At 30.3% G+C, this 57,671-nt stretch carries 51 protein-coding genes and 3 pseudogenes (1 of these 54 only partly in view); 32 read left to right on the top strand and 22 right to left on the bottom strand.

The features are described 5' to 3' along the window. Window positions 1-333: 333 nt before the first annotated feature. From ACQ629_RS01760 to ACQ629_RS01825, 14 genes and pseudogenes are all read left to right on the top strand, one after another. Entirely contained in the window at window positions 334-957 is a 624-nt protein-coding gene (locus ACQ629_RS01760; RefSeq protein ID WP_218772513.1) for a MarC family protein, read from the top strand. Between the two features lie 329 nt (window positions 958-1,286). Further along, a complete protein-coding gene (locus ACQ629_RS01765) occupies window positions 1,287-1,814 on the top strand; it encodes a hypothetical protein (protein ID WP_483706244.1) in 528 nt (175 codons plus the stop codon). Window positions 1,815-1,845: 31 nt separating this feature from the next. After that, window positions 1,846-2,013 (top strand): helix-turn-helix domain-containing protein, encoded by a 168-nt coding sequence (locus ACQ629_RS01770; RefSeq protein ID WP_483707144.1) that lies wholly within the window; start codon window positions 1,846-1,848, stop codon window positions 2,011-2,013. A gap of 104 nt (window positions 2,014-2,117) precedes the next feature. Further along, the gene (locus ACQ629_RS01775) at window positions 2,118-2,279 is read left to right on the top strand and encodes a hypothetical protein (protein ID WP_483706245.1); all 162 of its coding nucleotides are present in this window, start codon (window positions 2,118-2,120) and stop codon (window positions 2,277-2,279) included. Window positions 2,280-2,362: 83 nt separating this feature from the next. Continuing rightward, window positions 2,363-2,695 (top strand): annotated as a pseudogene (locus ACQ629_RS01780) (nuclear transport factor 2 family protein). Window positions 2,696-3,094: 399 nt separating this feature from the next. Further along, a complete protein-coding gene (gene egtB / locus ACQ629_RS01785; RefSeq protein ID WP_483706246.1) occupies window positions 3,095-4,249 on the top strand; it encodes an ergothioneine biosynthesis protein EgtB in 1,155 nt (384 codons plus the stop codon). Beyond that, window positions 4,250-5,197 carry an L-histidine N(alpha)-methyltransferase gene (locus ACQ629_RS01790; RefSeq protein ID WP_483706247.1) on the top strand — a complete coding sequence of 316 codons (948 nt, stop codon included), beginning with the start codon at window positions 4,250-4,252 and terminating at the stop codon, window positions 5,195-5,197. Window position 5,198: 1 nt separating this feature from the next. Further along, window positions 5,199-5,867: an aspartate/glutamate racemase family protein gene (locus ACQ629_RS01795; protein WP_483706248.1), complete on the top strand. Its 669-nt coding sequence runs from the start codon at window positions 5,199-5,201 to the stop codon at window positions 5,865-5,867. Window positions 5,868-5,988: 121 nt separating this feature from the next. Further along, window positions 5,989-6,588: a DUF6642 family protein gene (locus ACQ629_RS01800; RefSeq protein ID WP_483706249.1), complete on the top strand. Its 600-nt coding sequence runs from the start codon at window positions 5,989-5,991 to the stop codon at window positions 6,586-6,588. 692 nt (window positions 6,589-7,280) lie between these two features. Next, window positions 7,281-9,011, top strand: a complete 1,731-nt coding sequence (locus ACQ629_RS01805; RefSeq protein WP_483706250.1) for an alpha-keto acid decarboxylase family protein — start codon at window positions 7,281-7,283, stop codon at window positions 9,009-9,011. A gap of 11 nt (window positions 9,012-9,022) precedes the next feature. Then, window positions 9,023-11,122, top strand: coding sequence for a flavin monoamine oxidase family protein (locus ACQ629_RS01810; RefSeq protein WP_483706251.1), 2,100 nt, complete (start codon window positions 9,023-9,025; stop codon window positions 11,120-11,122). Between the two features lie 27 nt (window positions 11,123-11,149). Further along, window positions 11,150-12,418, top strand: coding sequence for a peroxidase, FMP-type (locus ACQ629_RS01815; RefSeq protein ID WP_483706252.1), 1,269 nt, complete (start codon window positions 11,150-11,152; stop codon window positions 12,416-12,418). Window positions 12,419-14,094: 1,676 nt separating this feature from the next. Next, on the top strand, window positions 14,095-15,297 hold the full coding sequence (locus ACQ629_RS01820; protein WP_483706253.1) for a multidrug effflux MFS transporter: 1,203 nt from the start codon (window positions 14,095-14,097) through the stop codon (window positions 15,295-15,297). 5 nt (window positions 15,298-15,302) lie between these two features. Next, entirely contained in the window at window positions 15,303-15,998 is a 696-nt protein-coding gene (locus tag ACQ629_RS01825) for a pseudouridine synthase (protein WP_483706254.1), read from the top strand. 179 nt (window positions 15,999-16,177) lie between these two features. On the opposite strand, the gene ACQ629_RS01830 is transcribed toward ACQ629_RS01825, so the two are convergent. From ACQ629_RS01830 to ACQ629_RS01915, 18 genes and pseudogenes are all read right to left on the bottom strand, one after another. Continuing rightward, a complete protein-coding gene (locus tag ACQ629_RS01830) occupies window positions 16,178-16,657 on the bottom strand; it encodes an Lrp/AsnC family transcriptional regulator (protein ID WP_483706255.1) in 480 nt (159 codons plus the stop codon). An 82-nt stretch (window positions 16,658-16,739) separates the two neighbouring features. Then, window positions 16,740-17,792: a M14 family metallopeptidase gene (locus ACQ629_RS01835; protein ID WP_483706256.1), complete on the bottom strand. Its 1,053-nt coding sequence runs from the start codon at window positions 17,790-17,792 to the stop codon at window positions 16,740-16,742. Window position 17,793: 1 nt separating this feature from the next. Next, window positions 17,794-19,260, bottom strand: coding sequence for an aminotransferase class V-fold PLP-dependent enzyme (locus tag ACQ629_RS01840; protein WP_483706257.1), 1,467 nt, complete (start codon window positions 19,258-19,260; stop codon window positions 17,794-17,796). Between the two features lie 179 nt (window positions 19,261-19,439). Continuing rightward, window positions 19,440-20,831 carry a phosphoglucosamine mutase gene (glmM, locus tag ACQ629_RS01845; RefSeq protein WP_483706258.1) on the bottom strand — a complete coding sequence of 464 codons (1,392 nt, stop codon included), beginning with the start codon at window positions 20,829-20,831 and terminating at the stop codon, window positions 19,440-19,442. A 146-nt stretch (window positions 20,832-20,977) separates the two neighbouring features. After that, window positions 20,978-22,753, bottom strand: coding sequence for a 30S ribosomal protein S1 (rpsA, locus tag ACQ629_RS01850; protein WP_483706259.1), 1,776 nt, complete (start codon window positions 22,751-22,753; stop codon window positions 20,978-20,980). A 218-nt stretch (window positions 22,754-22,971) separates the two neighbouring features. After that, window positions 22,972-23,712, bottom strand: coding sequence for a sterol desaturase family protein (locus ACQ629_RS01855; RefSeq protein WP_483706260.1), 741 nt, complete (start codon window positions 23,710-23,712; stop codon window positions 22,972-22,974). Window positions 23,713-23,830: 118 nt separating this feature from the next. Then, window positions 23,831-24,139, bottom strand: a pseudogene (locus tag ACQ629_RS01860) (transposase); the annotation flags it as partial. Between the two features lie 212 nt (window positions 24,140-24,351). Further along, window positions 24,352-24,486 (bottom strand): annotated as a pseudogene (locus ACQ629_RS01865) (hypothetical protein); the annotation flags it as partial. 239 nt (window positions 24,487-24,725) lie between these two features. Next, a complete protein-coding gene (locus ACQ629_RS01870) occupies window positions 24,726-26,087 on the bottom strand; it encodes a TlpA family protein disulfide reductase (protein WP_483706261.1) in 1,362 nt (453 codons plus the stop codon). Window positions 26,088-26,133: 46 nt separating this feature from the next. Further along, window positions 26,134-27,084, bottom strand: a complete 951-nt coding sequence (locus ACQ629_RS01875) for an alpha/beta fold hydrolase (protein WP_483706262.1) — start codon at window positions 27,082-27,084, stop codon at window positions 26,134-26,136. Between the two features lie 23 nt (window positions 27,085-27,107). Then, a complete protein-coding gene (locus ACQ629_RS01880) occupies window positions 27,108-28,676 on the bottom strand; it encodes a GMC oxidoreductase (protein ID WP_483706263.1) in 1,569 nt (522 codons plus the stop codon). Window positions 28,677-28,745: 69 nt separating this feature from the next. Continuing rightward, window positions 28,746-31,844 carry a VPS10 domain-containing protein gene (locus tag ACQ629_RS01885; RefSeq protein ID WP_483706264.1) on the bottom strand — a complete coding sequence of 1,033 codons (3,099 nt, stop codon included), beginning with the start codon at window positions 31,842-31,844 and terminating at the stop codon, window positions 28,746-28,748. Window positions 31,845-31,966: 122 nt separating this feature from the next. Beyond that, complete coding sequence (locus tag ACQ629_RS01890; protein ID WP_483706265.1) at window positions 31,967-32,833, bottom strand: YkgJ family cysteine cluster protein; 867 nt, start codon at window positions 32,831-32,833, stop codon at window positions 31,967-31,969. A 1-nt stretch (window position 32,834) separates the two neighbouring features. Further along, window positions 32,835-33,449, bottom strand: coding sequence for an IMPACT family protein (locus tag ACQ629_RS01895; protein WP_483706266.1), 615 nt, complete (start codon window positions 33,447-33,449; stop codon window positions 32,835-32,837). Continuing rightward, window positions 33,449-34,312, bottom strand: a complete 864-nt coding sequence (locus ACQ629_RS01900) for an EamA family transporter (protein ID WP_483706267.1) — start codon at window positions 34,310-34,312, stop codon at window positions 33,449-33,451. The genes ACQ629_RS01895 and ACQ629_RS01900 overlap by 1 nt, the downstream gene beginning before the upstream one ends. Next, on the bottom strand, window positions 34,309-34,923 hold the full coding sequence (locus ACQ629_RS01905) for an HAD-IA family hydrolase (protein WP_483706268.1): 615 nt from the start codon (window positions 34,921-34,923) through the stop codon (window positions 34,309-34,311). Before ACQ629_RS01905 ends, ACQ629_RS01900 begins: the two co-directional genes overlap by 4 nt. Beyond that, window positions 34,916-36,073, bottom strand: coding sequence for a bifunctional diaminohydroxyphosphoribosylaminopyrimidine deaminase/5-amino-6-(5-phosphoribosylamino)uracil reductase RibD (gene ribD / locus ACQ629_RS01910; protein WP_483706269.1), 1,158 nt, complete (start codon window positions 36,071-36,073; stop codon window positions 34,916-34,918). Before ribD ends, ACQ629_RS01905 begins: the two co-directional genes overlap by 8 nt. 5 nt (window positions 36,074-36,078) lie before the next feature. Then, entirely contained in the window at window positions 36,079-36,540 is a 462-nt protein-coding gene (locus ACQ629_RS01915; RefSeq protein WP_483706270.1) for an LEA type 2 family protein, read from the bottom strand. A 51-nt stretch (window positions 36,541-36,591) separates the two neighbouring features. Between ACQ629_RS01915 and ACQ629_RS01920 the strand changes: the two genes are divergently transcribed. Together ACQ629_RS01920 and prmC are read left to right on the top strand one after the other, a co-directional pair. Continuing rightward, window positions 36,592-37,092 carry a GNAT family N-acetyltransferase gene (locus ACQ629_RS01920; RefSeq protein WP_483706271.1) on the top strand — a complete coding sequence of 167 codons (501 nt, stop codon included), beginning with the start codon at window positions 36,592-36,594 and terminating at the stop codon, window positions 37,090-37,092. 2 nt (window positions 37,093-37,094) lie between these two features. After that, complete coding sequence (gene prmC, locus ACQ629_RS01925; RefSeq protein WP_483706272.1) at window positions 37,095-38,063, top strand: peptide chain release factor N(5)-glutamine methyltransferase; 969 nt, start codon at window positions 37,095-37,097, stop codon at window positions 38,061-38,063. Here the strand turns inward: prmC and pdxR are convergent. Then, window positions 38,053-39,531, bottom strand: coding sequence for a MocR-like pyridoxine biosynthesis transcription factor PdxR (gene pdxR, locus ACQ629_RS01930; protein WP_483706273.1), 1,479 nt, complete (start codon window positions 39,529-39,531; stop codon window positions 38,053-38,055). The two genes, prmC and pdxR, sit on opposite strands and share 11 nt — an antisense overlap. A gap of 81 nt (window positions 39,532-39,612) precedes the next feature. Between pdxR and ACQ629_RS01935 the strand changes: the two genes are divergently transcribed. From ACQ629_RS01935 to ACQ629_RS01960, 6 genes are read left to right on the top strand one after another with little or no spacing between them, the layout of a single operon-like run. Further along, window positions 39,613-40,131 (top strand): DinB family protein, encoded by a 519-nt coding sequence (locus tag ACQ629_RS01935; RefSeq protein ID WP_483706274.1) that lies wholly within the window; start codon window positions 39,613-39,615, stop codon window positions 40,129-40,131. After that, window positions 40,131-40,421: a DUF1272 domain-containing protein gene (locus ACQ629_RS01940; protein ID WP_483706275.1), complete on the top strand. Its 291-nt coding sequence runs from the start codon at window positions 40,131-40,133 to the stop codon at window positions 40,419-40,421. The genes ACQ629_RS01935 and ACQ629_RS01940 overlap by 1 nt, the downstream gene beginning before the upstream one ends. A 3-nt stretch (window positions 40,422-40,424) precedes the next feature. Further along, window positions 40,425-40,940 (top strand): GNAT family N-acetyltransferase, encoded by a 516-nt coding sequence (locus ACQ629_RS01945; RefSeq protein ID WP_483706276.1) that lies wholly within the window; start codon window positions 40,425-40,427, stop codon window positions 40,938-40,940. After that, complete coding sequence (locus tag ACQ629_RS01950; protein WP_483706277.1) at window positions 40,897-41,604, top strand: pyridoxamine 5'-phosphate oxidase family protein; 708 nt, start codon at window positions 40,897-40,899, stop codon at window positions 41,602-41,604. Before ACQ629_RS01945 ends, ACQ629_RS01950 begins: the two co-directional genes overlap by 44 nt. Before the next feature lie 41 nt (window positions 41,605-41,645). Then, window positions 41,646-42,113, top strand: coding sequence for a CAP domain-containing protein (locus ACQ629_RS01955; RefSeq protein ID WP_483706278.1), 468 nt, complete (start codon window positions 41,646-41,648; stop codon window positions 42,111-42,113). A 27-nt stretch (window positions 42,114-42,140) separates the two neighbouring features. Next, complete coding sequence (locus tag ACQ629_RS01960) at window positions 42,141-43,046, top strand: ATP-grasp domain-containing protein (protein ID WP_483706279.1); 906 nt, start codon at window positions 42,141-42,143, stop codon at window positions 43,044-43,046. Between the two features lie 135 nt (window positions 43,047-43,181). Here the strand turns inward: ACQ629_RS01960 and ACQ629_RS01965 are convergent, their stop codons facing one another. Further along, window positions 43,182-44,018, bottom strand: a complete 837-nt coding sequence (locus ACQ629_RS01965; protein WP_483706280.1) for an outer membrane beta-barrel protein — start codon at window positions 44,016-44,018, stop codon at window positions 43,182-43,184. A 124-nt stretch (window positions 44,019-44,142) separates the two neighbouring features. On the opposite strand from ACQ629_RS01965, the gene ACQ629_RS01970 reads away from it, so the two are divergent. The 7 genes from ACQ629_RS01970 to ACQ629_RS02000 all read left to right on the top strand — a co-directional run bounded on the left by ACQ629_RS01970 (window position 44,143) and on the right by ACQ629_RS02000 (window position 54,319). Continuing rightward, window positions 44,143-45,324, top strand: coding sequence for a THUMP-like domain-containing protein (locus ACQ629_RS01970; RefSeq protein ID WP_483706281.1), 1,182 nt, complete (start codon window positions 44,143-44,145; stop codon window positions 45,322-45,324). A 135-nt stretch (window positions 45,325-45,459) separates the two neighbouring features. Continuing rightward, window positions 45,460-46,260: a formate dehydrogenase accessory sulfurtransferase FdhD gene (fdhD, locus tag ACQ629_RS01975; protein WP_483706282.1), complete on the top strand. Its 801-nt coding sequence runs from the start codon at window positions 45,460-45,462 to the stop codon at window positions 46,258-46,260. Next, a complete protein-coding gene (locus ACQ629_RS01980) occupies window positions 46,253-48,547 on the top strand; it encodes an FdhF/YdeP family oxidoreductase (RefSeq protein WP_483706283.1) in 2,295 nt (764 codons plus the stop codon). Before fdhD ends, ACQ629_RS01980 begins: the two co-directional genes overlap by 8 nt. Window positions 48,548-48,598: 51 nt before the next feature. Further along, window positions 48,599-49,219, top strand: coding sequence for an SPOR domain-containing protein (locus ACQ629_RS01985; protein WP_483706284.1), 621 nt, complete (start codon window positions 48,599-48,601; stop codon window positions 49,217-49,219). An 11-nt stretch (window positions 49,220-49,230) separates the two neighbouring features. After that, window positions 49,231-50,748: a hypothetical protein gene (locus tag ACQ629_RS01990; protein WP_483706285.1), complete on the top strand. Its 1,518-nt coding sequence runs from the start codon at window positions 49,231-49,233 to the stop codon at window positions 50,746-50,748. Window positions 50,749-50,911: 163 nt separating this feature from the next. Next, window positions 50,912-52,459 carry an RluA family pseudouridine synthase gene (locus ACQ629_RS01995; RefSeq protein ID WP_483706286.1) on the top strand — a complete coding sequence of 516 codons (1,548 nt, stop codon included), beginning with the start codon at window positions 50,912-50,914 and terminating at the stop codon, window positions 52,457-52,459. 297 nt (window positions 52,460-52,756) lie between these two features. After that, on the top strand, window positions 52,757-54,319 hold the full coding sequence (locus ACQ629_RS02000; RefSeq protein WP_483706287.1) for a helix-turn-helix domain-containing protein: 1,563 nt from the start codon (window positions 52,757-52,759) through the stop codon (window positions 54,317-54,319). Between the two features lie 3 nt (window positions 54,320-54,322). Here the strand turns inward: ACQ629_RS02000 and ACQ629_RS02005 are convergent, their stop codons facing one another. Beyond that, window positions 54,323-54,517, bottom strand: a complete 195-nt coding sequence (locus ACQ629_RS02005; protein WP_483706288.1) for a hypothetical protein — start codon at window positions 54,515-54,517, stop codon at window positions 54,323-54,325. A gap of 409 nt (window positions 54,518-54,926) precedes the next feature. Here ACQ629_RS02005 and ACQ629_RS02010 point away from each other — a divergent pair, with 409 nt between their 5' ends. From ACQ629_RS02010 to ACQ629_RS02020, 3 genes are all read left to right on the top strand, one after another. Then, window positions 54,927-55,151: a hypothetical protein gene (locus tag ACQ629_RS02010; RefSeq protein ID WP_483706289.1), complete on the top strand. Its 225-nt coding sequence runs from the start codon at window positions 54,927-54,929 to the stop codon at window positions 55,149-55,151. A gap of 81 nt (window positions 55,152-55,232) precedes the next feature. Then, on the top strand, window positions 55,233-56,465 hold the full coding sequence (locus ACQ629_RS02015) for a radical SAM protein (RefSeq protein ID WP_483706290.1): 1,233 nt from the start codon (window positions 55,233-55,235) through the stop codon (window positions 56,463-56,465). 199 nt (window positions 56,466-56,664) lie between these two features. After that, complete coding sequence (locus ACQ629_RS02020) at window positions 56,665-56,829, top strand: hypothetical protein (RefSeq protein ID WP_483706291.1); 165 nt, start codon at window positions 56,665-56,667, stop codon at window positions 56,827-56,829. 183 nt (window positions 56,830-57,012) lie between these two features. Here the strand turns inward: ACQ629_RS02020 and lon are convergent, their stop codons facing one another. Beyond that, window positions 57,013-57,671, bottom strand: the 3' portion of a protein-coding gene (gene lon, locus ACQ629_RS02025) for an endopeptidase La (protein ID WP_483706292.1). The gene runs 1,816 nt beyond the window's last position; only the last 659 of its 2,475 coding nucleotides appear in the window; the start codon falls outside the window, past its right edge — the gene reads right to left on this strand; the stop codon is at window positions 57,013-57,015.

The raw sequence follows: 57,671 nt of genomic DNA on the forward strand, positions 1-57,671 counted from the left end.
CATAGATATATTTTTTTAGGATACATAGCATAATAAAGTATAAGAAAACTTAGTATACATGTTAAAAACGAGGAATAATTAAACCGTAGCATCATATTTACCTGAAGAAATAAAGGATTAATACGCGAAAGAACATCAAAAAAACTAATATTTAAGTACGCTCTAGTGCTGATAATATGAGTATTGCCCTATTTAAAGAAAGAGGTTAACTATTAGCTTTAGTATTTCTTATTTAAGATATATTTAAAACTTATAACTATTCAAAAAAAAAGTAAAAATACTTTGGTAGAATAGAAGTAAATCAAGTTCTTGCAACATTAAAATTGACAATTCATGGACAATATCATTACGTTTTCAATTACCGTATTTACGGCCTTTTTTGCTATGACAAATCCAATATCTAATATGACCGTTTTTTTGTCTTTAACGCAAGGAGCGGACAAGAAAACAAAATTAGATATTAATAAAAGGGCTAATATAACGGCATTTATTATTGTAACTGTATTTATACTTTTAGGTAAATATATTTTTGAATTATTTAATATTAGTATTCCTGCATTTAAAATAACAGGAGGTATTTTAATCTTTTTTATTGGTTTTGATATGCTACAATCAAAGCAATCTAATGTAAAAACCATTGATAATATAGATATAGATGAAAATATAGCTGTTTCACCACTTGCAATACCAATTTTAGCAGGACCAGGAACTATTGTAACGGCAATGAATTTTGTATCTAAAGCAGAATCTTTACAATTATTTCTAGTAATTGCTATTTTTGGATTTATGAGTTTGTTAACTTATTTTACTTTTAAATTAAGTGACTTAATAGTTAAAGTAGTTGGTAATAATGTTATTTCTGTAATAGGTAAAATAATGGGATTAATAATAGCTATTATTGGAACCGGAATGATTATACAGGGAATAAAATTATCTTTTGATTTAATTTCAAAATAGATTACAACAAATAGGTTGCTTTGTTACTTAATATTTAAAAACTTTAAATCAAGAACTCTTTAGTTTGATAATCATTGTGATCGTAAACACTTAAGAAAGTTTGAATAAAAAAATAAAACAAATTTAGAACAACAAAAGGCAGGCTATATAAATGCTAATACTTAGAGGAAATAAACTAGAAATATATGTAAAAAAATATTCCTAATATAGTATTCGATTCTAAAAAAACAAACAATAGTGGTATAGAAATATTAACTATACAAAGCCTTTATAATCGTAAAGACACGATAGCGCATAGTCCTGAAAAAGCGCATCAAGTTGCTTTTAATATGATTGTATTTTATACCGCAGGAGAGAGCAAACAGTTGGTAGATTTTGTTTGGCAAGAAGTAACTAAAAATACAATAATACATTTATCTAAAGGTCAAATTAATACATTTCAGTTTAATGAAAACCTAAAAGGGTACATTCTTTTATTCACAGATGATTATTTAAAAAAGCAAATCAATGTACTCCCAAAAAATGAAATAATCAGGTTGTTTAATTCGCAATTATTTTCTCCAATTATACAAGTCCCTTCAGATTCAAATGTAGAAAGATATATTAATTTATTTGCAGAAGAATACTTTAATGATAACGAAAATTATAATCAAGAAAATATCTATAATTCTTTACACACAATTATATTTTCGAAATTAGAATACTTAAAAAAGTACCAGACAAAGCATTTAAAAAACTCAGACAAGTTAAATCGTTTTTTAAGTTTTAAATCTCTTTTAGAAACTCATTTTAACACAAGTAGATATGCTGATTTTTATGCCAATAAGCTAAACATAACGTATAAACTCAATTTGTAAAGACATTATTGCTATAACAACTAAACAGTTTATTGATGAATTTGTTGTTTTAGAAGCGAAACGATTATTAATTAACTCTGAAATTAAAAGCACCGAATTAGCTTACTCTTTAGGTTTTGATGAGCCTATTAATTTTGTTAAATACTTTAAAAAGCATACAGAATTTACCCCAAATCAATTCAAAAAACAATATATTTAGTAGTATAGGTTTCATATTTACCACTTTTACACTCATATATATCTGTAAAAAAACATCAGATATCTACAACTTTGTATGGTAATAAATTTATAATACATATTTATATGAGCCAAGTAGCAAGTTGCCCAACATGTGGTAGCAAATCTAAAATAAAAGAAGTAAAAGGCGAAACAACTTACCAAGCACTGCAAGATGAAGCTGTTTTAAAAAAAGTTGGTCAGCTAAAAAAGGCTATGGAAAAATTTAAGCTAAAAGCAGAAAATTAGAAAAAAATTAGCTGAATTAAAACTTAAAAACTAAACCTTTAGATATATCAGAAAATAAAAAAAACGCCATTGCTTTTTATAAAATGGCTTATGAAGGTAACCCAACAAAAGCTGTAGAATTGTATGTTGGCGAGGATTACAAGCAACACAACCCAATGGTTGCAGATGGTCCACAGCAATTTATAGATTATTTTAATCGCATGCAAAAAGAATATCCAGTAAAATCTATAAATTTTGTAAGAAGTGTTACTGAAGATGATTTAGTAGCTTTACATACACATCAAATTTGGCCAAATAACGATTAATATATTACTATGGATTTTTTCAGGTTTGATGATAGTGGAAAAATTGTAGAGCATTGGGATAGTATTCAGCAAATACCAGATACTTCTAAGAATAATAACACCATGTATTAAGTTCTAATTAAAGATTCTATCGAAAAATAGGTTACATTTTTTATAGCTCCAAAATAATTTCATTAAATTTAGAAAAAAAAGTAAAGCTTTAAATAGCTAGTTATATAAAATCATTTGATTTTTAGCTGTTTTAAATTTGTAATTATTAAAAAAAAGAATCGACTTAAGTAATTCTAAAAAATGAAAAAAGAAATGCATTTGGCTGCACAATATTTAGCAACAGCAGCAATTAGTTTCTTAGAAAAAAAAGTAGACGATAGCACACTAATTTAGGTTTTAATATTTTAGATAGTTCATTAGGGATAGTGCCATTCTAGCACAAACCAATTTAAAAGAAAACGATGTGGTTCTTTTTTTTAAAGAAGCTATAAGTCAGTACAACACTTAAAAAAACCACTTTTGAATAAAGAAATTATAAAAATATTTAAAGAGATACGTTTACAAACAGAAACTATTTGTAAACCTTTAAAAATAGAAGATTATTCCATTCAAGTGGTGTCATTTGCTAGCCCAGCAAAATGGCATTTAGCACATACTACTTGGTTTTTTGAAACTTTTATTCTTAAAAATCACATGCAGAATTATGTGGAATTTCATACTGATTTTAATTTTCTATTTAACAGTTATTACAACAATGTAGGTAATAGAATTTTGCAAACAAATAGAGGTAACATGTCTCGCCCAAGTACTGATAAAGTATTTGAGTATAGAACGTATGTAGATTCTAAAATGCAAGATTTCTTAAATTTTACTTCTGATGAAAAAATACTAGATTTAATAACATTAGGTTTAAATCACGAGCAACAACATCAAGAATTATTAATTACAGATGTAAAGTACATGCTTGGGCATAATATTATTTTTCCTGTTTATCATCAAGAGTCTAATCTAATAAATGATAACAATTTTACTACAGAAAACATCAAAATTAAAGCTGGTTTATATCAAATCGGTTACCAAGGAACCGATTTTTGTTATGACAATGAGTTAGGAGTTCATCAAGTATATGTAAATGATTTCGAAATAAATAATCATTTAGTTACCAATGGCGACTATTTAGAGTTTATGGAATCTGGCGCCTATTCTGATTTTAATCTATGGTTAGATGAAGGTTGGGCTTGGGTAAATAAAAACCAGATAAATGCGCCAATGTATTGGCACAAAATAAAAGGTGAGTGGCACAATTATACATTAGCAGGATTGCAAAAAATAGATAAAAAAGCTATTTTAAGTCATATTAATTTTTACGAAGCCAATGCTTTTGCTGAATGGAAAGGTATGCGTTTACCAACTGAATTTGAATGGGAAATTGCAGCTAAACAATTAGATTGGGGAACACGATGGGAATGGACAAATAATGCGTATTTACCTTATCCTAATTTTCAGAAAGAGAATGGGGCAGTAGGTGAGTATAACGGAAAGTTTATGAGTAACAAAATGGTGCTTCGTGGAGCATCTGTTGCAACCTCTAAAAACCACAGCAGAACAACATATCGTAATTTTTTTAACCCAACAGAAAGGTGGCAATTCACCGGAATTAGATTAGTGAAATAGATGATTGAAACATTTAAAAAAGAAGTAAAAAAAGGATTAGATACTATACCTAAAACATTGCCATCTAAATATTTTTACAATAAAATTGGTGATGCTCTTTTTGTAGAGATAATGAATCTTCCTGAATATTATTTAACACGAAGCGAATTAGATATATTTCAAAATAAAACAGAAGATATCATAAACGATTTGAAATTATATACAAATACGCATTTCGAATTGATTGAGCTTGGCGCAGGTGATGGTTTAAAAACCAAGAAGCTTTTAAGCGCATTAGATAAACAGCTTTTTAAGTTTGATTATCTTCCAATTGATATTTCTATAAATGCATTAAACCTTCTAAAAAGAGATCTTTCAAAAACATTACCCAATGTTTCTGTAAAAACCCAACAAGGTGATTATTTTGAAGTTTTAGAATCTTTAAAGCACAGTAATAAACCGAAAGTTATTTTGTTTTTAGGCTCTAACATTGGTAATATGGAAGATAAAAAGGCTGCACAATTTATTTATAATTTAGGTGCCAATTTAAACCCTGGAGATAAATTGTTATTAGGTGTCGATTTAATAAAATCGAAAGAAATTGTTTTACCTGCTTATAATGATACTAAAGGAATCACGGCTAAATTCAATCTTAATTTATTACATCGAATTAATGAAGAATTAAATGCAGATTTTAATCTTGAAAATTTTGAACATCAACCGGAATATAGCGAAGATGAAGGTATTGCCAAAAGTTATATTGTTAGTACAATAAAACAAACGGTTACTATAAATGCTCTTAAAACTTCTTATAGTTTTGAAGCTGGCGAAAAAATTCACACAGAAATTTCAAGAAAATATAACGATACTTTAATTGAAAAACTTATTGTTAATACAAATTTTATGCTAGACACTAAAATACTAGATAGTAAAACTTATTTTGCTGATTACATATTAACAAGACATTAAAATGCCACATACAAAGCTAGCTATATTAGGACTTGGAAGTCGTTCTACTTTATTTTATGTAAGCGAATTAAATCGTTTATATAACATAGACAAAGGCGCCTTCAGTACCTGTCCTTTTCTATTATTAAACGCAGATTTTAATAGTATTAATTCTTTGTTACCTAGAGTTTCTGAAAAGTTAGATACCCTTGTAAATGATTATATAAAAGAGTTGGAAATACTTAATACAACGCATTTATTAATTCCCAATATTACGCTTCACGAAACTATAGATAGATTAAAAATCACTAAAAATGTATTGCATCCTCTTCATTTAAGTATAGAAAAAATTAAAGAAAATAATTGGAATAAAGTTGTAGTGTTCGGGTCGTATTTTAGCATGAATGCGTCGTATATAAAAAATCAATTTTTAGAAAACGGAATAAAAGTATTACTTCCAACTGAAGAAGATATGTTGTTTATAGATACTGTTAGAAAACAAATTTATTACAAAACAGAATCGATTGAAATTATTAAAAAATATCATCGAATAATAAAAAAATATTCATCTCATACCCCTGTAATATTATCTTGCACCGAATTATCTATTTTGAAGCCTAAAGACAACAAAAACCTATTAGATATGGCTCAAGTTCAAATTGAAGAGGCAGTAAAGTTTATTCTTAAATAAAGTTACTATTTAGCATTTTTATTAAATATTATATTTGCCTTGTGTTTTTTATAAAATCACATAAAAAATAAAAAAGTTAGACTAATTTTGTTCCTTATTTATCTTTTATAAAACCTGAAATTTGTTAAAGAAAAACGAACAATTACCCCAAGAACAATTTATAGATGCAGATTATTTTGTATACTGTTTGGAAGGGGTTGACAATATAGAAACAAACAAAATTACTGAAGCTCAAAAAAACATAAAGGAATTGACCTTGCAATACGGAATAGCAAGTATTTATAAAAAATGCGACACTATTGAAGGTCTTGAAACTAGCTTAAATGCATTAGTTTTAGATGATCATAATTTTAAAGATTACGAAATAATCTACTTAGTTATGGCTGGTGAAGCAAATAGTATTTGTTTAAATGATTATTACTATAGTCTACAAGAAATTGCAGAGATTTTTGAAGGTAGCTTAAATGGAAAGATTTTACATTTTTCAAATGCAAAAATTTTAGATTTAGACGAAGAAGAAGCACAATATTTTTTAGATATCACTGGCGCAAAAGGTATTTCTGGTTATGGCCATGAATTTAATGGGGTGTCTAGTTCAAATCTCGATAAAGCATTCTTTAACTTATTTAAAGAAGACGATAATATGTTAGATGTTGTAGAAGAATTACATCAAAAACATTATAGTCTCTGTAAGTTACTTGATTTTAGATTGTATTATTAAAATCAATCTGATATTACCTAAAAAAGGTATTCAGTCATTTATTTTTGTTTTAAATGTTTTACGTTATATAACATAAGCCTTGCTTGGGTAAAAACCGTAATTGTATAATTCTACTATTTTTCATAAACTCCATATGGGAGAACAGTCTACAAACACCATTTCAATAGTAAAACTTAATATGATAAAATTTTTACTATAGTTTTCTGCGTGTAGTTTACCCTTAATGAAGTTGATGGGTTACTTCGTTTTGGTTAAAAGCCTCTTAAACATCCTACATAGTTATTTAATTTTTTCTAAAAAAAATTCTTTAACAATTTTAATCAAATAGGCTTTACCTAAATGATTTGCTGCATTCATAATTTTATCAGATGTGTATAGGTGAAGTGCTAATGTGCTTACAAAGAACCCTGTTTACTTGTTACCTAATATCAAAATAGTGGTTATTTTATATATTTCATGCCGAATTCAAGTTCCTTATGTGCAATATTATAACGTTTATGACCTTTTTTTAAAAAACAGCTTTTTTTATATATAAATTTCTATGCCATTAAATATTTTGATGGTAAGAATAACAAAAAAAAGAAGCAATAATAAATTGTTTTAGTGACACATTATAAAACTTAGCTTTAAAAATTATAGTTAACAAGTGGCATGCAACTTTGTTGTTTTTATATAAACTAAAATTAAAAACAATGCAGAACGATACATTTACAGTGGCTGATTATTTATTAACGCGCTTAAAACAACTTGATGTTACAGAATTATTTCAAATTCCTGGAGATTATGTTAAAAATTTCACACAAGCTTTAGAAAAATTTAAAGGGATTGAAACTATAGGAACGTCTAACGAATTAGATGCCGCTTATGCTGCGGATGCTTACGGAAGAACAAGAGGTTTGTCTGCTGTGTCATTACAATACGGGGTAAGTACTTTTAGTGCATTAAATGCAGTAGCAGGAGCTTATGTAGAATCTAGTCCAATGGTTGTAATAAGTGCAACGCCAGGCACTAACGACCGACAAATTACAAACATGTATAATGTCTTATACCATCACTCAACTGGTAACTTAAATGCAGATCAAGAGATTTATAAGCACGTTACAGTTGCTTCAGAAACATTAAGCACCTCTGTTGGTGCAGCCAAAAAAATTGATAAATTACTAATAGCTGCCATTACCCATAAAAAACCTGTTTATATAGCTTGTTATAGCGAGGTTTGGGGAGAGCCATGTAAACGACCTTCTAAAAAGAAGCTTCAACCTAAAGTTAAAAAGAGTAAACAAGATGCACTCCTAAATGCTGTAGATCAAGCATGGAAAAAACTAACAGCAGCAAAACAACCTATTATTTTTGCAGGTGTAGAAGTTTTACGACATGATTTATCAGATTTACTTCAAAAAATAATAGATGCTAGTGGCTTTATATATACCACAACATCTCTTGGTAAAACTGTGTTAGATGAAACAGGCGATAAATTTATTGGTACATATGCTGATGCAGCTTCTATAACCAGTGTTACAGATTATGTGAAAGCGTCAGATTGTTTTTTAACATTAGGAACTCTTATTACAGATGATTATTTATGGTTTATTGAAAATAAATATTCAGATATGGTACTAGCAACAACCACTGAAATTAGAGCTGGTTATTATACCTATAAAGATGTTACTATGAAAGATTTTATGGAAGCTTTATTAGCACGTTTTGAAAACAGTAAAACGTATCCTTTAAAAGAAAAAGCACCTAAGCAACCGAAATACCCTGAACCTTGGCGTTCATCATCAGATCCAAAATACAATGACAAGCCAGATGTAATTACTTATAACCGCTTTTTTGAACATACCGTTAAACATATAGAAGATAATAATATGTGGGATAACATTAATCTAACATTTGGGGTGAGTTCTGCAATGTATGTAGCTACAAATATTTACGGAATGAAACAAAACAGTTTCATAAGTTCTGCGGCATGGCAATGTATTGGTTATGAAACTGGTGCTGCTTTAGGAGCGCAATTAGGGAGTAAAAAACAATCTTGGACTATTGCTGGTGATGGCGGATTTATGATGATCTGTCAATCGCTTTCAACCTTAGCAAAATACGAAGTTAATAGCGTCATTTTTGTAATGAGTAATCAAGTATATGCGATAGAACAAGTTTTTGTAGATGTAGATGCTTTTTGTCCAGATGGTACATTTGATGAATTTGACAATTTACCTAAATGGGATTATATGGCTTTAGCTAAAGCTTATGGAGCAAATGGTTATCAAGCAAATAATATAAAAGAATTAAATGAAGTTTTAGAAACACTTAAAACTACTAAAACGAACAAGCCCACTTTAGTAGAAGTTATTATTCCTGAAAAAGATTTAGCAGGACAAATGAAAAATTTAACCCCACAAATAATGAATTGTAACAACTAACACTATAAAAAATGGAAAACAAAACCTATTCAATTTTTGGGGCAGGAGCAGCTGGTTTATACACAGCATGGAGATTACTACAAGGAAAACCTGCCAATGCAAAAGATAAATCTAAAATTTTAATCAAAGGAGATACCCTAGAACTATACGACTGGGGTAAATATGAATTTTCAAAAGAAGAAAAAGGAACAAGAGAAGCGGGTGCCAGAGTTTGTACTTGGCATTATAAAGATAATCCTGAGGCTTCTTATGTAGAATTAGGTGGTATGCGTTATTCTGATTGGGATTATAAAAAAACAAAGAGCAACCCAAATCCCAATGATGGTAATAACCCTGGACATCGATTAGTTACTAAAACCATTAGTGAAATTGGGCTAGAAAAATATTCGGTTCCTTTTAATGAAGCTAGTGATCCGCTTTTATCATTAAGATCAAAAAGCATGTATACCTCTGATATTGATGCTAAAAACCCTGCGCCATATAATGTAAATAATTATGGAGCAGATGCAGGACCAGATGATGGTTTTACTAAAATTGAAGCTGTAGGTGTTGATGTTTGTGAAGGCGCATTGCCACCAACACGAAAAGAATGGTGTAAGTTTTACGAAGAAGGAAGAGTTAAAGAAAATTTAGGAGATCATTCTATCTTTAAAAAAGGACAAAAATTAAAAGATATTGGGTATTGGAATTTGGCCTATGATGTTTTAGGACAAGAAGGTTTTAGTTATTTAGCTGATGGTAATGGCTATTCTTCAAATGTAGTAAACAGCAATTCTGCACAATCGTTTGAAGTAAATAATGAGTTTACACCAGGCACGCTTTATAAAACATTAACGATAGGTTATTCTGGTATTTTTTCTACACTTTTTCAGGAAATTGTAAAATTAGCGGAAGAGAAAGGCATTTGTTTCGAATACCATTCAAATACAAGACTACGTTCTATTTTAGAAAATAAAAATGTAATTCATTATACAACTGCAAGCAGGCAAGAACCAAATAAAGAGTTGGATGTAAAAACGTGTGATGCAGCATTTTTAGCTATGGGAAGATATGCTATTGATTTAGTTGCACAAGCAACACGCTATATGAATAAAAAACAAGGCGATTTCGATGTTTTAAATGAAGAGAGCGTACAATTGTATTTAGATTCTGTTTTAATGCAACCTTCTTATAAAATAGGGATGTTCTTTGATTCACCTTGGTGGCGAGATGATATTCCTTCACCTCCCAAATATCCAGCGAAGCTAAATAGTTATTTTTTAACACAAGAAGGTGTTAAAGCTCTTATAAAAGAGGGTTTTCCTGCCAAATACATAAAAGCAATAGAAGATGCAGCTTCAGAAGCGGCACAAGCAAAGTTAAAAGCCGAAAAGCAACATAAGGTATATAATAATTCTGTTACATCAATTATAGATACAAGCTATACAACAGAAACAGCCTTTTTAAATGATGCAGAAACTATTGTAGCAGCAAATTTTAGCTATAAAGAAAAACAACAAATTACCGATATCGCACATTTAGATACTATTGGACCAAGTGCAACAGATATGCCTATTAGACAGGTGGTTTATTTTGGAGATAATGCAAACAATAAAAAAGGTAAAAAAATCTACGGAATTCTAGCAAGTTACGACGACATACGCTACACAACGTTCTGGAAAGCCTTAGAGTTAGAACCAAATGAAGAACAAAAAATAGCCGAATCTAAAAATACACAGCCTTTAGAAGGCCCTCGTAAAGCGCCTGAAATAATGGTAAAAATGTTACGTCAGCAATTGGCAAGTCTACATTTTGGATCTCAAGCAGGTTATACATCAATTCCTGAACCTTTAGAAACCAAATATATGGACTGGTCTTTACCACCATTTAAAGCAGGGTATCATGCTTATTATTCGCATTATAATATTGGAGATGTACAACAAAAAATACGTAAACCATCGTCATTAGTAAAAGGTAAAGACAGCAATATTTTTATTGTTGGCTCTACATATTCAAATGATCAAGCTTGGGTAGAAGGAGCTTTCTGTACAGCTGAGTCGGTATTAAACGATTTTTTTAATATAGAAAAGTTAATTGACGATACCGAATACCCTTTTATCTGCCCTAAATAAAACATTAATAATATAAACAAAACTATTATGAAAAAAGCACAACAGTCTTCGGTGAAACCTTATAAAGAATGGGAGATAGGAGAGCCTAATCAAGGACCGTATGACGGAGCTCAATTCGGCATCTTATCAAAACTAAATGGTACTTGGGTTAATTGGAAAGACGGTCCGACAGGACTGCACACTACGCCAATGCCTTCACCTGGAACCTCTTCTGAGACCGTTTTTGGAGTTTTCCATTTCAAATCTCAAGAGTACACTGAACAGCTAAAGTTTACACAAGTCAACGCACCAGTTCGTAACCGAGGAGGATCTAACGAACAGTTTAACGCTGCTGTTAAATACGAAACGGCGATTATTGACAACGATGGACTTCTTCAACATTTTGAGGACGGAATGTACCTTTGGTTAGGCGATCATCAGATGCCTTGGAGCGCGAAAAGTCCTTATCAAAATCCGCCGAATATGTTCAAGCACACATCAGATGAAGAATCCGTAAAAACTGATGGTGCAGTGCCTGTAATGGGGGCAGGTGAATTGGGACCTCAATTCGTACCACCGTATCAAATTTCTCGTTCTGGAGTAATTCCACACGGTACAACTATTCACTTAACAGGTAACATAACGGAATCTAAAGAAAACGTGGCACCTCATATTGCAAATCTTTGGGAACAACAATATTTAGCGGTATCACCAACCATGGGTATTAATCCTGATAAAGATTTAATAAAAGGCTCTCGTAAGAAACCTGCATGGACAGAACTTCCTCGCGAAGCACAAGAAGATGGAGGGCTTAACAGTGGACGTGCCTACTTTGAGAAAATTTTTAATTATGACGATTTTGGTGCTAAATTCCCTTTCACGGTGCAACCGAATTTAAAGTTAACGGATGCCAACGAAAAACTAAAATTTAAAAGATACGACATGATTGAGCTAGACTCGTTACACAATACAGGTGTTCAAGGTGGTATTATTAATAATGTGATGGTTGAGCGTTACTGTAGAGTCGCTAGAATGCGCTATCGTATGTGGCTAGAAGAAGTACACGATGAAGAGTTCGGAGGAATTATCGAACAGCTACAGTATGAACAGATTGTAGATTTCGAATTCATGTTTGGCTCAACTGGCGGTACAACACTTTGGCCACATATACAGGTTAACACATTACGCCGCGAGAAAGACATTCCAATAAACAGACGTCTGCCATCAATTAAACTACCAACGGAGGCTCCTGAAAAAGCAGTCGATGATGGGCCGGCTCCAATGGTTTGCCCAATGGGACATTCACGTCGTGGTTAAGCCTAATAACAAATGAATTCGATGTGAAAAAACATTTTAGTTAGAATAAAATATGGAATGAATTTATTTTTAAAACTAGCTAAATAGCACAACAAAAAGCTGTTATTTAGCTAGTTTTTTAGTTTTAAGTATGTCAGAAATTTTTAAACTATTTGAGTAGAATTTAAATTATCATAACGATTTTAAGTGCTTGTTTAATTTTTATTCTTAACTTTTTAAACCAATTTTTTTATTATAATTAGCACTTTGTAGTACGATAAATTAACTTATAATACAGTTTCAAAGCAATTTTACATACTATATAATTATGAATTATAATATGTACTATAATGTTCTGCGTTATGTACACTTTGCTTTGGTAAAAGCTTTAAAAATTCCAATTTTATTTTATTTTTTTCTTCTCAAATATTTCTTTAAAAAATGTAATGGAATACGCTTTTTACGAAACGACGATAGGAGAGTAGTGGAATGTGTATGGAATGGGAACATAACTTAAATTTATTTAATAATTTCTCGATAACTTTCTTTTTTTATACTTCCTTAAATAACAAAATTCACTAAATTCGTAACTTATGGAGTTTATAGATTTATACGCAGGAATAGTATTCATTCTACCTCACCACATCATGGAATGTCAGCATACATTGCTGAATTAGATGAGATAAAGAGACTTACTTCTAAACTTGATACTACTAGTGATGAAGCTGAAGAATTTTACATTTATGGTGATAAAGTGTTTATTTGGAATGATCTAATAAAATAATCGACCTAATATAATTTTGGCAAAACAATAGGGGAGTGGAACGTAATATTTTAGGGAGCTAGCAATACATAATCTTAAGTTTCTCAATTTTAAAACACTTCTAAAAACAAACTTAATAAGTTCGAATCTATCCTATAATATAGAGAAACGAGCCGTAATTGTTTCCAAAATTATATGTAAGTCTTGATTTTTTTGTTTCTTTTTTCATCAAGGAAAAAAAGAAAATAATGAAAGATTAATAGTAACAATGTTATTGTCTATTTAACATAGTATTAAAAGTGCTAAACTAAAGAAACTTCAATAATAGTTCTAAATAGAACAAGAGTATAAAATTTATTTTTCTTAAATTTTATACTCTTGTGGCAATCCACGAGAATCGTCTAAAATTTTTTATTACGTACATTTTTATCGAATACGCGATTTTTAATAAGAGCAAAAAGGTTAGCTTTTATTTTGGCGTTGGCAAGCGGTGGATAATTGTGTGTAAAATAAATTGTTAGAGCAATTTGATTTTATAAAACAATCGAGCGCTTGGTAGCGGCTATTTTACATAACGGCTAATTATAGATACAAATGTTTTATAAACGCTGCGAAGCAAACCGCTTAATTAGTTTAATGACCCAAGTTCCAATTATTCTTATGAAAACGAATGCTTCTGGGATATTTTACATAATACTACATTATAGCTATCTAATAAACTTAGAAGTTAATGAGCCGTAATTTCTTTTAACATAATATCTGTCGATATAAGTCTAAAGACGTTATATCTGATATTATGCTAAATAGCCTGAAAAACGGCTATACAGAAATTACTATCTATTTGTACTATAATTAATATTATGTTAAATAGATTATTTTATAATAAAGAGTTATTAATTAATAGTACTCATAATAAACTCCCTATTTTTGCCGAATGCAAAAACAAAAAAAATCAAAATTAGAATTTATTGGTTTAATGGCTGCCTTAATGTCGTTAGTTGCATTATCTATAGATGCATTGTTACCCGCTTTAGAACAAATAGGAATCAGTATTAATATAGCTCAAAACTCTAACGATAATCAGTTATTAATAACCATGATATTTTTAGGATTGGGATTTGGTCAACTAATTTCTGGACCAATATCAGATAGTTTAGGAAGAAAACCTGTTATCTATTTTGGATTTATAGTTTTTGTTTTAGCCAGTTTTATATGTATCAGCGCAACCAGTATAGAAATGATGGTTTTTGGTAGAATATTACAAGGTATTGGTTTATCTGCCCCCAGAACAATCAGTATTGCCATGGTAAGAGATAGTTTTGAAGGTAATTATATGGCCAAAATAATGTCTTTTATTGTAGTCATATTTATTTTAGTTCCTGTTGTAGCTCCTGCTATTGGTAAATTAATGCTTGATGCTTTTGGTTGGAAATCTATATTTTACAGTCAATTAATATACGGTTTTATAGTAATGATTTGGCTTTGGAAGCGTCAACCAGAAACGTTGAAAGAAGAAAACAGAACAAAATTATCTATTGGTCTTTTTATTGAAGGGGCTAAAGAATTTTTAAAGCACAAGCAAGCTGTTGTATTCACTTTAGTATCAGGCTTTATTACAGGCTCTTTTATGGTGTATTTAAGTGCTTCGCAACGTATTTTTCAAATACAATACGACTTGGCTAATGAATTTCCTTACATATTTGCAGGCTTAGCCATTTCGGTAGGATTTGCTACATTTTTAAACGGAACTTTTGTGATGAGATTCGGGATGTTTAAACTCATTGCTACTTTCTTAGTAATTTTCACATTGATTCCAGTATTATATATCATTTTTTTTTACGGAAAAGAAAATCCGGATATAAACGTATTATTAGCATTTTTTGCTTTACAGTTTTTTTCTCTCGGGTTTCTATTTGGTAATATAAGAGCATTAGCTATGCAACCAGTAGGTCATATTGCCGGAGTTGGCGCAGCTATAAATGGTTTTGTTTCTACAATTATGGCAGTTCCTATTGCTACATTTATAGGAACTTATGTTAAAACCACTACCCTACCTTTATTTGTAGGTTTTTTAATTTGCGGAATTTTATCGTTATTATTATTGAACTTTACGAAGTTAAAAATCACAAATAATTAAACTTTATGAGCCTTACTATTCTTTTTGAAGACGACTATATACTTTGTGTTTCTAAACCTAATAATGTAGTTGTGCATCATGCGCATCATTCACGAAATGTTTCTGATGAAGATTCCTTATTGCAATTATTATTCAATCAATTCGGACATAAATTTTACCCGATACACCGGTTAGACAGAAAAACTTCAGGCATTATTTTATTAGCCAAAGAAACCAAATATGTATCAAAATTTCAGGAGTTATTTACAAATAACGAGATTCAAAAAACATATTACGGAATTGTAAGAGGGCATTCTCCAGAAAGTAAAGTAATTAATTCCCCTGTAAAAGGTAGAGATTCTGATGTTTATAAAGAGGCTGAAACACATTTAAAAACAGTTGCTAATGTTATTGTTAATATTCCAGTAAAACCCTATGACAGCTCTCGATATAGCTTAGTAGAGATGAAACCTACCACAGGAAGATTACACCAATTACGTATTCACATGAATAAAATTAGCCATCCACTTATTGGTGATCCAAAATATGGTGACAAGAATCATAATGTAATGTTTATTGATAATTTTAACTGTGAAAACTTATTCTTACATGCATATTCTTTAGAGTTTATACATCCTTTTTCTAACGAAAAACAACTAATAAAGGCTGATTTACCAAACGAATGGAAGACTGTTTTTAAACGTTTTGATTGGAGTATTTAAGAAAAAAAATGAAAATGGTATAAAGAAAATCATTCCGAATAGCGCTAGCCTCTACCCTCTTATAGAAAACCCATTTTTACCTTAGAAATTAAAATAACTGTAGAATCTTAAGATAAATAATCACAACATAAAAAAAGGTTGACATAATTGTCAACCTTTTTTAGGTGTCTTATAATTTTTTAAATTTCTTTAAAAATCGCGTGCATTAAACGCTTTTTATCATTAATGCTTTCTTCTAAAGAAATCATAGTTTCAGTTCGGTTTACACCACTAACTTCATCTATTTTATAAATAATATCTTTTGCATCATTAGTGCTTTTAGCTCTTACCTTACAAAAAATATTGTATTTACCAGCGGTAACATAGGCAACCGTTACATTAGGTATTAAACGTAAACTATCTAAAACATGTTGTGTCATAGATGTTTTTTCTAAATATACACCAACATGAGCTATAAAAGTATACCCCATCTTATCATAGTTCAATGTTAATGTTGAACCTTGGATGATACCTTCATCTTCCATCTTTTTAACACGTACATGAATAGTACCTGCTGATACTAACAATTTTTTTGCAATATCAGTAAAAGGAGTACGCGCGTTTTCAATTAAAATATCTAAAATTTGATGATCAATCTCATCTAATACAAACTTTTTCATTTTTTCGTTTTATTCAAGTAATAGTGCTAAAATATAATTTTTTTCTATTTTAAGAAGACTTTTACTGAGAAATATTTAGTTTTTAGTCTTTTATATTGAATTCTTTATGCGCAATAAAAGACGATAAATCTCCTTCTTTCTCTTTGTTTAAAGCCAGTGCAAATTTACCATTTTCTAGTTTCTCTGCATAGTGATATGCTACATCTTTTTGATTATTTTTAGATCGATAAATAACATCATAGAAGTTCTTGATATTGTTTGGAATAGATAAATAATCTAAATAATTCTTAAAGTTTTTAGCCACTGAAATGTGGTAAATTCCCTGTAAAATAGCAAAGAAATTATATTTTCTTACGATTTCTCGTTCGTAATCTTCCGGATAATGGCCTGCTTCTATTAGAATAGTATTGTGTCCTAATTTCTGAAAATTATCTCCTGTTGCAGTCGGATAAAACTCATCGGTATAACGACCAATATAATTCGGAATTAATTTTTGAAGTAAGCCATTCATAGAAACTATAACATTCATAGTTTCTTTACGACCTTTGGTGATTTTACGAGTTTCTTCTTCAGACGGAGCTAAAAAAGAAATGGTAGCCGGGTTTTTTGTTCCTTCTACTCCAAAAATAGTTCTCTGGTCATGCAAGTTAAAACAAAAATCAGGTTTAAAATCACCTAATATATTGCTTAACAACTTACTTTCTTTAGCCTGCAAAGCAACTGCATCTCTATTTAAATCAACTCCGTTCGCATTAACACGCGTATATACCTCTGCCCCATCAGGATTTAACATTGGTATAATTTTTATAGTGCAACTACTTAAAATATCAGTAGCTATTTTTGTGTTTGAATGTAGTTTTATATAGTTTAAAAAATCGAATACTGCTTTGGTACCAGTACTTTCATTACCATGCATTTGGCTCCATACAAGTATTTTTATTTTACCGGAACCCAATTTTAATTGATAAATATCTTTATCTGTTTCAGACTTACCTATAATTTTATGTTCGATATTTTTATCTAAACCATAAAAAAGAGGCTTAATATCATTAAGTGTAATATGCCTTCCTGATATTTTTTCTTCTTTAATTTCAGAATAATGTTCTTCTAAAAATGTAGCGTCTAAAAGATTCATATTATAAAGTAAACCAATCTGCAATTAATTCTTTTTCTATAGGCTCGGTTGTAGCATGGATGTAATCGTTTTTAACCATGTCGTATTTATAGTCTTTAGACCATTCTTCTATGTTTTCTGTTAAGGTTTTTAATGAATTACAAATAAACTGTATTTCAGTATCTGTAATTGTAGGGTGTACAGATAAACGCACCCATCCTGGCTTATCAGTATTACAACCTTCTAATATTTGATCTTTTATTTTGTTTGATTTATCTAAATCTACATTTAATAAAAAGTGACCATAAGTACCCGCACAAGAACATCCTCCTCTTGTTTGAATTCCGAATCGATCGTTTAATAACTTAACAACTAAATTGAAATGGTATTTTTCATAATAAAAAGAAAAAATACTCAATCGATCTTTAGTATTAGGCGCTAAAATTTTTACTCCATCTAAATTTTCTAAGCAATTAAAAATAATAGGATTTATTTCATCCTCTCGTTGCTTCATTTTATCAGTACCCATCTGATTTTTTAACTGAATAGACAACGCTATTTTAATCGTTTGTAAAAAAGCTGGCGTTCCGCCATCTTCTCGTGTTTCAACATCGTCAAAATAATCATGCCCTCCCCAAGGGTTGGTGTAGCTAACAGTTCCACCACCTGGATTATCAGGAACCATGTTTTTATATAATTTTCTATTAAAAATCAACACTCCCGAGCTTCCTGGTCCTCCTAAGAATTTATGAGGAGAAAAGAAAACAGCATCTAAATATTCATCTTCATTTTCTGGATGCATATTTATATCAACATAAGGTGCCGAACAAGCAAAATCTACAAAACATAAACCTCCATATTTATGAATTAATGAAGCTACTTTATGATAATCTGTTTTAATACCTGTTACATTAGAACCTGCAATAATCGATGCAATTTTTATAGGCCTGTCTATATACTCTTTTATGATTTCTTCAAACATTTCTAAGCATATAAGACCTTCATTATTACAAGGTACAACAGCAACATCAGCAATTGTTTCTATCCAAGAAGTTTGGTTAGAATGATGCTCCATATGGCTTACAAAAACAATCGGTCGTTTCTCTTCAGGTATTTGAGTGTGCTCTTTTAAGTTTTCAGATACTTTTAAACCTAAAATTCGTTGGAATTTATTTACAACTCCTGTCATTCCAGATCCCTCAGTAATTAAAACATCATCTTTTGATGCATTTACATGACGTTTAATAATATTTCTAGCTTCATGATACGCTAATGTCATAGCGGCCCCTGAAGTTGATGTTTCGGTATGTGTATTTGCTACAAATGGGCCGAATTCGTTTAGTAATTTTTCTTCTATAGGTCTGTATAATCTACCACTGGCCGTCCAATCAGTATATATCATTTTTTGTTCTCCATAAGGAGATACATATGTTTGATTGATACCAACAATGTTTTTTTTAAACTTAGCAAAATATTGTTCTAAATTCATGATCTTAATATTGTTTTTATGGTCTAAAATTAGAGTTCTACTAAGAGTTAGCCTAAAAGATTTATAATATTAACTAATTTGTAAATTTTTGTTTATTAAAGTCTAAACTTCCCTCCTATTAAAATAGTATTTTACAGAAAAAAATACACTTTAAAACAACCAATTTATAAAGTACTTTTTTATTTTATTATTTGTTCTATTTCTGTTATAAATCGCTCTGCAAGTGTATCTGCATTTTCCTGGCTTGTACTTTCGGTATAAATTCTAATAATAGGTTCGGTATTTGATTTACGTAAATGCACCCATTCGGTATCAAAATCAATTTTAACACCATCAATTGTATTAACATCTTCGTCTTTGTATTTAGAAGCCATTGTTTCTAAAATTTTATCAACATCGATTTGAGGTGTTAATTGTATTTTATTTTTACTCATAAAGTAACTAGGATACGAATCTCTTAATGCTTTACAAGACATTTTCTTATGTGCCAAGTGCGATAAAAATAATGCAACACCAACTAATGAATCACGACCATAATGAGAAGCTGGGTAAATAATTCCCCCATTACCTTCACCACCGATAACAGTATCGGTATCCTTCATCATTTGTACTACATTTACTTCTCCTACTGCAGATGCAGTATATTTTCCGCCATGTTTTTCGGTAACATCACGCAATGCTCTTGACGATGATAAGTTAGAAACTGTATTTCCGCCTCCTAATCTTCCTAAAACATAATCTGCACAAGCTACTAAAGTATATTCTTCACCAAACATTGAACCGTCTTCTGATATCAATGCTAAACGATCAACATCAGGATCAACTACAATACCTAAATCAGCTTTTTTCTTAACTACAAGCTTAGAAATATCGGTTAAGTTTTCTTTTAAAGGCTCTGGATTATGAGGAAACTGACCGTTTGGCTCACAGTATAATTCTATACATTTAACGCCTAATTCTTTTAATAAAGCAGGAATAAAGATTCCTCCGGTAGAATTAACTCCGTCAACAACAACTTTAAACTTGGCTTTTTTAATCGCTTTTACATCAACTAAATCCAATTTTAAAACTTCTTTGATATGTTTTTTTAAGTATTTTTTATTTTTCTTGTAGGTACCTAAATCATCAACTTCAGCAAAAGTAAAATCTTCGTTATCTGCTAATCGTAAGATTTCTTCTCCATCTGCACCATTTAAGAACTCTCCTTTTTCATTCAATAACTTTAAAGCATTCCATTGTTTCGGATTATGAGAAGCGGTTAAAATAATTCCTCCTTCTGCTTTTTCTAACGGAACAGCAACTTCAACGGTTGGCGTGGTAGACAATCCTAAATCAATTACATTAATACCTAAACCTACTAAAGTATTTGCTACTAAATTACTAATCATTTTACCCGAAATACGAGCATCTCTTCCTATAACAACTTTAATCTCCTTTGCATTCGGATTTCTTTTTTGAATAAATGCTCCGTATGCAGCAGCAAATTTAACAGCATCAACTGGAGTAAGGTTTTCACCGGTGTTACCTCCTATTGTACCTCTAATTCCTGATATAGATTTTATAAGTGTCATCTTTCTTTTTATTTTTTAAACAAATATACTAGTATTTAAGAAAATACTGATACATCGCAGAGGGTTTAACTGTAACATAAGTTACATAAAGTGCATAAAAAAACCGCTACTTGCGTAGCGGTTTTAAAATTTATGATTTCAGGAGATTATTTTCCTTCCATTTTTCTTTTTAATTCAGCTAATCCACCAATATCTCCTAAAGTAGTTTTTTCTACGTCAGCAGCTTTTTTAGCAGCAGCTTTGATGTTTTTCTTTTCTTCTTCCTTGAAAAGAGAAGTGTGAGAAACAACAATTCTACGGTATTCTTTACTAAATTCAGTAACGATGAACTTTACAGCATCACCTTTTTCTAATTTAGAACCGTCTTCTTTTTCTAAGAAACGAGTTGGAGCAAATGCTTCGATACCATCTGCAAATACTACAGTTGCACCTTTATCATTCTTCTCTTTAATAGAACCTTCGTGAGTAGATCCGATTGCATACGTAGCTTCATGAGCATCCCAAGGATTATCTTGAGTTTGCTTGTGACCTAAGTTTAACTTACGGTTCTCTACATCTAATTCTAATACTTGAACTTCTAATTTATCACCAACAGTTACAAAATCTGAAGGGTGCTTAATTTTCTTAGTCCAAGATAAATCAGAGATATACACTAATCCATCAATTCCCTCTTCTAATTCTACGAATACACCAAAGTTAGTGTAGTTACGTACAGTACCAGTATGAGTTGAATTTACAGGATATTTAGTTGTAATATCTGTCCATGGATCTGGGTGTAATTGCTTCATACCTAAAGACATTTTACGATCTTCACGATCTAATGTTAAGATTTGAGCTTCTACTTCGTCACCAACTTTTACGAAATCTTGCGCAGAACGTAAGTGAGTAGACCAAGACATTTCAGAAACGTGAATTAATCCTTCAACACCTTCTTCAACCTCTACGAATGCACCATAATCAGCTAAAACAACAACTTTACCTTTTACTTTATCACCTACTGCTAATTCAGTATTTAAAGCTTCCCAAGGATGAGCAGATAATTGTTTTAAACCTAATTGGATTCTAGATTTGTTATCATCAAAGTCTAAAATTACAACATTTAATTTCTGATCTAATTCAACAACCTCGTTCGGGTGGTTGATACGAGACCAAGATAAATCAGTAATATGTACTAATCCGTCAACACCACCTAAATCAACAAAGACACCATAAGAAGTAATGTTTTTAACAACACCTTCTAATACTTGTCCTTTTTCTAATTGACCGATGATTTCTTTTTTCTGATCTTCTAAATCTGCTTCGATTAACGCTTTATGAGATACTACTACGTTCTTAAATTCGTGGTTGATTTTCACAACTTTGAATTCCATAGTTTTCTCTACATACTGATCGTAATCTCTAATAGGTTTCACGTCAATTTGAGAACCTGGTAAGAATGCTTCAATACCAAATACATCAACGATCATACCTCCACGAGTTCTACACTTAACAAAACCGTTAACGATTTCACCAGTTTCATGTGCATTATTAACACGTTCCCATGCTTTAATTACACGTGCTTTTTTGTGAGATAATACTAATTGACCAGAAGCATCTTCTCTTTTGTCAACTAATACTTCTACAGTGTCTCCAACTGTTAAACTTGGGTTGTAACGAAATTCGTTTAAAGAAATTACTCCCTCTGACTTAGAGTTGATATCGATAATTGCATCTCTATCAGTAATTCTTGTAACGGTACCTTCAATTACATCACGTTCGTTTACGAATCCTACTGTACCTTCTAAGGCTTTTTCGAATTCTTGTAATTTAGTTTCATCAACTTCATCAATACCTTCTTCGTATTTATGCCAGTTAAATGTTGCTAAAAATTCTGCTGGATTTACTACTGCCTCAGCAGCTACTGTTTTTGTTTCTTCAGACATTCTGAATAATACTTTGTATCTTTTTGTTAGCCAGATTCTTAACAACACTAACGCCAAGAGAAATTTATATGAATTTTATTTTCTCGTTCCTTTTATAAATCTGTTATTGTAAAAAGGAGTGCAAATTTACGAAGTTTTATTTAAAAAACCTATAAAGGTTTTGATTTTAAGTAAGTTGAGACTATTTCATTTTATAACGAAATGATTATTCCTTTAGCTTATTTTTCTGTTTTAAACATTCGATCCCACAAAACGGTATAAAAGCCATAATTTTTATAATTTAATAGATGATGTTCTTTATGAAAGGTATTGGTTGTAAAAATTAAAAGCAACGGTTTTTTATTTGTAACATTTAAGTGGGTAATTACACCGTACAACCAATTAAAAACTAAAAAAGTTATAAAACTATAAATATTAAAAGAAAAAAAAATGGTTATTGTAGTTAATAATAAACCAAATAAGATAGATTCCCAAGGAGACATATAATATAAACTAACAGCATTAAACTTTACGGAATGCTCGTGATGTTTTGAATGTATTTTTTTTAAGTAACTTAGATTATGAGAAAACCAATGTAAAAAATACATTAGAAAATCTATTAGTAAAAACAAACCCATAAAAGAAACTAAAAAGTTATCGGCAGAAAAAATAATTATTTCTTTAGACCATAATATAAAACCAGGAATCGCTATAAGAATGTTTAAAACCAAGGTTAGCAATGAAAAAAATAATTCTTTTTTAGAGATGAATGTTTCGTACTTGTAAATATGATTCCATATTTTACTAATACCTATGTTAAACACATATGTGACTATATTTATACATGTCAGTAACGTAAAAAACACAAAAGGATCTTTAAGGCTCATTGTTTTAGAGTTATGTTGCGTTTTTACCTTTTTAATCAAAAGTACTTTACTTTGAATCATAAAACCAACTATTCGGCATATTTTACTCTTCATCAACTTCTTTTATAACTAAATTGTCATTATAAACAGCTCCATTTGTTAATTGCGGAGAGCAATAAAGTACAAAATATGCTTGAGATAACTTATTGGTTATATTTTCATATGATACTAACTACCTATTTTGCCGCATTTTTACATATCCACCATCTCTAAAATTTAAATACAACTTTAATCCTGCTTCAAATGATTCTTTATCAGTATTTCTCAGCATTGCTACATATATTTTAAGATCAATGAAAACCTGCATCTTTTGCTTTTTAGCGATATATCTACTTATTTCAGTAACTTGATGAAATTGACAGAGTTGAACAGGTATATTATTAAACGTACCAACTAATCCTTTTCTGCCGTCACAAACGGCAGCAACAATATCAAGGCCTTTAGGTTTTAGTTCATTAATTCCCTTTATGTACAAAGCGTTAGTTTCTGATTTGACGTAATACCAAAGAAGGTTTTCTTTACTCTAAGCATCCTTAAACAATATTAATCCAAAACTTCTGCCCTATAAGTTCTACCCATCAAGCCAGTAACTTTCTTAAGAACTACCTCAGTTTTATTTACTTGATAAAGATCTAGCTTACGCTGGATAGTTCTCTTTGAACATACGTATCTACTTGCCAGTTATATATAAGTTTATTTTTCTTTGGGGTACTCATCCCAAAGAAAATCTATCGATTTTTTACCTCTAGTAAAAACTCTTTTGTAATCCAAACATTTGTAACGCTGTTCACTTAATTTAATTCCGTATTTATCTGTCATTAAGCTATTACAAAATTTACATTTTTTTTATTCAGAACCTTTGGTTTGGCTCAAAGCTAATAAACATAGGTCGTAAGGAGATTTTTACCAACCATATTGTCCATTGCATCTGAATTTGATATCAGAAAATGGTTCAAATGTCTTAATTTTTAAATTTCAATTGATTGATTGATAAAACAAAAAAGTAATATTCCTAACATTTATATTGCTAGGAATATTACTTAAATTAAAATTTTTTAAGGTTATACTTAAATTTTAAGTTCATTAAATAAATCAACAAGTTTTGTATCAGAAGGCCTTGGTGCATCAGAATTTACAATATTACCTGCTGGATCAACTAAAATAAAACGGGGTATTCCTTGAATGCCATAATCAGTAACAAATTTCGATTTCCAATCATTGTCAGCAATTAATTGAATTCCACCAAGCTCTTTATCTATAATCATTTGTTTCCATGCCTCGTAATCTTTTTTAAGATCAATTGAAAGACTTACAAATTCAATATTTTTATCATGATATTGTTTTTCAATTTTCTTTAAAGACGGTATTTCAGCTTTACATGGTCCACACCAAGTTGCCCATACATCAATATACACATACTTTCCTTTTAAATCAGCTAAAGAAGTTGTTCCTCCTGCATTATTTTCATAATTTTCAAAAACTGGAGAAGTTTTTCCTTTCGCTAATTTTTTAATAATATTAAACTGTTTTGTTACTTGGTCCTTTAAAGCTTCATCAGTAGAAAGCTCCATAATACCATTATATAACTCTTCAGAGCTAGCATTAAGCGCCATTAATTCATATGAAAGAACACGAAGTATGTCATTTTTTATGATTTCGCTTTTATTTTCTTTAATTAATTTTAAAGATGCTGTTACGAAAGAAATTTTTTCTTTTTTAGAATTTTCTGTAGCAACGGTATTAAAATTATAGGACACAATAGCTTTATAGGCTGCAGAAGATTTATAATGTTCTTCATTATTAAAATCAAAACCTTCTAAGACATTAGGAAAAGAATCAGAAACTTTAAAATCAGTATTTTTTGAAAAAAAACGATGAGCCATTTCATATTTCATTAAATGACTTATATGATCATGCTTTAAATTTAATTTTTCTTTTTTTATAAAATCAGCATCTAAACCTTCTAATGATTTCTCTAATGTTTCTTTTTGTGCATTCATCTTATCTAGATAAGCAGTTTCTTCTAAAGAATATAATTGAGGCTCTATTCCTGTTTTTTCTTTTATTAAAACTTTTTGTGCCAAGAAATTATTAACATCACTTCCGTTACCTGTATAAACAATGCTTTCATCAAATTGTTTAGCATCCATGTTTAAATTAATGTTGTATCCATTCTTTAAATACATAGCAGAACTCTCTTTTCCATCGCCAAAACTATAATAACCATTTGTGTTAAAAATAGTATCGGAAAAAGATCCTGAATCAGAAACCTTAATTTCTCTAACAGTTTCATTTGAACTGTTAATAATTGCTATGCTTTCACTGTTTGCGTTTTTAATGGTTCCTGTAAATAACGTATAATCAACAGGTTTTGAGTTGTTACACGAAATAATAGTAATGGCAAGGGCGCCAAAAAGTAGTTTTTTCATAATGTTTTTTGTTTTTTAAATAATCGACAATATAGTTAAATATTAATTATTCGTTTTTTATAAATTTAAGTACCGATTTTAAACTTTCTATAGGGCTTTCTTCCATTGGGGTATGCCCTACTTCTTTTAAAATTACTAAACTATTATTAGGTAAGTCTTTTTGAAATTGATACGCATTTTTTAAGGGAATTAAAAAATCTTCTGCTCCCCATAGTATCAATGTTGGTTGCTTGATTGTTTTAATTTTAGCAGACGAACTTGCAGGTGTTTTCATATTAAAACGATCTACAAAAGCCTGACGATTTCCTTCTCTTAAGGTTAATTCGAAATACCTTTCAACCATTGAATCGGTTACTTTAGATTTGTTATAATACACATTTTCTACACTCGATTTCACTAAAAAACGTGGCGTTACATACGTAAATAATTTATTAACAATAGGTGTTTGAGCTATCTTAAAAGCAATGGGAACCGTTTTAGATTTCATAGGATAACCTGCCGCATCAATTAATATTAATTTAGATACCATGGCTGGTTCTTTTACCGTGAAATTCCATGCTATTTGTCCGCCTAAAGAATTACCTGCTACCATACAGTTTTTAATACTTAAGGTTTTTAAAAAACTAGTTATAAAGTAGGTATAATTATCCATCGAATAAGTACGGTCTGGAAATGGCCCTGTTAATCCGTAAGCTGGAAGATCCATTCTTATTACTCTTTTTGTTTTCTTTAAAGTATCCGTCCAAGCATCAAAAGTGTGTAAACTTGCTCCTGTACCGTGAATAAGTACAATTGGAATAGAATCGTTTTTATTTCCTTCATCACGATAATGAACTTCCATTCCGTTTACAGAAATAAATGAAGAGGCTTCATTTGCATATTTTTCTTTCAATTCATTTAAAGGAATATCACGGTGCCCATATAAAATAGTAATACCTATAACAATCAATAAAGTAAAAGCTAAAGTAATTTTAATAATTTTTATTAAATATTTCATTGAGTAAATTTCGATGTTATAGTTTATTTTTTACGTATTTGATTCATTGCATGCTCAGCAATTGCTGTAATTGATAACGACGGGTTCACACCCGGATTTGCCGAAATCATAGATCCATCAATAATATAAAGGTTTTCATAACCAAAAACTTGATTGTTTTTATTGATAACACCTTCTGAAGGATTTTCGCTCATTACCGCACCACCCAAAACATGTGCTGTTGACGGAATTCCCGCTAAGGTTTCTAAGGCAAACGAAGTGCTTACGCCATTTACGGCCTTGCTATATTCTTCTACCAACTTGCGAGACTCCTTAATAAACGGAGTTGGTTTTTTACCAGCACTAACTGTTGATGTCATCGAACCAAAAATATTTCTTTTAAATCGAAGCGTACTATCTAAAGTTTGCATAAAAAGAAGCACCACCGTTTTTTTAGCCCAACTATTGGTAAAATAAATTTTAAAATATTTAATCGGTGATTTTATAAAAGACACAAATATCATAACTAAACGTGCAAAAATATTTGTGTTTGTAACATATGGTAAATGTAAAAACTTCCAAGCATTAGAACCTTCTGCATACCTAACAATTTCTAGGTGAGAATTCTCATCAGTATCTAAAATACTACCGATTGCTACTCCTTTTGAATAATTCTTGCCTTTTTCGAGGCTAGAAACACTCACTAAAGTTTCATTATTTGTTCTTATATCTTGCCCTAATCTGTCTGAAATATTAGGTAAAGAATTTGTTTTTAGTTTTAGTAAAAGTTTCACGGTACCTAATACACCGCCTGAAAAAACAACCCCTTTACTTTTAATTTTTCTCTTTTTAGAGAAGAATTTTGTGCTGGTTTTTATAGCAATTTCATAACCTGTATTACCATCGCTTAAAGTTGCAGGAATAACATCATAAACTTCATTTTCTGCTATGATTTTTGCTCCCAATTTTTGAGCTAAGTACAAGTAGTTTTTATCTAAAGTGTTTTTAGAGTTATTTCTACAGCCTGTCATACAAGCACCACAAAAATTACAACCTGTTCTTTCTGGACCTTTACCATTAAAATAAGGATCTTCTTTCGTTACATTTTCTTCACCAAAATATACGGCAACATTAGGAGCATCAAATTTATCTTCCATCCCTAATTTTTTGGCTACTTTTTTAAGTCCGATATCTCCATCAAACAATTGCGGATTTTTTGCTGCCCCAAGCATTCGCAATGCTTCTTTATAATAAGGTGCTAATTCGGTTTCCCAATCTTTTAATTTACTCCAACTTCCGGTTTTAAAAAAAGTTGATTTAGGAACTGGCAATGTATTGGCATATACCAAAGAACCACCACCAACACCAGTACCAGAAAGTATTGCCACGTGTTTAAATATGGTTAATTTCATGATACCAAAAAAATGCAACCTTGGCATCCAAAGCCATTTTCTGAAATTCCAGTTTGTTTTAGGAAAATCTTTAGCTTTAAACCATTTTCCTTTTTCAACCACTAAAACTTTGTATCCTTTTTCAGATAATCGTAAAGCACTTACAGAACCACCAAAACCACTTCCAATTATTATATAATCGTATTCTTTCTCTAAACTCACAAATTTGTATTTTAAATATTTTACTCTTTAAGATGTTATTAAAGGTAAATTAGATTCACTGTGTTTTCTTTATAATTCATTTTCTATAAATAAATAATTTAACTTTTTGCTGTTAAAAGCAGTATTAAACACTTTTATTTCCTTGCTTAATAACTCGTTAAAAACCTTTAGCTGTACATTTATTTTTTGTATTAACTCGTTTTTAACGGCAATATCTTGTTCGGTTGGCGCAAAATCGCCCATACTTACTAAGCTATTTAAATGCCCTAGTTTATTAGTTAATCGAATCGGGAAATTTAGGGGATCTTGTCCACTTCTGTTTTTTGTTTGATATAAGGCTTCCTCAATTTTTGTGAATTTCTTTTTTAAGTCTTTTGCCTTTTCTATCAAATCTTTTACTAACGAATTATTTTTATATTGGTTTTGAAAAGCTGATAATTGCTTTTTTATATTTCTTATTTTTTTTATAGATTTATGAGCATTATCCATAGTTTTGTTTACATCTTTTATAAAATCGAATTGCTTTTCCATGTCAGCTTGTGTACTTTCTGCTCTTGGATCTGCAAGAATGGTAAACGGTTGTTCTTGAGTTTTTCCGTTTACATTTAAGCTTGCTTTATAAACTCCAGGAATTGCTTTCGGTCCTTTTAAACTTGCCCACCATAAAATCATACCCTTTAGTTTTTCTGCACCTTTATAAGTCATGCTCCAAATATATTGGTTTCCTCCTTTTTTAGCTACCAAAACGTTTTTCTTTTTATTTGCTGTACTTACCGACTTTATAGTATTACCTTTTACATCAAAATAGGTTAATGAAATAGTATCTTTCTTTTTATCATAATCTTTTAAGTTGAAATAAGTAACCACACCATTAGGCATATTTGTTCCTGATGTTTTACTACCTTTTCTACTACCGCCACGCATTCTGTAGGCGTCTTTTGGTTTAAATAGTTTATCCCCTGAAGATTCACTGTTTAATAATTGATGAATAACCGTTAAATCATCAATCATCCATAAACTTCTACCTTGGGTTGCTACAATTAAGCTATTGTCTTTTATCGTTAAATCTGTAATGGGTACAATAGGTAGATTTAATTGAAATGGCTTCCAATTTTTACCTGCATCAAAAGAAATATACATTCCTGTTTCTGTTCCTGCATACAATAAACCTTTATGTTTAGGGTCTTCTCTAACTACTCGTGTAAAATGCTCTGGATTAATTCCGTTTGTAATTTTAGTCCAAGATTTCCCGTAATCTGTTGTTTTATATAGATATGGAGTGAAATCGCCTGTTTTATATTTTGTTCCAGCTACATAACAGGTACCTTTATCAAAAGCACTTGGTTCAATACTATTTATCATCATCCATTCTGGCATCCCCTTTGGTGTTACATTTTGCCAATTTTTTCCGCCGTTTTTTGTGACATGAATCAACCCATCATCACTTCCAACCCATAGTAATCCTTCTTTTAATGGTGATTCTTGAGCAGCAAAAATGGTACAATAATATTCTACTGATGTGTTGTCTTGGGTAATTGGTCCTCCTGACGATTTTAATTTTTCTGGGTCGTTTCTTGTTAAATCATCACTTATAATTTTCCATGATTGCCCTTCATTTTCAGTAACATGAACATGTTGCGAAAAAGTGTATAATTTATTTGGATTATGTTTTGAAAACATGATTGGAAAATTCCATTGAAAACGATATTTCATGCCTTCAGCTCCATGTCCCATAGGATTATCTGGCCAAACATTAATTGCACGGACAGTTCCTGTTTTATGATTAACTCGTGTTAAAAAACCGTCGTAACTTCCACCGTAAATAATATCATTATCTTTGGGATCAACAGCAATATGTGCCGATTCTCCTCCAGCCGTAGATTCCCAATCATCCTCGGTTATTGCTCCCCCATCAGTTCTATGTGGAATTCTTATTGTCGAATTATCTTGTTGCGCTGCATAAATGCGGTACGGAAAATGATTATCAGTAGTTACTCTATAAAATTGTGATGTTGGTTGATTATGGTAAGTACTCCAAGTTTCTCCTCCATCATATGTAACTTGCGCCCCGCCATCATCACCTATAATCATACGCTCTGGATTTTCTGGAGCTATCCATAAATCGTGATGATCACCATGTGGTGCATTGTGTGTACTAAATGTTTTTCCTCCATCCACACTTTTATGATAACGTACATTTAAAACGTACACTTTATCAACATCTTTTGTGTCTGCATAAACACGTGTATAATACCAAGCACGTTGACGAATTTTACGTTCACTATTTACTTGTTTCCATGTTTCACCTCCATCATTACTTTGATACAATCCACCTTTATCTTTGTTTTCTACAATAGCCCAAACACGTTGGTTGTTTACTGGAGATACTGTTACTCCAATAATACCTAAAGTACCTTCTGCAAACCCTTTTTTTGTAGAAATTTCTGTCCATGTTTCTCCACTATCTGTGCTTTTCCAAAGCGCAGAACCTTCACCACCTGAGTTTAAGCTATAAGGAGTTCTATTAATTCGCCATGTAGATGCATATAAAATTCGTGGATTTGTTGGGTCCATTTGTAAATCGACAACTCCTGCGTGTTCATTAGAAAACAAAGTCTTGTTCCATGTTTTACCGCCATCAATACTTTTATAAACACCGCGTTCTTTAGTCGGTTTGTATAAGTTACCCATAACTCCGGCAAAAACAATGTCTGAATTTGTTGGATGAATGGCTATTCTAGGAACATGTCTTGATTTTTTTAAACCAGATTCTATCCAAGTTTTACCTGCATCTACTGTTTTCCATATACCGTAACCAGATGACACATTACCTCGTACTGTCTTTTCACCACCACCAACATACATAACATTAGGATCGGATTTTGATACCGAAATTGCTCCGATACTTCCTCCGAAAAAACCATCAGAAATATTCTCCCATTGTCGACCACCATTTGTCGTTTTCCAAATTCCGCCACCAGTTGATCCAAAATAATAAAGATTTGGTTTGTTTGGTACGCCTGTTACCGCAGCACTTCTCCCGCCTCTAAAAGGTCCTAGAAGCCTATATTGTAGTATATCATAATCGGATTCAGATAATGATTGTGCATTAACTTGTGCTGTAAACCCAAAAGAAAAAGCACATAAAAAGATAAGTAAAAACCGCATGAAATTATAAGATTTGGTTATGTTGCTTTAAAAGTAAGCATTAAAAATTAAGTGTAATAATTACCACTTAATTTTCACAAATCTTTTATACCATTACAACGTTTTTAGTATATGAAAAGTATTTATTCTTTAGCTCCATGGCTTTTTGCTATTTCAACCCAATGCTCGGAAATACCTTTTGTATCGGCTCCTAAACCTCTAGATAAATGCAATGCTACAGCAATTAGTAGAACAGATGCTTCATGAAATTCTTCTAACGTTTGTATATTCCCAAACTCTTCTTGTGCTTTTTGTAGTAATAAATCGTTGTGCTTTTGCGCAAAAGTAGTCGGATTTTCAGCATCAATAGTTATTTCAGGTACCATTAAACAATTCATCCATTCCTCTCCTATTCTAATTACTGATAACTGATGAGTTTCACGTCCTAACTCTCGCCATACGGCTAGTGTTTTAATGTCTCCAGATGCCGCTAAACCTGTATCTAAAAGCAACTCGAAACCAATATCCGCAATATTTTGCATCACTATTAAATATTCATCTAAAGCTTTTTCAAATTTATCAGCTTTTTGCCCTTTAAGATAATCACCAACACTTAATTTAGGTAAATCTAAAACTTCAGCACAATCGGTTAAACAAGGAAATTGAGTTCCTTCATAAATATACGCTGCTTTATCAAATTGCACTTGACGCCCTAGCGGATATAATCTACAAGCCAATGGGCGACCTTCATGAACGCTACAACCGGCATTATCTATATATAAGCTACATGCATGTTGTCCTTTTCTATCTTTTTTTCCATCAAACAATAATTGAATCCCACCATGTTCGGTATAAAGATTACGAAATTCTTTTGGAGTAACTTTTTTTTCTCTACTAAAACGAAATAATTCCCACGGATTTAGCATTACGTCTTTACCAAAACAACAGGTTCCTGATCTTGAGCAAGTAAGTGGTAATATACTTTTTGAGGTAAGTTTGGTTATTTGCATTTTACTCAACTTCTTTTATTTCAACCTTAAATAGGTTATCAAAAATATCAAAAATCATTTGTGCATCTTTTTTACGCACAGAAAGAATATATTGGCAATTCATTTCTAATTTTTGATTGGTTATATTTAAATTTCTCTCTTTAATGATACGCTGTACTTTGTTCATCATGTCATATCCAAAAGTTAATTGATAATCAATATCAACCGTTTTTTCTTTGATATCAGAAATTTCTAAAGCTAATTGAGCCGAAGTTCTATAAGCGTTTATCAAACCTCCTACTCCTAATTTTGTACCACCAAAATAACGAACGGAAACAATTAATATATTGGTTACCTCAAAGGCTTGTATTTGTCCGTAAATTGGCATTCCTGCAGAGTTACTAGGTTCACCGTCATCATTAGCTCTAAAACGTATTTTATCTGTTCCGAATTGCCAAGCATAACAAAAATGGCGTGCCGAATGGTGTTTCTTTTTTAAATTTTCTATAGCTTCTTTAACTTCATCTTCATTAAAAACAGGAAATGCATAGCCAAAAAACTTACTATTACGGTCTTTATACAATGTTTCTTCGGAAGCTACATCAATTGTTTTGTAGGTGTCTTTTATTTCGTTCATTACGCCGAAGCTACTAATAAAATACTAATAACAGCTAATCCTATTCCAATCCAGTTTTTTTTAATCAGCTTTTCATTAAAGAAAGCCAATGCAAAAATGGTAGTTAAAATAACAACAGATACATTATTAATCGTGAATAAAGTTGAACTTTCTAGTCCTTCTGTTTGCAATGCTTTTAGTAAAAATTCCATAGAGTAATAATTAGGAATTCCTAAAGCAATTCCTCCTAAAATATTTTTCCATTGAAATTTAAAACTTCCTTTTATTAATTGTGTTATTATAAAAAAGCAACCCAATATAAAGGCGCAACCAAAAATAGTTGCTAAAAACATAGGTACTGCTCCGTCTGACACATAAGTTGTTTCGGTATATTTTAAACCTGCATCAATACAACCAGAACCCACAAATAATAACAACGGATATATTAAATTTTTAAATTTTACAGGAGAAATATCACTTTTAGCAGAAGATAAATAAACAGCAACTAATGCCATTAAGATACCTACAACTTTTATTATACCAACACTTTCATTATACATAAAAACTCCAGCTACAATAGGTATAACTACCGACATTTTACCTGCTACCGAAGCAACAGATAACCCGTTTTTTTGTGCCGTTATTCCCATTACATTAAACACTGCAATAAATAAAAAACCTAAACAAAAAGCACCTATAAACCAAGGTTGTTGTGGTATTTGTGTAATTGATAAAGGAACGTTTGACGCAAATAAACCAAAAGATAATGCGATAACATAATTTACAACAATGGCTTGTGAAGTGTTTATTTTAAAAACATCAAACAATTTGAATATTACAAATAATAAACTAGAAACTAATACACTTAAAACTAAATAAATCACGCTAAAAATTCTTTTCTTTTTAATAAATCAACTACATCTTCTTTTCTTGGAATTAAATTCCAAACTTGCATTCCTAATTCTTTGGCTGCCTCAGTGTTTTCTTTTAAGTCATCAACAAATATAGTTTCTGATGCTTTTAAATTATTTTCACTCAATACAAATTCGTAGATATTTGTATTTGGTTTTCTGAAGTTTATTTCATGTGATAAATAAAACTGCTCAAAACAACTTTTAAATTCATTATACAATTCTGTTCCCCAATTATTCTGAATCCAAGAAATATGCAAATCGTTTGTATTACTTAATAAGAATAACCTGTATTTATTTGATGCCACTAATTCTTGTAAAAACGCTAATCTGCGTTTCGGGAAATCTAATAAAATAGCATTCCAAGCATTCACTAAATTTTCATGACTTAACTGCTGAAATTTGGTTTTATAAAAATTCACAAACTCATCCGTAGAAATTAAACCCATTTCATATTGATGATAGGTTGCAATCATATCTTCAGAAATATTGGTTACGCCCAGTTTTGCTAATTCATTATAAGTAGCTTCTTTATCTAAATTGATGAAGATATCACCAAAATCGAAAATTATATTTTTAATCATTTATATATGTCTTTAATACATCACCTTCGATGTTCTCTTCTTTTTCTAAGCTTCCTTTTAAAACCGGAGCTACTACCCCACTTTTAAACGTTGTCTTTCCTGTAAAAACTTTTGCTTCATCCCAAAGATTAGCATTTATAAAAGTTTGCAACGTTTGTGTGCCTCCTTCAATAATTACAGATTGAATATTGTGCTTTTGTAATACATCACATATTTGTTCCGCTACGTGGGATGAAAAATCGATAGATTCAAAAATTAGTTCTTTACTGCATCTCGTCTGCGCTCGATGTGACACTTTAGGTAAAGAGTTATCTTTTTCATCTTCACTTTGTTCTTGTTTATCAAAAAGAACAATCGTTTTTACTTTCTCATCGAATACCGTTGCGTTTTCAGAGATTCGTAAGTTTTTATCTAATACAATTCTAATCGGATTATTGCCTGACCAACTGCGCACTGTTAATGACGGATTATCTGCAATTACAGTATTTGTACCAACTAAAATAGCATGTTCTTCACTTCGCCATTTATGAACTAACTGCTGTGAGTATATATTCGAAATCCAAACTGGTTTAGCGTCATTGCGAAGCAAGTTTTTTTGCTGAGGCAATCTCTTTATCGATTTATAGGTTACTTCGCTTTGCTCGTAATGACGAAACGGTGCTACAAACCCATCTGAAGTTTCTGCCCATTTTAATATTATATAAGGTCGTTTTTTATTCTGAACAGTAAAAAATCGTTTATGATGTCGTTTACATTCTGCCTCTAAAACACCAACAGTTACATTGATCCCTGCATTTTCTAGGCGCTCAATTCCTTTACCCGCAACCAAACTATTCGTATCAACACAACCAATTACAACGTTAGGTATTTTATGTTTTACTATTAAATCGGCACAAGGCGGTGTTTTACCAAAATGCGCACAAGGCTCTAAGGTTACGTAAATCGTTGCTTGTTTTAATGATTCTTTATTTACAACTGAGTTTATGGCATTTACTTCTGCGTGATTACCACCATAAACACTTGTATATCCTTCACCTATAATTTTATCATTACAAACAATAACAGCACCAACTGACGGATTTGGACGCGCAGTACCAATACCATTTTTGGCTAATTGTAAACAACGTTGTATGTAATTTTCTTGGTTCAAAAAAACTAGAATTTTATTTTAACATCTTCTATTTTATCAATAGGATATACATCAGAAAAACCAAATATAGTATAACGTAAATCTCCTTTAAACTGCACTTTTACACTTTTATTTAAAATTGAATTAATTAACCCCCCTAAAATTCCGTTTTTATTATTTCCGAATATCTTTTTAGCAGGAATTACCACTTGTAACGGAATATTAAATTCGTTACGAGCAGGAACATCAAACTCATCAGAAGAAACCTGAGCTACTTCTTCGCCGTTTACGATTACTTTAATTTCATCTGTTGCTATTTTTCCACCAATATCATTGGGATTCTTGAAGAAAGCTTTCGCTTGTAATCGAATTGTATCTGAAGAAATAGACATAATTTTAATATTATCTATTTTTATAAATACAGGCTTCTCTTTAACAGAACAACTCACAATAAATACTATTACTATAAAAAACCCCAATTTCTTCATTCTGATTCTTATTTTTTTAGGTAATTTGCGAAGCAAAAATAAGGTATTCCTATGACTACTTCTGATTTTATTATCCGAGAAATTAAACCTAGTGACAATCAACAAATAGCCAGCGTTATTAGAACTGTTTTAACTGAGTTTGGTGCGCCCAAAGTTGGTACCGCTTATGAAGATAAAGCAACTGATGAGATGTTTGAAACGTATCAAAAAGAAAAAACATCCTATTTTGTAATAGAGCATCAAAATAAAATAGTTGGTGGTGTTGGTTTTGCTGGTTTACCTGATTTTGAAAATACTATTTGCGAACTACAAAAAATGTATTTTTTGCCAATAGCAAGGGGAAAAGGCTTAGGTAGTAAGCTAATTAGTTATTGTTTATCTAAAGCAAAAGCCCAGGGATACAAACAATGTTATTTAGAAACCATGCCTTATATGGATGCGGCAAGAGCTTTGTATGCCAAAAACGGATTTGTCAATCTAGATAAGCCGATGGGAAATACAGGTCATTTTTCTTGTAATGTTTGGATGTTAAAAGATTTAATTGAAGCTTAAAAATGATTTTAAAAGAATTTAAGACGTATTTCACAAAACAACTATCAGCAACCTATCCACAAACAGAAATCGATTCTTTTTTCTTTTTATTGATTGAAGAAAAATTGGGTTTTCAACGAATTGACTCCGTCTTAAAAGCTGATTTTAATATTCCTTCGGATGTTTTAGCCTTTTTTAATCTTGCTATAAAAAGATTACAAAAAGAAGAACCTATTCAGTATATATTAGGAAATACAGAGTTTTATGGATTGCCTTTTTTGGTGAATAAAAACACGTTAATTCCAAGACCAGAAACCGAAGAATTGGTAGAATGGATTATTAGTGAAGTTACAAAGTTGGAAAGTAAAAAAGTTGCAAAATCTTTGGATGTCACTTCGAGCGCAGTCGAGAAATCTTTAACCCTGTTAGATATCGGAACCGGAACAGGTTGTATTCCTATCTCATTAAAACAGCAGCTACCAAATGCAAAAATTTTAGCTATTGATGTATCTAAAGAAGCTTTAATTACTGCTAAAGAAAATGCCAAACTAAATTCAGTTGAAATTGATTTTTTTGAAGCTGATATTTTAAAGACTGAGAATTTAAACATCATTACTAATAAAATAAAGCAATCTTTTAATAAGAATGAGGTTACTTCTTCGCAAACTTCTCATAATGACGTGAAATTAGATATTATTGTTTCTAATCCGCCTTACGTTCGAGAGCTTGAAAAAATAGAGATTAAAAATAACGTTTTAAAAAACGAACCACATTTAGCCTTATTTGTTGATGACAATAATCCGTTAATATTCTATGATAAAATAGCCGATTTAGCAAAACTTCATTTATCAGAAAACGGACTGTTATTTTTTGAAATCAATCAATATTTAGGTAAAGAAACCGTAAAAATGTTAGAAGACAAAGGTTTTAATAAGATTGAACTTAAAAAGGATTTTTCTGGTAATGATCGAATGATAAAAGCTAGTTTTTAAGCGCTAATATTGTAGTTTTTAATCTAGCTATTAACTCGTGAATTTCCTCTTCATTATAACTAGCAAAACCAATTCTAATCGCATTGTGTTTTATATTTGTAGCTTCATAGCGAGAATAATCGCCAATTTCTAATTGATGTCTAAATGCTTCTTTTGCAATTTCTTTCCAAGAGTATTTTTTGTTTAAGACTACCCAAACAGCCATACCTCCTTTTGGTTTATCAAACTTAAAAAAGTTACTCAATTCTTTATCTAGCAAATAACAAAACAAATCTCTTCGTAACTTATAAATCTTCATTACTTTTCTAATATGCCTGTCTAAATCGCCAGACTTTATGAAATCTGCAAATGTTAGTTCTAACAACTCATCTCCTTGCCTGTCTACTATTTTTCTTCGATTTGCTGCTTCATCCACAAACTCTTTAGAAGCTATTAAATAACCAACTCTAAAAACGGGCGCAACAGTTTTGCAAATTGAACCAATATAAATTACATTTTTATTTGCATCATGACTTTTTAAAGGTAAAATTGGTGCGTGATTGTAGTTAAAATCATAGTCATAATCATCTTCTATAATTGCAAAGTTGTATTGCTTAGATAAATTTAATAAATGAATTCTTCTTTCAGCAGATAATGTTACTGTTGTTGGGTGATGATGATGAGAAGTTACATATACCGCTTTAATTTGTTGCTTTTTACAAATAGTTTCAACCTCGTCAGTCACAATTCCGTTTTCATCAACTAAAACAGTTTTTAACATTGCTTTTTGACTTGAAAAAGTAGCATTTGCCGAAGCATAATTTGTTTCACCAACTACAATAACATCTTGCTCTTTTAATAGTAATTGGGATGATAGCCAAATTCCCATCTGACTTCCGCGAGTTATTAAAACATTTTCTTTGGCTATTTGTAATCCTCTTGTTGCATTTAAATAATTAACTAAAACTTCTCTTAATTTATCACTTCCGTAAACTGAGTTATACCCCAAATGTTTGTAGACATTTTTTTTAGCCGCAATTCTTCTGTAAGTTCTTACAATTTCATTAATTGGTGTTAATCTCCCGTCAGAAACACCGTCATTAAAATACATAATGGCATCGTTTTGTATTTTCGATTCAATTTGAGGCGTATTATTTTTATAGAAAGAAAAACCAGTTTGTGCATCTTCAGTATTAAAACCTAATTTATGAAACGTTGTTTGTTGTAATAAAGGCAAATTACTATGCACAAAAGTTCCCTTTTTAGCAATACTTTCTACCCAACCTTGTAATACTAACTCCTCATAACAAGCAACAATTGTTTTTCTATGCACGTTTAACAACTCCGCTAAACTTCTACTTCCTGGAAGTTTGGTTTTAGGTTTTAATTTTTGTTCTTTTATCAATTGAATAAACTGATTAGACAATTGCAAGTACAAAGATTGAGAACCTTTTCTATCTAACTTAAAACTGGTTTTATACGGAAACATCTGGACTACTGATTATATCTTTTCTGGATGACTATAACAATCCATAAATATATTATTTTTGAACAATAAAACATTAAAAAAATGACAAAACAAAACGTACAATCGAACGAACATGATGAGTATTATAAAAGATATTTAGATAAAGTAGCTGATTCTGTAGATCTAAAAAAAGGTTTTGAAGAGGATAAGAAAATGATTGTCGATTTCTTTTCGTCTGTACCTAAAGATAAATTAGAATACCGTTATCAACCTGAAAAATGGACAATCAAGGAGCTTTTACAACATATTATTGATACCGAACGCATCTTTATGTACCGTTTTTTACGTATTGCAAGAAAAGATACAACAGCTATGACGAGTTTCGATCAAGATATTTACATAGTTCCTTCTGGAGCAAACGATAAATCTATTGAAGAATTGCTAGAAGAATTTACTATTTCTCGATCATACTCAATGAATTTAATAAACAGTATTTCTGATGAAAACTTAATCAATTTAGGTACTGCTAGCAACTCACCAGTATCAGCAAGGGCTTGTGCTTTTATATTGTTAGGACACAGCGTTTGGCATATTGATATTATAAAAGAGCGTTATTTATAATGCTAGAATTAAGGCCCAATTGCGAGCACTGTAACAAAGATTTACCTAGTAATTCTTCAGAGGCTATGATTTGCTCTTTTGAATGTACTTATTGTAAAACATGTGCTTTAGAAATCTTCGAAAATGTGTGCCCTAGTTGTGCTGGTAATTTTGTTGAACGACCTATAAGAACATCAGAAATGATAGTAAAATATCCTGCATCAACAAAAAGAATATATGCTCCAAAAGATTTAAAGAAAGCGAAATTTAATTCTGATAAATTTAGAGAAATAAAACCTAAAAATAGATAATTGATGATTACGTTTAAATTAGCAACAACCTCAGATACTGAAGTTATAGCCTTATTAGGTAGGGTTACTTACACAGAATCTCATGGTCATTTTATAGACGATAAAAATGATTTATTAGCTTATTGCGCAAATGCTTTTTCGATAAAAAAAATAACAGAAGAATTAGAAGACAAAAACAACCTCTTTCATATTGTTTTTGTAGATGATTTACCTGTTGGTTTTTCAAAAATTGTATTAAACTATCCTTTTGAAGATAAAACAGTTAATAGTAGTGCAAGATTAGAAAGAATTTATATTTTAAATCAGTTTTTACCATTAAAAATTGGGCAACCTTTTTTAGATTTTATCATCAATAATGTCAAAGAAAAAAAAGCAACTGCAATATGGCTATCTGTATATATTAAAAACGAAAGAGGAATTCGTTTTTACCATAGAAATGAGTTTAAAAACATTGGTGAGTTAAATTTTATTGTCAATGGGAAAGAATACGAAAACTACGTTTTATCAAAAGAAATATAACATGGCAGAATTCGAACAATCGAAATTAAATAGAGTAAAACGTGGACAGAATAGGGCAACTTATGATGCAGAGAAAATCAACACTATTTTAGATGCAGGTTTTTTATGTTATGTTGGCTATATTTATGATGGTAATCCTATTACAATTCCGATGGCATACACCAGAAGAGATGATAAAATTTACATTCACGGTTCAACTGCGAACAGAATGTTATTATCGATTTTAAAAAGCGGAAAAACGTCAATAACTGTTATGCATTTAGACGGATTGGTTTTAGCGCGTTCTGGCTTACATCATTCTGTAAATTATCGTTCTGTAACTCTTTTTGGAAACTTAAATAAAATTGAAAAAGACACTGAAAAAACGGGGATTTTAGGGTGGATTGTAGATCAAATGGTTCCAAATCAATGGGATTCTTTAAGACCGATGCATCAAAAAGAATTAGATAGAACTTTAGTGTTAGAGTTCACAATTAAAACTGCTTCTGCAAAAGTTAGAGATACTGGTGTTGTTGATGAACCAGAAGATTATGACTTACCTATTTGGGCAGGCGTAGTTCCTATAAAACAAGTTGCTGAATTCCCTATCTCTGATAATCAATTAATTGAAGGTGTTGAAATCCCTAAACATGTGTTAGATTATTATCAACAAAATAAAAAGTAAGTTTGAACGTTATTTTTTTCTAAAACCTTAACCCCAAAAATATGTATTCAAAAAAATACTTTTTAATTTTATTTTCTTCCCTAATATTTATTTCATGTAGCGAAAACTCAATAAACGATATTGATACAACCGAAAACAACACTATTATTCAAGAAGTTCATAAATTAATAAATGAACACAGAAGTAGCATTGGTAAAAACACACTTGCTTTTAATGATCAAATAGCAAAAATAGCATTAGAACATACACAGTATATGATTGCTGAAAATAAAATAAGTCACGATAATTTCGATACAAGATTTACTGAAGTAAGAAAACTTGTAAATGCTGTTAGTTTTGGAGAAAATGTTGCTTCCCACTATAAAACAGCTAAAGATGTTGTTGCAGGTTGGCTAAAAAGTTCTGATCATAAAAAAAATATTGAAGGTAACTATACGCACACAGCTATAGGTATTCAAAAAGACACAAACAATAATTACTATTTTACGCAATTATTTTATACAAAATAACATCATAAATTATTGTAAATTTCCTACATGAAAATTTATGATGTTATAATTCTTACAGAAAGTAGGTATTTAAATCCTACAAAAGTTGGTACTTACAGTGAAAATGTATTAAAAGAAGACAATTACGTAAAAGTTTCTTTAGAAAAACTAGGCTTAAAAGTTGGTCGTCTTTCTTGGAATGATGCTACGTTTAATTGGGCTACAACTAAATATATTATATTTAGATCTACTTGGGATTATTTTGATAGATACGGTGAGTTTTCTGAGTGGTTAAACAGTGTTTCTAAGCAAACTATCTTATTAAATTCAGAAGCTATTATTCGTTGGAATATTGATAAACACTATTTACAAGATCTACAAAGAAAAGAAGTGCATATTTGCGAATCTTACTTTATAGAAACCATCGAAAAAAGATCTTTAAAAGAATTAGCAACAACTTATCAACTTAATGAATTTGTACTAAAACCTTGTGTTTCTGGCGGAGGTAGGCACACTTATCGAATAAACAAAAAAAACATTTACGAACATGAAACTATTTTTAAGCAACTAATCACTAAAGAAGCAATGATTTTGCAGCCTTTTCAACATAACATTGTAGCAAAAGGTGAAATTTCATTAATCGTTATAAACGGTAAATTTACACATGCTGTTTTAAAAATTGCTAAAAAAGGAGATTTTAGAGTTCAAGATGATTTTGGAGGTTCAGTACACAGCTACACTCCTACTCAGCTAGAAATTAATTTTGCTGAAAAAGCTGTAGAGGCATGCGATGAGCTTCCTATTTACGCCAGAGTTGATGTTTTTACCGATAACAACAACAATTTAGCGCTTGCTGAATTAGAGTTGATAGAGCCCGAATTATGGTTTAGAAATAATCCGAGAGCTGCCGATGAATTAGCGAAAGGAGTTTTACAATTAATAAATAAAATGTAAAGTACCTTACTTTATAAAAGTAATAATAGTCATGATGCTTAATCGTAAAGAAAAAGGTTAAAGGCAATATTAAGGCCTAAAAAAAAGGAACAACTAATAAGTTGTTCCTTTTTTAATTTTTAAGAATAAATAGTTTTATTTACTAAAAGTATAAATTACACCAAAATTAAGGCCAAAAGACGAATAAGGCGCGTCAAACTTTTTTCTCTGAGTCTCTGACGGATTATCTGAATATGTAAATTCATCTAAAATAGAAAGTTTATCTTCTCTAAATAAAGCATTTGCTTGCGGATTCCCTTCAATTAAAGCAAGCAATTGATCTCTTTCAACAGGTTGTCCTGCTAATGTTCCAGAATATCTTGTTAAAGTAGATTTATTAGGAGTAACATCTATTCCTTGATATTCCATTTCTGCAAAAATACTCCAGTTGTTTGCTACTTCAAATTTAACACCGAATGCTCCTACAAAACCCAACGGAAAATCCCCATTATTATCTCTATCAAACTCAACATGTAAAGGTAGCATTTGACCAGAACCAGCTAAAGCAGGATTAACCCACTCTCCAGGAATATCAAGATCTAAAACTCCTTCCGCAATACTTTTTCCTCCGATTTTAGTAACTAAACCTGCACGTACATAAACATTGCTAGATAAATTATAAATACCAGACAATGAAGCTCCAAAAGCCCTTGCTCTCGCAGTAATATTTAAATAATCATTTCGTATTTGTTGATCTTCACCATGTAAATATCCTATACCTAAATCAATACCAATTTTTTCATTAAAAAAATAACCCCCTCTTATTTGAGCCTGAATTCCCTCACCATAACTACCTTTTAAAGCTCCGTTTGATGTTGATAATAATTTCATATCTGCCTTACCATGCACACCTCCACTAAATGAAACATAATATTGTGCGCTTACACTAATTGTTACTAAAACCATAGTAACTAATAAAAAACTTTTTTTCATTATTTTGTTTTTATAAATACTTAATTAAGCTGTAAAACTAAGAAAAAAAGCAGTTTAAAATTGCTTCTTTCATCAATAAAAACCAATAAAATATCATAATATTGTTATTCAAAATATAAAACTATTGAACACCAATATTTTACATAAAATCGTTCAAGAATTTATTGATAAAAACTTAAATTCTGATATCACTAAACTGATTTTAAAAGGAAGTCCGTTTGAGAATATATCGATACAAGAATTATCGAATCAAATTATAAATAAACAAAAATCTAAGAACAAACTACCAAGCTGGTTCGCTGCAAAGAATATATATTATCCGCCAAAAATTAGTATTGAACAAACATCTTCTGAAGTAAGTGCCAAATACAAAGCGAATTTAGTTTCGGGTAAAAACTTAATTGACATAACAGGTGGTTTTGGCGTTGATGCTTTTTATTTTTCTAAAACATTTGATAAAGTTACTCATGCAGAAATCAATGAAGAATTATCAGAAATTGTAACTTATAACTACAATCAATTAGCGATTAAAAACGTTCAAACAGTTGCTAATAACGGATTGAATTTCCTAAAAGAAACCACCGAAAAATTCGATTGTATTTATATTGATCCTTCTCGTAGAAGCGACATAAAAGGAAAGGTGTTTTTATTAAAAGATTGCTTACCTAATGTGCCTGAAAATATTGATTTTCTATTTACAAAATCAGATACTATCTTAATTAAAAACTCACCAATGTTAGATATAACAGCAACATTAAATGAGTTAAAATTTGCAAAAGAAATTCATATTGTTGCTGTAAATAATGAAGTAAAAGAATTACTTTTCCTGCTAGAAAAAGAGTTTAAAGCTAAGATAGAGATAAAAACACATAATACACTGACAAACAACATTCAATGCTTTAATTTTAAACTCACAAAAGAACACAAAACAACATACTCACTACCAACTAATTACCTATACGAACCTAATGCTGCAATTTTAAAGTCAGGCGGATTTAACGAAGTAACAAATCAGTATGATGTTAAAAAACTACACCAACATTCACATCTATATACATCCGAAGAATTAATACTTAATTTTCCCGGAAGAACATTTAAAATAGAGGAGATTCATCCTTACAACAAAAAGAAATTAAAGAAACAATTAACCATTTCAAAAGCAAATATTACTACGCGAAATTTTCCTAAAACTGTTGCGCAAATAAGAGTCGAAACAAAGCTTAAAGACGGTGGAGATTCTTATCTTTTTTTCACAACAAATAGTAATAATGAACTGATTGTACTTAACTGTACTAAAACTTCGTAAAACAGCGTCTTTCGTTAAAGATACAAGTTATTATTACACACTATTTTCGTCATAAGTTCCTAAGGATAGATTAAAAAAACTGTTATTTAATAAGGCTTTTCAATTCATTTACTTTTAAGTACTTTTGTTTACAGCATGAAACAAGCAAGTACATATCAATCTATAAAATTATCTGAGAATTCTTCTTTAAAGGTTGAAGATAATTTGGTTATTGAAGCACCGCTTCAGATCAATATAAACGAAGAACCTTATACTGTTGTTATGAGAACTCCAGGAGATGATAAACAACTTATAAGAGGCCTTTTATACGCTGAGGACATCTACAAGAGTGAGGATAAATTAACAATCAATATCATTGAGGAAAATAATGATTTTTCTGCGGTCTTAAATGTTAGTATTTCGAAAGATAAATTAAGAAAAGGCTACCTAAATAAACGCACTCTTTTATCTGTTTCTTCCTGTGGAATTTGCGGAAAAAAAGAATTAAAAGACCTAGAAACAAATGATAAACCTCTTATAAAAAAACATAATCAATCAATTGACATAACGTTTGATATGTTTTTCAAAATGAGCGAGTTACAGTTTTTATTTAAAACAACTGGAGGAAGTCATGCTTGTGCTTTATTCAATAAAAAAAAAGAACTTTTAACCATTAAAGAAGATATTGGTCGTCATAACGCAGTTGATAAGTGTATTGGCGATTTAATCAATAAAAATAAAATAAAAGAAGTAAGCTATATGCTTGTAAGCGGTCGCGTTTCATACGAGATTGTTTCGAAGGCTTTTTTTGCTAAAATCCCTATTATTATAGCAGTTTCTGCTTGCTCTTCTTTGGCAGTTGATTTTGCGAAAGAATTTGGTATTTGCCTAATAGGTTTTAGTAGAAATAACAAGATGACAGTTTACGCTAATCCTCAATATATAAATTATGAGTGATAAAAAAATACAGGCACAACCACCTGAAAAATTAACAGGAATTGAACTTATAAAGATTCCAAAAAAAGCTGTAGGTACAAAAGCAATACAATCGGCTTTAAAACATGTTTTTTCAGAAACTGGTGTTGCTAAAGGAATTAGCCTTCTTAAAAACATCAATCAAATTAATGGTTTTGATTGCCCTGGTTGTGCTTGGCCAGATCCGGATCAAAAAAGAGCTTTTTTAGCAGAATATTGTGAAAACGGTGCAAAAGCAGTTGCTGAAGAAGCTACAACCAATAGGGTATCTCCGTTATTTTTCGCAACACATTCAGTGCAAGAAATGTCTGAATGGTCAGATTATGAAATTGGTAAAAGCGGAAGAATCACACATCCGATGATTTTAAAAGAAGGGTCTGATAATTATGAAGAAATTTCTTGGCAAGAAGCTTTTAACCTTATTGGAACTGAGTTAAATAAATTAAATTCTCCTGACGAAGCTATCTTTTACACTTCTGGTAGAACGAGTAATGAAGCTGCTTTTTTATATCAATTATTTGTACGTCAATTCGGGACAAATAACTTGCCAGATTGCTCTAATATGTGCCACGAAAGTAGCGGTAGCGGACTTTCAGAAACGCTCGGAATTGGTAAAGGCTCTGTTACTTTAGACGACTTTAACCATGCTGATTTAGTTATTGTTATAGGTCAAAATCCAGGTACAAATCACCCTAGAATGCTTACTGCATTAAAAGATACTAAAAAGAATGGCGGAAAAATAATGACCATAAATCCGTTGCCAGAAGTTGGTTTAATGAATTATGTAGATCCACAAAATCCGTTAAAATGGTTTGGCTCTGGTGATAAGTTAACTGACTTATTTTTACAAGTAAAAATTAATGGAGATGTTGCCTTGCTAAAAATCATCTTAAAAATGATGAAAACACAAGAAGAAAAGTCGGGCAATGTATTTAATCATCAATTTATAAAAGAAAAAACACATGGTTTAGAGCAATTTTTATATGATTTAGACAATTATTCAATTGAAGAATTACTACCTCAAACAGGCTTGCCTCTAGATAGAATTAAAGAAGCTACAGATATGATTATCAGTAATGATAAAATTATTATTTGTTGGGCAATGGGATTAACACAGCACAAAAATGCGGTAGATAATATTCGTGAAGTTGTTAATTTACTATTATTAAAAGGAAGCATCGGTAAAAAAGGTGCTGGTACTTGCCCCGTAAGAGGTCATTCGAACGTACAAGGTGACCGTACGATGGGAATATGGGAAAAGCCTAAAGATATTTTTTTAGATAGCTTAGAAAAGGAATTTCAATTTAATGCTCCACGCAAACACGGTTATGATGTTGTTGCCGCTATTGAAGCAATGTATAAAAAAAAGGCAAGTATTTTTGTTGGAATGGGAGGTAATTTTATTTCAGCAACTCCAGATACAGAATACACAGCTGAGGCTTTAAAAAATTGTGAATTAACAGTGCAAATATCAACAAAATTAAATCGTAGTCACTTAATTCATGGTAAAAAAGCATTAATCCTTCCATGCCTAGGTCGTTCTGAAAAAGATATTCAAAAAAGTGGAGAACAGTTTATTACCGTAGAAAATTCGATGGGTGTTGTACATCAATCAAACGGACATTTAACACCCGCTTCTAAACACTTATTAAGCGAACCTGCTATTGTGGCTGGTATTGCTGAAGCAACCTTAAAAAACACCAAAGTAGAATGGAGTAATTTTATTACGAATTACGATTTAATTCGTACTAAAATAGAAGCTACCATTGCTGGTTTTAATAACTTTAATGAAAAAGTTCGTGTAAAAGGAGGTTTTTATTTACCAAATAATGCTAGAGAAAATAACTTCACTCCTACTTTAACAGGAAAAGCAAATTTCTCTACAAACTTACCTTCGGATGTTGTTTTGAACGAGAATCAATTTATGATGATGACCATTCGCACACACGACCAATACAATACTACTATTTATGGTTTAAATGATCGTTATAGAGGTATTTTAAATGAACGAAGAGTTATTTTCATGAACCCAGATGATATGAAAAATCAAGGTTTAACAAAATTAGATAAAGTTGATTTAACGAGTCATTTTAAAGGGGAAGAAAGAAAAGCTAACGGATTTTTAGTAATTCCATACAGCATACCAAAACAATGTACTGCCACTTATTTTCCTGAAGCAAATGTATTAGTTCCCTTAAAAAGTAAAGCAAGAGTTAGTCATACCCCTGCATCAAAAACAGTAGTTATATCTATTCAGAAACAAGACTAAAAAAAGATTTGTACTTTAGTAAAATATTTCAACAAAAATCAACCTACAATTATGCCTTTTATAGAAGAAGATAAGTTTCATTTAATGCAAGAAGACTTAGATAAAGCAAAACTTAAAAGAGAAGAAGCTGAAACCGAATTAGAAATAACCAAAGAAGAACTTACTTCCTCTAAAAAAAACTCTATAATACTACCTATTATACTAGGTTTAATGTTAGGAGTTGCATTAGGAGCTGCTTATTATTTTTACACAAATAATAATGCTAATTCTTCTGCTTCTTCTGAAGAAATAGCAACTATAAAAAAGAGTGAAAACATAAGAGTATTAGACAGTATTAAAAGAGCTAATGCTAGAGCTACTAGAAATAACAATTCTGGAATTAGTGAAAACAACTTAAATGAAACTATTGATTCTGTCATTGATAACACGAGTGATAAAACAATTTACTCTGTTCAAATAGGTGTTTTTTCTAAAAAGAACCATGCATTAATTTCTACTGCAACCATACCATCAACAGTTACTATAAAGGATGGTTATTTTAAATACTCTATAGGCTTGTTTGAATCTTTAAAAGAAGCTAAATCATTAAGAAAAGAATTAATTAAAATAGGCTTTAAAGATGCTTTTGTAGCTTCATATATTAATGGAGAGCGTCAAAAAATACACCCTTAAAAATTATACAAATGCTATTTAGAATTAGTAAAAAAGCACTCATGGTATGTTTTACCTTGAGTGTTCATTTTTTATATGCCCAATCTGAAATTTCTCGACAAGAAACTCAAATTGGTTTCGGTCAACTAGATTTTTTATCTATTAAAATGCCTGATAGCGAGAAGAATATGGATTTCACAGGAATTCATTACAACCTAAAACCTAACAAATGGAGTTATTTTGGTGTAGGTATTTATGGAGCCGTTAGCGGAATCCGTGGTGGTTTTTTCACTTTAGGAATCAATGCTGGTATTCAAAAAAAAATAACCAATAAGTTATTTATAGATACTGGATTCCATTTTGGAGGCGGTGGTGGTGCATCTGCGCCAGATGGTGGCGGTGCTTTTATTTTACCTCATTTTAATTTAGGGTATGATTTCAAACATTTTTCTACAACTGCAGGTTATAGCTATGTTAGTTTTTTTGATGGAGGAACCATTAACAGCAGTCAATTTAATGTAGCCGTTCAAGTACCTTTATCTTTTAAAACTACAAGCTTTAAAGAGCGTGAAAATTCTTTTACTCTTGAGCAGCTAAAAAACAGTTCTTGGAATACCCCTAGCAACAGAATTTCTTTACTGATGCATCTAAATAATTTATCTGTAATAAAAGGTTCTTATAAAGATAAAACGATACGCTTGGCTGGGTTTGAGTTAAATTCATACCTAAATAAAAATATTTTCTTTTTCGTAAAAGCTGATGGCGCCTATCACGGAATTAAAGCTGGATATATGGATGTTCTTTTAGGAGGTGGTTATCATTTATCAATGAATAAAAACCGCACAAATATCTTAGCTAAGTTTGGTATTGGTGCTGGCGGTGGCGGTGGTGTTGATACCAAAGGTGGATTTTTAATTTATCCTGATATCTCAATCGAACAAAAATTATTCGATAATATTTATGCTTCAATTAACAAAGGATATTTAATGTCGCCTGATTCATATTTTAAATCTTCTACCTTAGGCTTTGGTTTAAAGTACTATATAAATAAAGATGGTGTTTCTGGAGATGATAAGTATAAAGATGGAAAATTTAAAGGTTTAGAAACAATTATAAAGCAAGATTTGTACTTAAATGCAGCAAGAGATAATGATGGTGGATTTACTCAAAACATGCATCAAATTTCGTTACAAATAAACTTTTTCTTAAATAAATATGTCTACGGAGCCGGGCAAACATCATTCGCTAATTTTGGTGACGCTGGTGCTTATGCGGAAGGTATTGTTGGTTTAGGATTGCTATCAAATACTTTTTTTAACAATACAACATCAATCTTTGCTCAACTTTTAGGAGGAGCTGCTGGCGGTGGTGGAATTAGTACAGGACAGGGATTAATTGTAAAACCAAGTATGGGACTTAATTACAAACTAACAAATAAATTAAATGTACGTGGTGGATTAGGATATGTTAAAGCGCGAGGCGGTAAATTAAGCAGTACTTATTTAAATTTTGGGGTTAGTTATAATTTATCTTTTTTAAGCGTTAAATAATTATACCAAACCCTAACTATTACATTTACCTATTTTGCAAACATATTTTCAATATTTTTCGACATCTATTAAAGAAATAAAACTTCCGACAAAGTTTACTTTCCCGTTTTACTACGAGCCTCATTCGTTATGTAAGTTGGCTACAAAAGAAGTACAAAATTATTTGAGTACACAAACAGATTTTGAACATAATTTTGGTTTAGACACTTCTAAAACAGGAACTATTACAGGGAAAATGTTTGGTGTTTTAGTAGTACAAAATCAAGAAAATGAAATAGGATATATAACTGCTGTTTCAGGCAAACTAGGCGAAAAAAATCAACATAAAAAATTTGTTCCGCCTGTTTATGATATGCTTGCTAAAGATTCATTTTTTTTAAAAGAAAAAGAAATTTTAAGTAGTATAAGTATTGAAATAGATAGTTTGGAAAATAATAAGGAGTACCTAAAATTACTTACTCTTTATGAATTAGAAGCAAACAAATCAATTGTTGATATTCAAGAAAAGAAAGAAGCTTTAAGAGTAGCTAAAGCAGCTCGAAAATTAAGAAGAGAAAAAGCATTTACCGAGTTATCATTAGAAGAATATACTTCTTTAAAAAACATCTTAAGCAAAGAGAGTTTAGATGCTAAACATTACCTAAATAATGTAACTCGTTTTTGGGAACATACTTTAAAACCTATTAAAGAAAAACTATTGGTTTTTACCAGTAAAATGACTTTATTAAAAGAAGAGCGTAAAACTAAATCAACCGCTTTACAAGTGTATATTTCTGAGCAATATCAATTTTTAAATTCAAAAAAAGAGGTTAAAAACTTAGGGGAGTTATTTATAAATACTTCTGTTCATAATTTACCTGCTGGGTCTGGTGAATGTGCTGCTCCTAAATTATTACAATATACTTTTTCACATGATTTAAAACCCATTGCAATGGCAGAGTTTTGGTGGGGGAAATCGCCAAACAAAGAAGTCAGAAAACACCAACAATTCTATCCGGCTTGCCAAGGAAAATGTAAACCTATTTTAACACATATGTTAGCAGGAATTAAAATGGATACGAATCCGTTATTAGAAAATCCTGCTGTTGGTAAAGAACTAGAAACTATTTTTGAGGACAACGATTTAATCGTAATTTACAAACCTAATGACTTTTTATCGGTTCCAGGAATTCATATACAAGATTCGGTTTATTCTCGAATTAAACAACAAATTAAAAATATTTCGGGACCAATTATTGTACATCGTTTAGACATGGCTACTTCTGGTTTATTAGTTTTGGCTAAAAACAAAAAAGCTCATAAAATTATACAAAGTCAATTTATTAATAAAACAGTAAAAAAAAGATATACTGCTTTATTAGACGGAATTATTACCAAGAATACAGGAACAATCAATTTACCGCTCAGGGTCGATTTAGATGACAGACCAAGACAATTGGTGTGTTATGAGCATGGAAAACCCGCAGAAACTAGATGGGAGGTTATTGAAAGGAAAGACGGTAAAACAAAAGTGCACTTCTACCCTATTTCTGGCAGAACGCATCAATTACGAATGCATGCTTCTCATAGTTTAGGTTTAAATACACCTATTGTTGGAGATGATTTATATGGCTCAAAATCTAATCGATTATATTTACATGCTGATACTTTAGAATTATTGCACCCTACAACTAAGCAAAAAATGATTTTTAAAAAGAAAGCTGATTTTTAAACGCCCCTCTCCTATTGTTTTCATAAATTACTATTTTGTTGCCCCAACAAAACAACGTCCTATTAATAATTGAAATCTATCTATTTTTATTTATTTTGCATATATAATTAATTTTTTTACGCTCGAAATATTATGCTTAAATATCTTTTTTTACTGTTTTCATTCCTTTTCTGTTATAATTTATGTCATTCTCAAGTTCATGAAAAATATAAAGAGAAAGAGCTTGAACAGTTTAAAGAAAAATTTTATTTAAACAGAAAAATAGGTACAGATAGCTCTTTATATTACATGAATAAGATGTTAAATACTAATATAACTTCTTATAAAACATTTGCTTATTCTGCTATAGAATATTTAAATACAAGAGAGAAAAAAAATGTAGATATTCAATTTTATAAAGATAGTATAGAAAAATACCTCCCTAAAATATCTGAAATAGAAAAAAATCACACAATCCTTTTTGATATACATATACTTTTAGGCAATACTAATAAAAGAAGAAAATTAATAAAAACTGCTTTATTTAATTATATAAAAGCAGAAAAATATGCATTATTATCAAAAGATATTGAGAGGATTATTAAGATAAAAGGAAATATTGCCCTTTTATATCAAGATATGAATGAACTAAATAAAGCCTTAAAAGAAACAAAAGAAACACTTAAACTTATAGAAGAAAATAAAAAAAAATTAGGCGATAAATATAGTATTAATAAATATAAAACAGCTTTAAATATTGGTGCTATTTATGCTACATTGTATAAAAACAACACCCAAAAAAGTCAATATGCAGATTCATCTTTATTACACTATAATTCTTTGATTGAAGACAAAAATTTTAAAATAAATTCTTACTATTACGGTCGAATTTATTATAGTTTAGGTACCATTTATAGTTTAAAAAAAGAGTATTCTAAAGCAAGTTTTTTTCTTGAAAAAAGCTTAGCAATTTTTAATAAAAACAAATCAAACTCATATTTGTATAAAGGATATTATAATGCTGGTTTCAATCATTATATGGCTAATGATATAGAAAAGGCGAAGCAAAAATTTTTAACTGCACTTCGGGTAAAAAAAGATACTCTTTTAGATTCTAATTATATGAATATGCATAATTATCTTTCTAAAATATACTCTAAACAGCAAAAAAATGATTCTGCTGATTATTACTTAAATACTTTCTTAAAAATATATAGTAAAGTTTCCTTAAGAGATAAGTTGCAGTTTAAAGAAGCGTATAAAGCGGATAAAGAAATCAGTTTTGATAAAAAAATTAATAAGCTGACAAAAAACAACACTAAAAAAACATATTATTACAACACCATAGTTGTTAGTTTAATTATCCTCCTTTTTATTATTAGTTTGCTCGTTTTTAAAAATATAAAAGAAAGAGAAAAAACTAAAAAAAGATTAGATGAATTACTCGCTAAAATTTCAAAAAAAGAAACTACAAAAGAAAAAAAAATATTACATTCTAGTAATTTAAATATTAAAGATGAAAAACATCAAGAAATTATTAATGGCTTATTTAAAATAGAAAAAAAATTATACTTTTTAAAAGAAGAGTTTAATTTATATAATGCTGCAAAAAAAATTGGTACAAACACAACATACCTTTCTAAAGTAATAAAAGAATATAAACTCATGAGTTTTAGTGAATATACTAATGAATTGCGCATTAACTATATAATAACAGCAATAAGTAATGACAAAAAAATAAGAGCGTATACAACTCAAGCTATAGGCGAAATAGGTGGCTATAAAAATGCAAAGTCATTTACTAGGATTTTTAAAAATTATACAGGAATAACTCCTTATCAATTTATAGAAAAAATTGATAAGGAGCTTCATATAGAATAATAACTACATTAAAGGAATTTCTAAACAATATTTTATTTTTTTATCATAACCTCCTCCTGGTGGTGGTGGAAAACAATTCTCTTCACCATCTGTATCTGGACCACCATCTATCCGTGTATCTCCTTTAGCTATAATATTACGTAGCTCTTTTTTTGTTAACTCATTAACCTTTAAAGCATCAATAGATAATAGTTTCATAATTTATTGTTTTTAAGTTAGGTCAAGTTATGCTTTTTATTAAATGATACTTATAAATTAAATAAAACCACAGAACAAAACAAGTAACAGGTTAAAAAACAGGAAACTACACACGTATTGTATTGTCACAATTTAAAAATAATGCCTCCCTTTTTTATAAATAGCAACCTTAATTACTTCTTTTATAATATTAAAAAGTTAATATTTGAACAGATAAAATCGGTTTAAATATTATCTAATTTGAAAAGTATATAAAAAATTAAGGATAATAAAAAAGCAATTATTTACCATCTTTTATTTAAAAGTCAAATAACAATAAGGAACTAAAATTAAATATCTATAGGAAGCTGAAAATATAGAAATCTATAATATAAATCTAGAGTAAGCATATAAACTAAATTTATACAAAATGAAAAAAACATTTTTTTTACCAAAAGGATTAGAAAAATTTTCAGATCAACAAATTAACGACTTAACACTTATTAAAGGAGGCGATATACCTATTGATGACCAAATATACTATCCCACTGGTGGAGGCGGAAGAAGATGTCTTGACGGATTGGTTTGGAGTGATAAATTACAAAAATGTATTGGACGTTATTTACCTATAGAAGAAGAGCACTTTAAAATATAAGTAAACTCTTTTCATTTAACTTTTCAAGGAAATTGTATGTTTTACAATTTCCTTGTTTTTAACCAACAACCAATTAACCTTATGAATTTTAGTTCCTTAGCTGTAAAAGTAGCTAGTCGATGCAACCTAAATTGCTCATATTGCTTCATGTACAATTTAGGAGACACTACATATAAAAATCAACCTAAATTTATGTCTTCTGAAACAGTTGATCATATTATCGAAAAAACAAAAAAGCATATAAAAAAGTATAATAAGAACGAATTTTCTTTTTTATTTCACGGAGGCGAGCCGCTGCTTGCACCCAAAGTTTTTTATAGTGATTTTGTAAATAAGGTTAAAAAAATTCAGACCGAACTTAGTGAGGTGGTTTTTTCTTTTGATTTACAAACAAATGGAGTTCTTTTAGATGAAAGTTGGATTCATTTATTTAAAGAATTAAACATTTCTCCTAGTGTTAGTGTTGATGGCACCAAAAAGGCGCATGATATGTTTCGAATAGATCATAAAGGAAATGGTAGTTATGATACAGTTTTTAAGAGCGTAAGATTATTAAAAAACAGAATGACTTTTGCGGATATAGCTTGTGTTATTAATACAAACGAAACTCCAATACAAATATATGAGAGTTTTAAAAAAATGAATGTTAGTTATGTGAATTTTTTAATTCCTGATTACACTCATGACAATTTTCCTTTTAATAATAAAGAAACCTTGATGGGTAATTGGTTAATTAAATTATTTGATATATGGGTTAATGATGAACAACGATATAAAATTCCGTTATTTATAGGTTTATTAAATACTTTAATGAGAATTAATGAAAATATTGAGAATGAATCTACTGTTTTGGTTATAGAAACTAATGGTGAAATTGAAGCTATTGACTCTTTAAAAGCCTGTGGTCATGGATTCACAAAAACTGGTTTAAATATTAAAAAAAATAACTTTCAAGACATTCAAGATACAACTTTAGGTAAATTATATTTTAATGATTTTAACACTAAACTTTGTAATAAATGTTTGGAATGCCCTTTAAAAGAAGCTTGTAAAGGAGGCCGGTTAGTACATCGTTATAGTAAAGAAAAAGGGTTTAACAATCCTTCTGTTTACTGTAATGATTTAATCAAACTGATAGCGCATGTACAGAAATTTTTTATTTCATGTTACCCTGATTTAAATAAGAAAGAGCATGTAGAAGAAATTTCTCCTAATGAAATCATAAATTACCTTGCCTCTATTGATAAAGATACTGAGTCTATATACAAAAAGGAATTAGAATTATTTTCTGAAGAAAATATGCGAAATGCGTAGTAACTACTTAAAGCTATTATTAAAATAAATGAGACCAAGTTTTAAAACTATAATTAAGCTTTTGTATATAGAAAGACTGTTAACTTATAAAAAGATTACAAATAAGGTGTTAAATACTTCTTATAAATTAAATACACTTGAATTAATGCGCAACCTGAAAAGCATATAATAGAGTAAGGGAAATAAAAAACGGATAGTTATGTTAAAATCAATTTTAGAATTAGGTGTTGTTTTAGACAAAACAACACAAAAAACAATTAATGGAGGACAAATACAATGTCCTCGAAATCATGTACTAATTTGTAATTATTATGGATGTTATTGTAAAGATTTAAATCAAGTAGATGCATCTGAAGTTAAATAAATTTTTTATTTAACTTCAGTAAGTGATATAAATTATTCTTCATCGGCTGAAGATTTTAATGTTACTGAAAGTAATTTTACTTATATTTATATAATAAAATTATTAATTAGATACTGTAAAAAAGCTTCTCAAATAATTTGAGAAGCTTTTTTTATTATATTAATTTATTAACACTTTTTATTTTTATACTAATTTCTTAGCATCTTTTACTTTTTGTTTGGTAAGCGCAATGTCAATTACCTCACTCATTTCGTTTACATAGTGGAATGTTAATCCCTTTAAGTAACTTTCTTTTATCTCTTCAATATCTTTTTTATTCTCAGCACACAAAATAAGTTCTTTAATATTGGCGCGTTTTGCTGCTAATATTTTTTCCTTAATTCCGCCTACGGGCAATACTTTTCCTCGAAGTGTAATTTCACCAGTCATCGCTAATTTATTCTTCACCTTACGTTGTGTATATACAGAAACCAATGAAGTTAGCATGGTAATACCTGCACTTGGTCCGTCTTTTGGTGTTGCGCCTTCTGGCACGTGAATATGTACATCGTATTTTTCTAATACTTCTTGTTTAATTCCGAATTTTTCAGCATTTGCTTTGATATATTTCATGGCAATTGTAGAAGATTCTTTCATAACCTTACCTAAATTACCTGTAATAGAAAGGTTTCCTTTTCCTTTAGATAAAATAGATTCAATAAATAAAATATCTCCACCAACACTCGTCCAAGCTAAACCGGTAACTACACCTGCAACATCATTACTTTCGTATTTATCTCTTTCTAAGCGAGCAGGCCCTAAAATAGTTTCAATATTTTCATCTGATAGAGCGATATTATACT

The sequence above is a fragment of the Tenacibaculum sp. SM2510 genome (assembly GCF_057002845.1).

Bases quoted from the DNA above. Each gene is read 5' to 3' on its own strand.
- ACQ629_RS02005 (WP_483706288.1), bottom strand. From the start codon at position 54,517: ATGAAACTATTATCTATTGATGCTTTAAAGGTTAATGAGTTAACAAAA.
- ACQ629_RS01825 (WP_483706254.1), top strand. From the start codon at position 15,303: ATGAGCCTTACTATTCTTTTTGAAGACGACTATATACTTTGTGTTTCT.
- ACQ629_RS01855 (WP_483706260.1), bottom strand. From the start codon at position 23,712: ATGAAGAGTAAAATATGCCGAATAGTTGGTTTTATGATTCAAAGTAAA.
- pdxR (WP_483706273.1), bottom strand. From the start codon at position 39,531: ATGTTTCCGTATAAAACCAGTTTTAAGTTAGATAGAAAAGGTTCTCAA.
- ACQ629_RS01835 (WP_483706256.1), bottom strand. From the start codon at position 17,792: ATGAATCTTTTAGACGCTACATTTTTAGAAGAACATTATTCTGAAATT.
- rpsA (WP_483706259.1), bottom strand. From the start codon at position 22,753: ATGTCTGAAGAAACAAAAACAGTAGCTGCTGAGGCAGTAGTAAATCCA.
- ACQ629_RS01945 (WP_483706276.1), top strand. From the start codon at position 40,425: ATGATTACGTTTAAATTAGCAACAACCTCAGATACTGAAGTTATAGCC.
- ACQ629_RS01985 (WP_483706284.1), top strand. From the start codon at position 48,599: ATGCCTTTTATAGAAGAAGATAAGTTTCATTTAATGCAAGAAGACTTA.
- ACQ629_RS02020 (WP_483706291.1), top strand. From the start codon at position 56,665: ATGTTAAAATCAATTTTAGAATTAGGTGTTGTTTTAGACAAAACAACA.
- ACQ629_RS01965 (WP_483706280.1), bottom strand. From the start codon at position 44,018: ATGAAAAAAAGTTTTTTATTAGTTACTATGGTTTTAGTAACAATTAGT.
- glmM (WP_483706258.1), bottom strand. From the start codon at position 20,831: ATGACACTTATAAAATCTATATCAGGAATTAGAGGTACAATAGGAGGT.
- ACQ629_RS01895 (WP_483706266.1), bottom strand. From the start codon at position 33,449: ATGAACGAAATAAAAGACACCTACAAAACAATTGATGTAGCTTCCGAA.
- ACQ629_RS01840 (WP_483706257.1), bottom strand. From the start codon at position 19,260: ATGAATTTAGAACAATATTTTGCTAAGTTTAAAAAAAACATTGTTGGT.
- prmC (WP_483706272.1), top strand. From the start codon at position 37,095: ATGATTTTAAAAGAATTTAAGACGTATTTCACAAAACAACTATCAGCA.
- ACQ629_RS01815 (WP_483706252.1), top strand. From the start codon at position 11,150: ATGAAAAAAGCACAACAGTCTTCGGTGAAACCTTATAAAGAATGGGAG.
- ACQ629_RS01790 (WP_483706247.1), top strand. From the start codon at position 4,250: ATGATTGAAACATTTAAAAAAGAAGTAAAAAAAGGATTAGATACTATA.
- ACQ629_RS01950 (WP_483706277.1), top strand. From the start codon at position 40,897: ATGGGAAAGAATACGAAAACTACGTTTTATCAAAAGAAATATAACATG.
- ACQ629_RS01875 (WP_483706262.1), bottom strand. From the start codon at position 27,084: ATGAAATATTTAATAAAAATTATTAAAATTACTTTAGCTTTTACTTTA.
- ACQ629_RS01820 (WP_483706253.1), top strand. From the start codon at position 14,095: ATGCAAAAACAAAAAAAATCAAAATTAGAATTTATTGGTTTAATGGCT.
- ACQ629_RS02010 (WP_483706289.1), top strand. From the start codon at position 54,927: ATGAAAAAAACATTTTTTTTACCAAAAGGATTAGAAAAATTTTCAGAT.
- ACQ629_RS01915 (WP_483706270.1), bottom strand. From the start codon at position 36,540: ATGAAGAAATTGGGGTTTTTTATAGTAATAGTATTTATTGTGAGTTGT.
- ACQ629_RS01765 (WP_483706244.1), top strand. From the start codon at position 1,287: ATGATTGTATTTTATACCGCAGGAGAGAGCAAACAGTTGGTAGATTTT.
- ACQ629_RS01990 (WP_483706285.1), top strand. From the start codon at position 49,231: ATGCTATTTAGAATTAGTAAAAAAGCACTCATGGTATGTTTTACCTTG.
- ACQ629_RS01760 (WP_218772513.1), top strand. From the start codon at position 334: ATGGACAATATCATTACGTTTTCAATTACCGTATTTACGGCCTTTTTT.
- ACQ629_RS01940 (WP_483706275.1), top strand. From the start codon at position 40,131: ATGCTAGAATTAAGGCCCAATTGCGAGCACTGTAACAAAGATTTACCT.
- ACQ629_RS01905 (WP_483706268.1), bottom strand. From the start codon at position 34,923: ATGATTAAAAATATAATTTTCGATTTTGGTGATATCTTCATCAATTTA.
- fdhD (WP_483706282.1), top strand. From the start codon at position 45,460: ATGAAACAAGCAAGTACATATCAATCTATAAAATTATCTGAGAATTCT.
- ACQ629_RS02000 (WP_483706287.1), top strand. From the start codon at position 52,757: ATGTTAAATACTAATATAACTTCTTATAAAACATTTGCTTATTCTGCT.
- ACQ629_RS01775 (WP_483706245.1), top strand. From the start codon at position 2,118: ATGAGCCAAGTAGCAAGTTGCCCAACATGTGGTAGCAAATCTAAAATA.
- ACQ629_RS01870 (WP_483706261.1), bottom strand. From the start codon at position 26,087: ATGAAAAAACTACTTTTTGGCGCCCTTGCCATTACTATTATTTCGTGT.
- ACQ629_RS01890 (WP_483706265.1), bottom strand. From the start codon at position 32,833: ATGCAAATAACCAAACTTACCTCAAAAAGTATATTACCACTTACTTGC.
- ACQ629_RS01810 (WP_483706251.1), top strand. From the start codon at position 9,023: ATGGAAAACAAAACCTATTCAATTTTTGGGGCAGGAGCAGCTGGTTTA.
- ACQ629_RS02015 (WP_483706290.1), top strand. From the start codon at position 55,233: ATGAATTTTAGTTCCTTAGCTGTAAAAGTAGCTAGTCGATGCAACCTA.
- ACQ629_RS01960 (WP_483706279.1), top strand. From the start codon at position 42,141: ATGAAAATTTATGATGTTATAATTCTTACAGAAAGTAGGTATTTAAAT.
- ACQ629_RS01830 (WP_483706255.1), bottom strand. From the start codon at position 16,657: ATGAAAAAGTTTGTATTAGATGAGATTGATCATCAAATTTTAGATATT.
- ACQ629_RS01980 (WP_483706283.1), top strand. From the start codon at position 46,253: ATGAGTGATAAAAAAATACAGGCACAACCACCTGAAAAATTAACAGGA.
- ACQ629_RS01795 (WP_483706248.1), top strand. From the start codon at position 5,199: ATGCCACATACAAAGCTAGCTATATTAGGACTTGGAAGTCGTTCTACT.
- ACQ629_RS01885 (WP_483706264.1), bottom strand. From the start codon at position 31,844: ATGCGGTTTTTACTTATCTTTTTATGTGCTTTTTCTTTTGGGTTTACA.
- ACQ629_RS01935 (WP_483706274.1), top strand. From the start codon at position 39,613: ATGACAAAACAAAACGTACAATCGAACGAACATGATGAGTATTATAAA.
- ACQ629_RS01955 (WP_483706278.1), top strand. From the start codon at position 41,646: ATGTATTCAAAAAAATACTTTTTAATTTTATTTTCTTCCCTAATATTT.
- ACQ629_RS01920 (WP_483706271.1), top strand. From the start codon at position 36,592: ATGACTACTTCTGATTTTATTATCCGAGAAATTAAACCTAGTGACAAT.
- ACQ629_RS01805 (WP_483706250.1), top strand. From the start codon at position 7,281: ATGCAGAACGATACATTTACAGTGGCTGATTATTTATTAACGCGCTTA.